Below are 51,984 nucleotides of genomic sequence, written 5' to 3'. Positions count from 1 at the left end.
CGCAGGCCCTTGAACCCAAGGGCCTGCGCGACCATCATTCGGCCACGTTCGACAGACCCCGGCCCCAGGGTTGGATACCGCAGGAGTTATCTGGACGCGGCACTACGGTGCGAGCAGCTTGAGTACGACGGGGCGCGAGAGCGTGCCCGAGACCTGCCTTGCGAGTTGGTTGGCGCTGGTGCCCTCGGCGTGTGCGGCGCGCAGGGCGGCGGCGAGTTCGTCGCGGGCCGCGTCGGCGGTGGCTTGGGCCTCGCGTAGGCGTTGGGCGGCGCGGTCGACCGGGTTGGTCGCTGCGGTGTCGGCTGCCGGGGTCGGTTCGTCGATCGAGTTGGATTCGTCAACCGGGGCGGCCGATTCGGTGGTCAACTCGTTGACCGGTTCGCGGTGGGGCACCGATTTGTCGCGCTGCATGGCCGCTCGGGCGAACTCCATCATGAATTCGCGGGTCGCGTCGCGGTTTTCGGCGTCGGCGCCGAGCAGTAGGCGGGTGGTCTGGGGGACCGCGAGACTCCAATTGGACAGGCCGCACAGGGCGATCAGGAGTCGGCCCGCGTGGCTCTCGTCGACGTCGAACTGCTCCTTGGCGCGGTCGAATTTCCGCAGGTAGTGCTGGGTGCGCCAGCCATCGATATCGTGCGCGTCGGTGCCGCGGTGCAGGCCCTCCCAGAGCAAAAGCCGCAGCAGTTGCGGATTTTCGCGGTGGTAGTCGAACAGCTTGCCCACGTACTCGCCGGGTTCGGTACTGGCCAGCGGCTGGACCACGTCCATGAATTCGCGCATGGTGTCGATCAGGATGACGTCGAAGAGCTTGTCCTTGCTGCCGAACAGGCCGTAGATGCGCTCCTTGTTCACCCCGGCCGCCTCCGCGATCCGGTCCACCCGCGCGCCAGCCAGGCCGTATTCGGCGAATTCGTCACGCGCGGCGCGCAATAGAGCCTGCTTGGTCGCATCGCTCCGTTTCATCGTGACCGTCATGGCCATGATTTTACCATCTCGTCAAACCAACTATTTGGTTGACAACCGGCTCGGCGCAGGCCTACCTTCATCGCTATGGCAACGCCGACTCTTCAGCTTCCGGCCGGTATTCCGGCCAAGGCACGCACTCGCAGCACGTCACCACGTGCGCACACCGGGCGTACCCTTCCCTTCTTCGTCCTGTCCGCCCTGCTGGCCACCGGCCAGATGTATATCCCGATTCCCCTTTTCGCGGCCATGAAAGCGGACTGGAACGTGGGCGCTGGGGTCATGACCTGGATCATCAGTGCCTTCGCCTTCGGCTATGCCGGTGGCTTCGTGCTGTTCGGCCCGCTGTCGGACCGCTACGGCCACCGCCGTGTGCTGGTCACCGGCATGATCGTCGCAGCGGTGGTCACACTGTTGACCGGTCTATCGCTCAGCGCACCGATCGCGGTCGGTCTGCGGGTTGCCCAGGGCCTCGTCGTCGGTTCGATTCCACCGGCGATCATGGCCTATATCGCCACCCGCATCGCTCCGGCGCATCGCGCGGTGGTCACCATGTCGGTGGCCACATCCTTCCTCGCCGCGACGGTCTTGGCGCAGATCGCCTCGCAGGCCGTTGTCGCCGCATTCCCCTGGCGCACCATGTTCATCGGCTCGGCCGTCGTCTTCGTGGCGCTCGCCTTCGTCCTGCGCGCAGTCATGCTCGACGATGCGCCGACCGGCCGGGACAAGCCGCTGGTGCACAGCTATGCGGCGATCCCCGCGGTGCTGCGCATCAAGGCGCTGCTGCCGATGCTGGCCGCTGGCGCGCTGAGCATGGCGGTAATGGTCGGGGTGTACACTGGCATCGAAATCACCGGTCTGGTCAAGGGTTCCGGCGAACTGCTCGCGCTGCGGGCAGGTGCGCTGCCGGTGATGTTCGCACTGCCGCTGCTGGCCATCCCGCTCTCGCGCCTGACCAAGCCGGGCCAAATGGTGCTCGGTGTGCTGGTCGCCGCGACCGCCATGGTGATCGCCACCTTCGAGGGCACCCACCTCGCGGTGCTGACCATCCTGCTCGCGGTGCTGGTCGGCGGCCTCGGCGTCATCGCACCGGCGGTCCTGCAGACCGCAGGGGAGTTGGGTGGCCAAGCGCGCGCCGCCGCCTCCTCGGTCGCCATGTTCAGCTTCTACGTCGGCGCGACCGCCGGACCGCTGGTCGCCGCTGCCGCTGCGCCACACGGCTTTTCGGTCCTGGCATGGACACTGGCCATACTCCTGGTCGCGGCACTGGGCCTGACCCTGTTCGGGGTGCGAATCCAGCATTCGGCACTACCCGCATAGCCAACCAGCGAACCACCAAGGCCGACATCGGAATCCGCCGATGTCGGCCTGGTGCATTCCGGACCCCCACCTTCCGCCTGAGTGGCCGGTGGCGCATTGCTCGTGCGGGTGGCGCACAGCGCGTGCCGGTGTCGCATTGCTCGTGCCAGTATCGCGTAGCGCGTGCCGGTGCATTGCCCGTGCGGGTGCCGCATAGCGCGTGCTGCTACCGCATAGTGTGTGAGTTCTGCGCGATACTCATCGGCTGTGCGGCGCTGTCAGCGGTGTCCCCGTGCGGCGTGCGCAGCGGCCTCACTTGAGGACGTAGGGGGAGACCGAGCTGCGGTGTTCGCTGATGTCGAGGACCTTGCCGAGTGGTGGGAAGGCGCGCTGCGGGCAGTTGGCGCGTTCGCAGACGCGGCAGCCCGCACCGATCGGGGTGGCCTTGGCCTCGTCCAGATCGATGCCATCGGCGTAGACGACCCGGCCCGCGTGCCGCAGTTCGCAACCCAGGCCGATCGCGAAGGTCTTGCTGGCCTGGCCATATCGGGTCGCGCGGCGCTCGACGGTGCGGGCGACCCATAGGTATTTGCGCCCGTCGGGCATCTGGGCGATCTGGGTCATGATCTTGCCCGGATAGGCGAAGGTCTCGTAGACATTCCACAGCGGGCAGGTGCCGCCGCTGGCGGAGAAGTGAAAACCCGTGGCGGACTGGCGTTTCGACATATTGCCCGCCCGATCCACCCGCACGAATGAGAACGGGACCCCGCGCAGCTTGGGGCGCTGCAGGGTGGAGAGGCGATGGCAGATCGTCTCGTAGCTCTGGGTGAAGAAGGCCGAGAGTCGCTCGATATCGTATCGGAAATCCTCGGCGACCTCGTGAAAGTGCGTGTAGGGCAGGACCGTTGCTGCCGCGAAGTAGTTGGCGAGGCCGAGCATGGCCAGCTTGCGGGCGTCCTCGGAGGTGAAATTGCCCTCCTCCACGAGCTTTTCGAGCAGGTCCCCGCATTCGAAATAGGCGAGTTCGGCGGCGAGTTTGAAGGTGCGCTGGCCGCCGGACAGATGCGGCGCGATCTCGAGTCGCTGGGTCTGCAGGTCGTAGCGGTGCAAAACGCCCTCGCCGAGATCGATCCGCTCGACAATGCTCACATCGTGTGCGCGCAACCGGCGGGCGATCTCGCTGTTCGCATCGCCGCCGTGGAAGCGGATGCGGGCGGTGAGTTCCTCTGCGGCGGCATCCAATTCGTGGATGTAGTTCTGCCGCTGGTAGAAGAAGTCGCGCACCTCCTCGTGCGGTTTGCTGATCGTCGCGCTGCCGGAGCCGTCGGCGAAACGGTCCTCGGTGGCGGCGGCCAGCTGTGCGGAGGTATTGCGGTACCGGTTGTGCATATTGACCAGTGCCCGCGCCATGCTCGGATGTGCGGAGACCATATCCGCGATCTCCTGGGTATCGGCCTCGATGCCGAGCTCCTGGTCCATGACGACCTCTTGGAGTTCGGCGATGAGCCGGGTGTCGTCCTGGGAGGAGAAGAAGGTCGCGTCGACGCCGAACACTTCGCTGATCCGCAGCAGCACCGGCACGGTGAGCGGGCGCACATCGTGTTCGATCTGATTGAGGTAGCTCGCCGAGATCTCCAGCTTCTGGGCGAGTGAGACCTGGCTCAGCCCTCGTTCGGTCCGCAGCTGGCGAAGCCGCGCCCCGACGTAAGTCTTGGCCACCCGTTCAGTTTATGAGGGCATTCGCAACTGTGCCAATGGGCAATTAGCAGCAGTGCTGAGCGATATGTCACACCGCCGGGTTACCGTCGACTGGTGCTGTTCTCGGATGTCGTGCAGGCCTCGGAGACCGTCCGTGCGACCCGGTCCCGTAAGACGAAGATCGCCACCTTGGCCGCGCTATTGACCGAGGCTGCCCCGGATGAGCTCGCGCCGGTGGTCTCCTGGGTGTCCGGTGAATTGCGGCAGGGGCGCATCGGCACCGGTTGGCGCACGCTCACGAACCTCAACTGCGAGCCGAGTGATCTTGCGACGCTGACGGTTTCGTCGGTGGACGGCATGTTGAGCGAGTTGGCCACCACATCCGGTCCCGGCTCGGCGAACCGGCGCAGGGACCTGCTCACGGCATTGTGGAGCGCCGCCACCGCCGAGCAGCAGGCCTTCCTGATGCGCCTGCTCGGTGGTGAGTTGCGCCAGGGTGCGCTCACCGCAATCGTCGCCGAGGCGGTCGCCGTGGCCGCGGCGGTGCCGATCGAGCTGGTCCGGCGGGCGTACATGCTCTCCGGACAGCTACCCGTCACGGCCGTCGCCGCGCTGACCGGTGGGGTCGACGCGCTGAGCGAGTTCCGGCTCGAGGTCGGCCGCCCGATCCAGCCGATGCTCGCCGCACCCGGTGCGTCGCTGGACGAGGTGATGGCCGAATTCGGCGATGAGGTGAGCGTCGAGCACAAACTCGACGGCGCGCGCATCCAGGTACATCGCCAGAACTCGCGGGTCTGGGTGTTCACCAGGACGCTTCGCGATATCACCGCGAGCGTGCCGGAACTGGTCGACCTGGTCGCCCAGCTCGATTGCACGAGCGTGGTGCTGGACGGAGAAACGTTGGCGCTCACCGACTCCGGGCGGCCGCGTCCGTTCCAGGAGACGATGAGCCGCTTCGCCGAGGTCAGCTCGACCAGGGAACTGCTGCTGCACCCGTACTTCTTCGACTGCCTGCATCTGGACGGTGAGGATCTGCTCGACGTCCCGCTGTTCAAGCGCCGCACGGCACTGACCAAGGTGGCGGCCGCGCACAGCATCCCGGCGCTGATCCGGCCCGATGCGGAGGCCGCCGCCGAATACTTCGACGGTGCACTGGCTGCCGGGCACGAGGGTGTGATGATCAAGTCATTGACCGCGCCCTATGCCGCGGGCCGCCGCGGCCGGGCCTGGCAGAAGATCAAGCCGACGCACACCCTCGACCTGCTGGTACTCGGCGCCGAATGGGGATATGGACGGCGCACCGGATATCTGTCGAACCTGCATCTCGGCGCGCGCGATCCGGAAACCGGTGACCCGGTCATGGTCGGCAAGACCTTCAAGGGCCTCACCGACGCACTTCTGCAATGGCAGACCGCCGAATTCCCGCGCCACGAGCGCGCCCGCGATGAATACACCGTCTATCTCTGGCCCGAGCTCGTCGTAGAGATCGCCCTCGACGGCGTCCAGGTGAGCCCCCGCTATCCGGGCGGCGTAGCCCTGCGCTTCGCCCGCGTCGTTCGATATCGCCCGGATAAGACCGCGGCCGATGTCGACACCATCGAAACGGTTCGCGCTCTGCTGCCGTAATGTGCGCTGCCGCGGTTGATCGCGCGCAACTGCGGTTATTGTGCGCTCTTGCCCTGTCGCAATCGCGCATCGCTGCATGGTGATGCGCAGGTCGTCGATATCGATGACGCGCCGATCGACGCCGCTGCAGTCCAGCACCCCGGAGCCGATGCGACCGACCGCCAGTTTCGCCACCCGCCGGTCCGCGCCGGTGATGGTGCGCTGTTGTTGTGATGGTGCACTGCTGTTGTGATGGTGCGCAGTTGTCGTGATCGTGCACTGCTGTCGTGATCGTGCACTGCTGTCGTGATGGTGCGCTGCTGTCGCAATCGGACCTGTCCGAATCAATATGCGGACCATGGCGTTCGGTTCCAGGTACACGCTGGTACGCCGACACCGGTCGGCTGCTCGGACTGCGGCGGGTAGAGGCCGGCTGCACGGTAACGGACCCGGAATCGGTCCCGATAGGCGGCAACCGCGTGGCAATCCTGATCGCGAGTGCCGCACACTGGAGGGGTGACCGCGGACCTCCTGGTACTCCTGATCGTCATTGTCACGGCACTCGCATTCGATTTCACCAATGGCTTCCACGACACCGCCAATGCGATGGCTACCTCCATCGCCACCGGCGCACTGCGACCACGAGTCGCGGTCGCCGTGTCCGCGGTTCTCAATCTGATCGGCGCTTTCCTATCCGTGGCGGTCGCCGCGACGGTGGCCAAGGGCATTGTCCGGCTCGACGCGGTCCAGGGGGAGGCGCTGCTGACCATTGTGTTCGCCGGTCTGGTCGGCGGCATTCTGTGGAATCTGCTGACCTGGCTGTTCGGTCTGCCGTCGAGTTCCTCGCACGCGCTGTTCGGCGGCCTCATCGGTGCCACCATCGCCGCACTCGGCTGGGGCGGGGTGATCTGGGTGCACGGTGCGGACGGTGTACTGACCAAGATCGTGCTGCCCGCCCTGCTGGCACCGATCGTGGCCGCGCTGGTCTCCGCGATCGGCACCTGGGGCGTCTACCGGATCACAAGGAGTTCGGATCCCGACAAGGTCAACGAGGGTTTCCGCTGGGGGCAGATCGGTTCGGCCTCGCTGGTCTCGCTGGCACACGGCACCAATGACGCGCAGAAGACGATGGGCGTCATCTTCCTCGCCCTGGTCGCGCACGGCACGCTGAACAAGAACGACGAGATGCCGCTGTGGGTGATGGCGGCCTGCGCCGTCGCCATTGCGGCGGGCACCTACCTCGGTGGCTGGCGGATCATCCGAACCCTCGGCAAGGGTCTGGTCGAGATCGATTCGCCGCAGGGGCTGGCCGCCGAATCCTCCTCCGCCGCCATCATCCTCACCTCCGCGCACTTCGGGCTGCCGCTGTCGACCACGCAGACCGCCACCGGATCGATCCTCGGTACCGGACTCGGCAAGGGTGCGGAGGAGCGCTGGAGTGTGATGGGCCGGATGGCCGTTGCCTGGCTGCTGACGCTGCCGCTCGCAGGCGTCGTCGGTGCGGTGTGCTGGGCCATCGCGCATACCATCGGCGGGCTGCCCGGGGTGCTGGTGGTGTTCGCACTGCTGATCGTGCTGTCGGTGCTGATGTATCTGCGGTCGCGGCGCGATCCGGTGCATACCGGCAATATCAACGAGTGGCCCGGCGGTGCGGCCGGGGCCGACACGCCCGACGCCGCTGCCGAGCTTGCGAAGGACACCGCCGCAGCCGCGTCGGTCGCTGGGGACGGGCGACACGAGGTGACCGCCGATGGATCGGCGCCGCCCGCCGGGTCGTTCCCGACGGAGTCCAACACATCCGATAGCCGTTCGGCTCAGGTCTGAGGAGGCGCACCGTGCACACACTCGTCACGAATTTGAACGCGCTGTGGAAGGTGACTCTCGCGGGTCTGCTGCTCGGCGCGGGGCTGCCGATCGTCTTCGCCGTCGGGGTGCGGCTCTGGTCGGTCGCCGATGCGGACGGCCGTGCCGCGCAGCGCAACTACCCCGCGCTCGCCGGTGCCTATGCCTGCTTCACGCTGATCATCGCCGCTATTGTCACCGGAATTCTTTACACCGCGAAGGCGTTCCTGGCCGCTAAATTCGGTATTCATCTGTTCGGACAGTAGGAAGGGTGCATCGTGACCGAGTGCAGCGAGGTGTGGCGGTGACCGATCCAGCGAAATCCGCTCAGGTTCGGCCGAATCTGCTCGGCCGGGTCATCGGCTGGCTGCGGGCCGGATATCCGCAGGGGATTCCGCGGTCGGACTATGTCGCCCTGTTCGCGGTACTGCACCGGCATCTGACCGATTACGAGGTGGTCGCGATCGCCGAGGAGTTGGTGGACTCCAATCCGGACAGCCTGATCAGCCACGCCGATATCGAAGCGGCGATCGCGCGGATGGCGATGGAACAGCCGGACGCGCACGATATCGCCAGGGTCGCTTCACATCTGGCGGCAGGCGGCTGGCCGCTGGCGACGCCGTTACCGGGAGATGATCACCAAGATCGCGCATGAGGGCCGTCGGGTGTGCTCATGGCCAACGACTGGCCGGATACCGAATCCCATTGTCCGGCAATGTAATAGCCTCTCATGAGCGGCTGTCACTGTCGAGTTTCATTCGGGTGGAACGACATTCGCTGTGGCATTGGTCTCATGACAGGTAGCAATTCCGGACGATCGACCGATAGTCCGATCGGAGCGCGACGCCGCGCTCCGATTCGAGAAGGAGGTCGATCATGGTGCGGTGGACGAGGAGTTCACGCACGGTACAGCGGCTGCTGATGCAGACCGTTGTCGCCGGGGCATTGGCAATCGCTCCCGCGGCGGCAATCGCGCCCGCGTTCGCAACCCCGGACACCGGCGCCCCGACAGTGGCGCCGACTCCCGCCCCGATTCCCACCCAGGCTCCGATACCCACTCAGGCTCCGATACCCACTCAGGCTCCGGCACCGACCCAACCCGTACCGACGCAGCCCGCCACGCCGAGCCCGGCTCCGCTGCCGACCCCGCCGTCCGACGGCTATGGTCCGGACGGCTACGGTCCCGATGGCTACGACCGCTTCGGTTTCGACCGCTTCGGTTTCGACCACTCGGGCTACGACCGCTCCGGTTTCGACCACTCGGGCTATGACCGCTCGGGCTATGACCGTTTCGGCTACGACAGCAGCGGCTATGACGCATCGGGTTACGACCGTGCGGGCCGTGATCGCTTCGGCTACGACCGCTTCGGCTACGACCTGTCGGGTTACGACCGCTGGGGCCGTGACGCGGCGGGATACGACCGCCTGGGTTGCAGCGTGCGGGGACCGGACCGCCCCGACGCCGACCACGAGGAATGCGAGCGGCAGCGTCAGGCCCGTCCGTCCACCGGCAGCGCCAACTGACCATTTCCCAGGCGATTCACAGCTGGAACGTCAATTATCTCGAGGTTGTCCGAGCAGTATGACGATGTCGGCGAACGGAAGCGGGCTCCGCGGACAGAGCCTTACCCCACGGCTTCCAATTCGTTCGACCCCGGCGGTTCACTGCTCGGACCGTCTTTCCGCTGACCGGCGGCGTCGATCCCTCGCTCGCGCCGCCGGTCCGCAATAACCTCGTCGGAGGCTTGCGGTGACCGCGGCTTCAGCGGGAGCAGCCAGACGATCGCGGCGACGAGCGCGATGGTGGCGAGCAGGGTGTAGGAATCGCCGAGCAGGAATTGCCATGGCGTCCAACGGAATTCCCGACCTTCGGTCTGCGGTACCAGCCAGATCAGCCCCTGGGGCAGCAGTGGCAGTTCCGGATCCCATGATCCGACCCGATCGACCTGTAGCGGCCACGCGAAGACGAACAGATAGATGACCGCGGGAATGCCGATCCGGATGGCGAGCGAGCGATGGCGCAGCGCGTGGATCACCCACAGCAGCGCGGGCACGATCCATACCCAGTAGTGGGTCCAGGAAATCGGCGAGACCAGCAGCATTACCGTGGCCGCGAGCAGTACACCGAGCAATTCGTCACCGCGCAGGTGGGCGATGCGCGCCGCCGCGATTCCGGCGAGTGCGAGCAGACCGGCGCAGACGAACGAGGATGTGGTGTCGTCCCAGGTCGACCATTCCAGACGGCCGAACATGCCATTGATCGACTGATTCTGCACATAGGCGAAGCCGATTCGGTTCTGCGAGGTCGTGGTCGTCGTCCAGAACTGCAGCGCCTGGGGCGGCCGGTACCAGAAGCCGATCGCGACCGTCGCGGCGAAGGTCGCGGCGGCCGTTGCGGCGGCGCGGTACTGGCGGGTGATGAACAGGTAGACGATGAAGACCGCGGGTGTCAGCTTCAATCCCGTGGCGATGCCGATGAGAATGCCCCGATACCGGCTTTCCTTGGGGATGGCCAGATCCGCCAGCACCAATGCCATGAGGATCGCGCTGAGCTGGCCGAATCGAAGGGTCTGCTGGACCGGCTCCAACCAGATCGCGGCCCCGGTGCCCGCGATGCTTATCGCGAGCAAACCTGGTCCGCGCCGGAGCTGCTGCAGCCGCGCGGCGCTCCACACGCTCACGAACAGCGACGTCATCGTCAGAATCGTGACCCCGGTCCCGATGTAGTTGATCGGGAAGCGGGAGAGTTCGGCACAGATCCACGCGGCGAATACGGGGTAGAGGAAGGGCAGGCCGAGTGGGCCGCGGCCGTCGTACAGCAACGTCGGATGCGTCGCCGCGACGGTACCGCCCCACATATAGACCTGTAGATCTATTTGGTGCCAGTACATCTGCCAGTTCGGCCGTAGAAACACCAGCCAGGCGCCGATGGACAGGGATGCGAATACGATTGCGGCACTGAGCGATAACTTGTGCGGGGCCTTCTGCTGCGTCCCCACACCAACAGCGCGCTGTTCTCCTGATTGCAGGATGACAGCCATGGAGTTGTTATTCCTTCATCAGGTGATACAGCTCGAACGGACAGCAAACCTTTAGCTAAACTAAGAGCAATTCAGCCTATCATTACTGATCGCCGATGGCTGCCCGTACTTCCCCCCGAGTGGTGAGGTCTATCCGGCGAGCACGTGCAGCAGATGCTCGACCTCTGACCGGATCGCTGCGCGTGCCGGTTTCAGGTACTTGCGGGGATCGACGATCGTGGGGCCGTCGGCGAAGGTGGTCCGAATCGCCTCGGTGGCAAGGACATTCAGCCGGGTGGCGATATTGATTTTGGTCATGCCGTGCTCGACGGCGGCGCGCAGTCCCGCGTCGGGGACACCGGAGGACCCGTGCAGTACCAGCGGGACCGGCACCTTCGCGGCCAGCCGGGCGATCAGGTCATTATCCAATTCGGCGGTGCGGGTATGCATGGCGTGCGAGGAGCCGACCGCGACGGCCAGGGCGTCCACGCCGGTGGTCGCGACGAATTCGACCGCCTCGTCCGGATCGGTGCGCACCCCCGGCGCATGTGCGCCGTCCTTGCCGCCCACCTCGCCGAGTTCGGCTTCGACGAAGACCTCGCGGTCATGGCACCAGCGGGTGATATCGGCTGTGGCGGAGACATTTTCGGCGTAGTCGAGGGTGGAGCCGTCGTACATGACCGAGCGGATGCCGAGTTCGACAGCTGCGCGGATGAGTTCGAACGAGGTGGCGTGGTCCAGATGTACGGCGATATCGGCGGTGCTGTCGGCGGCGATGCGCAGGCACGCGAGTGCGATCGGGGCCAGGGCGCCGTGGTAGTGCACGGTATTTTCCGAAAGTTGGAGCAGCACCGGCCGTTTCGCCGCTTCGGCGGCTGCCGCGATGGCCTCGGCGTGCTCGAGCGTGATCACATTGAAGGCGCCGAGGCCGCCGGGGCGGGCGGCGGTGATCAGGTCCGGGACGGGTCTGGCTGTCATGCGGGTTTCTCCTGTGGGGTGGTTAGTCGTTCGACGACCACCGTGGGTGCGATGCGGGTGCGCAGGCAGCGGTCGATCTCACCGGCGACCGGAATGACGACCGCGGCCGCGGAGGTGGCCACGGCATCGACGAGGATGGCCGACCAGTCCGGCAGGCCATCCGCATCGGAGAGGGCCGCGATGACCGCGGCGGTCGCGGCATCGCCCGCACCGGTGGGATTTCCGGCGAGCGGTTCGGGCAGTACGGCCGACCACGCGCCCTCGGCGGTGACCACCACCATGCCCTCCGCACCGCGGGTGGCGATAATGGCGCGCACGCCGCTCTCGATGAGCGGCCGTGCGGCCGTGGCGACCTCATCCGGGGTCACCGGGACGCGTCCGGTGAGACGTTCCAGCTCTTCGGTATTCGGCATCAGGATGATGCCGGGGACCTGGGCGGCCAGGCGCAGTGCTTCGCCGTCGACATCACAGATGGTCGGCACGCCCGCGGTAATGGCGGTGCGCGCGATTTCCGCGGGCAGGCCGGGCGCGATGCCGCCCGGCAGTGATCCGGAGATGACCAGGCCGTTGATATCGGGCAGCATTCCGGCCACTCGGACCGAGAGCTGTTCGGCGGCATGCGGATTCGAGACCCGTGCGCCCGGCTCCCATAATGCGGTCGCGGTGCCGTCGCCGGATTCGCTGATCACCACCGTGCGCCGGACCCAGGGCAGTGCGTGCACGAAATCGACCGGCATCTCCAGTTCGGCGGCGGCCGCGAAGGCATGGTCGGAGAAACCCGTTGCCCGAGCGTACTTTCCCAGCTGATTGAGCACCCGCGTCACATTGATGCCCTTCCCGCCGAGGCGCTGTTCGACCGAGCGGACCCGGTGCGCCTGGCCGCGCTCGAAGTGCTCCACGCGGTAGGTCATGTCATAGGCGGGATTCATTGTCACGGTGAGGATCACGTCAACCACTGTCCACGTCTGAGCACCCGGCGCAACTGGAGATTGTCATCGACTATCACCAAGTCGGCGAACAGGTCGGCACGGAGGTCGCCGACATCGGTCGATCCCGCGGCGGCGGCCGGTACCGATGTGGCGGCGAGCACAGCGTCGCGCAGCGGCACACCGCAGGCGTCGACCGCCCAGATGAGGCATTTCAGGAGGTGCGCGGTGCCGCCCGCGATGGATCCGGTGGCCACCCGGGCCACGCCATCGGTGACCCGGACAACCTGCGGGCCGAGCCGATATTCGCCATCGGGCATGCCCGCGGCCTGCATCGCGTCGGTGATCAGTGCGACCTGTCCGGGGGCGGTCGCGAAAACCAATGCACCGAAACCGGGGTCGATATGTACACCGTCGCCGATCAATTCGACGACGGCCTGCCGCCGCGCCGCGGCAACCAGCGCCGCGGCCACCGGACCGGGGTCTCGGTGGTGCAGCGGCGGCATCCCGTTGGCCAGGTGAGTGACCAGAGTGCCGAAGCCATGGGGGCGCATGGCCTGCTGGAAGCGGGTGAAATCGGTATCACTGTGGCCCAGTGACACCACCACACCGCTATCGGAAAGACGTTGGGCCACCTTGTCGAATCCGGGCAGTTCCGGGGCGAGCGTCATTATCCGCAGCGCACCGTCGGCGGCCGCGAGGAGTCGATCGGTCAGCTCGAGATCGGGATCGCGCAGATATCGGGGATCCTGCGCGCCGCACCGTGCCGCCGCCAGAAACGGTCCCTCGGCATGGATTCCGGCGATGGTGCCGTCGACGGCCAGTTCGCGCAGCGTCGCGACCTGCGCGACCATATCCGCCGCGGCGCCGGTGACCACGCTGGCCAGCACCGTGGTCGATCCGTGCGTGTGATGGAATTCGGCGGCCGCGCGCGCCTCATCGGCGTCGACGGTATCGAACCGGTGCCCGAATCCGCCGTGGTTGTGTATGTCGACAAGTCCGGGCAGTACGGTGCCCGAAAATGGCGGCACGCTCGAATCCGGATGCGCGGCAATCCAGTCCGCGAGCGCGGATACCCGATCGATCCGCCCGGCTCGCACCGACACCACGCCGTCGTCGAATTCCGACGTCGCCGATACGATCCGTCCGCGGATCTCGAGCGGGGATGCTTCCGCTCGACCCGCGCTCGCACCAATGCCGGTCATCTGAGAGCTCCCTGCCTGGCGAACAGGGCCGCACCTATGAGTCCCGCGCGAGCGCCGAACTCGCCGAGCACCACCCGCGGTGCCGGTACGACGCGCAGGCGCTCGGCAATGGTGTGCTGCAGTGGTTCGGTGAGGGCGGCTCCGGCTCCGGCCAGTCCGCCGCCGAGGATGATCAACTCCGGACAGCCCGCGTGGATGAGGCCGAGCAGTCCATCGGCCAGCGCGCTGATCGCCTCGCCGACTACGGCTTTGGCATCGGAATCGGTATCGAGCAGTGCGAAGACATCGGCCGCGCTCGCCGTTTCGTGTCCGGTGCGCTGCGCGTAGGCGCGGGCGATCGCGGCGCCCGATGCGACGGTTTCCACGCAGCCGATATTGCCGCAGGGACAGCGCAATCCGTCCGCATGCCGAACCGGGATATGGCCGTATTCGCCGGTCTGCCCGTAGCCGCTGCGCACCAGACGGCCGCCGACGGACAGGGTGCCGCTGATGCCGGTGCCGAGAATGACCACGCAGACATCGTCGTGCCCGCGTCCGGCGCCATAGCGCCATTCGGCCCATCCGGCCGCCGCGACATCGTGTTCGATCAGCACCGGCATGCCCCAGCGGCGGGTGAACCGATCGCCGATGTGCACATCGCGCCAGCCGACATTGCTGCTGAATACCGCGATCGAGCGGACCGGGTCGACGATGCCGGGCAGTAGTACGGCCGCGCGCGCGACGCGATCACGCTGGTCATCGGTCAACTCGGCCAGCAACCGATCGCCGAGGGCGCCCATGGTTTCGAAGGCGGCCGCACCCTGCGGTGTGGCCACGACGCCGGCGGCCAGCACCGTACCGGAGGCGTCGGTGATCTCGCCCTTTATGGTGGTGCCGCCGACATCGAGTCCGAGCACCAGTAGATCCTCGCCCAACACCGGGACCGGTTGCGGCGGTACCACAACCGGTCCCGGCGTCGCTGCGGCGTCCGGCACCGCCGAGCGCACCGCATCCGTGCGGTCCGCGAGATCGTCGCGGTGCACGGTGGTCGGGGGCTGTTCGGTTCCCATCTTCGGCACAGTAGTTCCCGTTTACCGGCCGATCACTGATCCAGCACGACGGAACGGTTGAGGTTGCGCGGATGGTCCGGATCCAGACCCTGGTCGGCGGCGCGCAGCACGCAGAGCTGATGGACGCGGACCAGATCGGCCATCGGGTCGATATCGCGGTGTTCGAAGGTGGCCCCGGTGACCGCCACATCGGCCGCGAAATTCGGGACCAGCGGCCCGAAGGCCCAGACGGCCCGGCCCGGCGCGGAGATGCTGATCGGTCCGTGCCGGTATTCGGTCTGCAGGTAGGACTCGGTCCAGGACTGGCAGGACTCGCGCAGTTTGAGCCCCGCCTCCTCGGCGATCGCGGCCGCGAAGCCCATCCCGACGAAGCTGATCTGCTCGGCCCGGCGCACCGCGGCCAAGGCCTGCGCGGGGTCTTCGGCCAGTACGGCCCGCGCCTGCTCGATGGCCGGACGCAGGTCCTCGCCCAGATGCCAGCGCAGGATGGCCAGTGTGGTGGTGGCGAAGCGGGTCTGCACCACCGACTGTTCGTCGACCTCGTCGATCAGGATCGCATCGCCGAGGTCGAGCACCGGGGTGCCCGGACTGCTGCAGATGACGGTGCGCGGAATGTCGTCCGGGATCGCCCGCATGGCATCGACCACCTCGGTGGTGGTGCCGGAGCGGCAGATGACGAGGTAGCGGTCGTAATCGCGACCGCCGCGGACCTCGCTGGCGGGCCAGGCGTCGGTCAGGCCCTGGCCCGCGGCCTCGCGCAGTGACGCGATGGCGCGGGACATGAACAGCGAAGTGCCGCAACCGATGACGGCGACGCGCTCGCCCGGTTGGGGCAGTACGGCGCGGTTTTCGGCGGCAATGGTCTCGGCGCGGACCCAGTCGTCGGGCTGGGTGGCGACTTCGGCGGCCAGATGAGTCACGGGGGTGGAGTGAGCGGAGATCGGCACGACAACAGAATCACCCCATGTGATCGTTCATGTCAAATTTACGAGCGAATCAGTCACATGTGATCACTATGGGGTCTAGATTGTTGGTCAGTCGATTCGTTCGCTCCATCATCGGCGGTTCAGTCACGCCCGGAGTGAAAATTTGAAAGGTTCTGCTCGTGAAAAGATCCCTCCACGGCGTACTCGCGGGGATCGCGATGGTTACCGGCCTCGCGCTCGCCGTCTCCTCCTGCGGCTTCGGCTCCAAAGACTCGGCCGACTCGGAGAAGACGATCAACTTCCTCGCCCCCAGCTACAGCGACGGCGCCAACGGCACCAAGGCGCTCTGGGACCGCATCATCAACGACTTCCAGAAGCAGAACCCCGACTACAAGGTGAACCTGCAACTGGAGTCGTGGGACTCGATCAACGATGTGGTGAAGACCAAGCTGCAGTCCACCTCCACCACTCCGGACCTGCTGAATATCGACGCGTATGCCAGCTTCGCCGGTGACGGCATGCTCTACCCCGCGTCCGAGGTGGTCTCGCCGAACGTGCTCGCGGACGTGCAGCCCGGCTTCGCCAAGAATGCCTCGCTGAACGGCACGCAGTACGCCATGCCGCTGTTCGCCTCGACCCGCACCCTGTTCTACAACACTGCCCTCTTCGCCAAGGCCGGAGTGACCACGCCGCCCAAGACCTGGGCCGAACTGACCGATGCCGCCAAGAAGATCCAGGCGCTCGGCGGTGACATCTCCGGCTACGGCCTGCCGCTGGGCAGTGAGGAATCGCAGGCCGAGACCTCGCTGTGGACCTTCGGGGCGGGCGGCAACTGGTCCGAGGGCGACAAGATCACCGTGGACACCCCACAGAACCTCGAGGGTGTCAAGGCCATGCGCGCGATCATCGATGCCGGGGTCACCCAGCCGAATCCGGGTGCGACCAACCGCAAGGACGTCATCAATGCCTTCATCCAGGGCAAGATCGGCATGATCGAGGGTCTGCCGCCGACCATCGCCCAGATCGCCGACAAGAATCCGGATCTGAAGTACGGCACCGCGCCTTCACCGACCAAGGACGGCACACCCGTCACCCTGGGTGTGGCCGATCACCTGATGGCCTTCAAGAAGGACGGCAAGAAGGCCGAGACGATCAAGAAGTTCCTCGACTTCTTCTACTCGGCGAATGTGTACTCCAACTTCGTCAAGAACGAGCACTTCATCCCGATTACCACCAGTGCCACCACGGTGCTCGCCGACGACCCGGTGACCAAGGCCTTCGCGGCGACCCTGCCGGTGGCCAAGTTCTATCCGAGCAACAACCCGAAGTGGGCCCTGGCGCAGGGCGCCATGCATCAGCAGATGGGCACCATCGCCCAGGGTGTGGACCCGAGCCAGGTGTTGCAGCGTATTCAGGAAGCAACGAAGTAGCGTGGGGCGCTTGACCACGCAGGGGCCCGGGTGGGCCGCCAATCGAGTGGAGCGGTTCGGGTGCGGATAGCGAAGAATTCGACGCTGCGGGCGGCCCCGTGGATCGGGCCCGCCCTGGTGCTGATCGCGGCCATTGTCGCGTTCCCGGTCGGCTATATGGTCTGGACCAGCACCCGGGATCTGAGCGCCTACGGGCAGGACCGCGGTCCGGCCGGGCTGGCCAATTACCGAAACCTGTTCGATATCAGCGAATTGGGATCGGTGCTGGCGCACACCGTGGTCTGGGTGGTCAGCGTGGTGCTGATCACCCTGGTGCTCTCGGCCGGGCTCGCGCAGTTCCTGAACAAGGATTTCCCGGGACGCACCGCGGTGCGCATGGCGATCCTGGTGCCGTGGGCGGCCTCGGTGGTCATGACCACGACCATCTTCTATTACATGCTCGATCCGGATGTCGGCATCGCCAACCGGTTCCTGGTCGATATCGGGCTGCTGGATCGCGGCTACGGCTTCACCAAACAGCCGACGCCCGCATTCCTGGTGGCGATCGGTGTCGCGGTCTTCGTCTCGATTCCGTTCACCACCTACACGATTCTGGCTGGTCTGCAATCGATCCCGGCCGAGATCGATGAGGCGGGCCGGGTCGACGGTGCCAGCGCCTGGCAGCGCTACCGGTATCTCACCCTGCCGCAACTGCGTCCGGCGATCGCGGTGGCGACCATTATCAACATCATCAATGTGTTCAACTCGCTGCCCATTCTCCAGGTGATCACCGGCAGCATCGCGGGCTTCGGTGCGGATACGACAACGACGTTGACCTTCAAGCTGATTCGGCAGAATCAACAGCTCGATACCGCCGCCGCCATGAGCGTGCTCAACTTCGGGCTGATCGTGGTCATCATCGCGATCTACGTGAAGATCATCAAGCCGACGCAGCAGGTGGATTGATGAGCACCTATTCGGGCTTGACGTGTACCTACCGAGGCGAGGTGAGCCGATGACCACGCAGGCGGATATACACATCGACGGTGTGGAAATCCCGCCGGACACCACGGTTGTCGAGGCGCCGAGCGGACGGACGCGACGGCGGCGCTGGGAACTCACCGCGGTCGGGGTGGTGCTGGCCGTTATCTTCCTGACCCCGTTCGTGGTGATGGTGCTCGGCTCGCTCAAGAGCCGCGCGGAAATCCTGCGCATCCCACCGACCTATCTGCCCGAGACATGGCATCCGGACAACTACGCCACCATGTGGAACACCCCGGAGACGCCGCTGCCGTTCAATCTGGCGAGCACCATCATCATCTCGGTATGTGCCACCGCGCTGGTGCTGGTCGTCGCGATTCCGGCCGCGTATTACACGGCGCGGCACAAGTTTCCGGGCCGGGCGGTATTCCTCGCGCTGGTGCTGGTGACCCAGATGTTGCAGCCGACGGTGCTGGTGACCGGCCTGATCCGGGAGTTCTTCACCCTCGGCATCAATGACACCTGGCTGGCGATGATCCTGGTGAACGCGGCATTCAACCTCTCGTTCGCGGTGTGGATCCTGCACAGCTTCTTCGCCGCCGTACCGGTGGAGATCGAGGAGGCCGCCCAGCTCGACGGTCTGAGTCGCTGGCAGATCCTGGTCCGGGTGAGCCTGCCGCTGGTGTGGCCGGGCATTGTCACCGCGACGATCTTCGTCGTGGTGGCCTGCTGGAACGAGTTCGCGGCGAGCCTGGTGGTGCTGACCACTCCGGAGAATCAGCCGCTGTCGGTGGCACTGACCAAATTCGTCGGGCAGTACGACACGGCCTGGCAGTACGTCTTCTCCATCTCGACCGTGGGCATCGTTCCGGTGGTCATCCTGTTCGCATTCATCGAGAAGCGCCTGGTTGCGGGGCTGACCGCGGGCAGCGTCAAGTAACCGCACGGAAACGGCGGGTGGCCATGTGCCACCCGCCGTTTCGTGTTGCGAGCCAGCCGTCCGAGTCGGGGGTAGGGCTGGTGTAGCTGAATGTCGATGCGTGGCAACTGCTTTACCTGTTGCCGCCCATGGCACTGGTCGGGCCATCAGGACGCGGACATAGCGTTCATCAGGATGTCCGCGGCCCGGGGTAGGCGCTTCCGCCCGGTAGCATCGAATTCGTGGCACGGCAGGATGACGAACCAAGGGAGGGCCGCAGCTACGGCGGGCTTTCCAAGGAGCAGCGGGTGGCCCAGCGGCAGGGACGACTTATCGATGCCGCGCTGGAATTATTCGGCACCCAAGGATATGCGGCCACCTCGATCGAGCGGTTGTGTACCGTCGCGAATGTCTCGACGCGCAGTTTCTACGAAGATATGGGCAGCCGCGAGGCACTATTGATCGCACTGGTCAATCGCATTACCTCGCATGCGGTCGAACGGTCGCTGGAAAGTATGGCGCGGACGGCGGGACAACCGCTTTCCGCCCGGGTCGGCGATAGTTTCCGTGCCTATCTCGAGGTGACCTGTGCGGATCGACGGTCGGCGCGGGTGTGTTATGTCGAGGTCGTCGGTGTCAGTCCGGCGGTCGAGGACTGGCGCGGACGGCAGCGGCGTCTGCTGTCATCATTGCTGATCAGCGAGGCAGAACGCGCTGTCGAGCGGGGCGAGATCAAGTCCCGGCGCTTCGATCTGTTCGCACTCGCGGTGATCGGGGCGGTGAATTCGCTGGCCCAGGAGCTGGCGCGGACCACTCTGCCCGATGCCGAGGTATCGCTGGATGAAATATGCGAGGAGATAGCGCATTTCGTGAATTCCGGTCTCGGGCTGACCTGATTCGGCGCCCGGTCGCTCCGTCGCAATTCCCATTGCCCGTCGTCTCGGACCGGATCGACTGCGCGCCGGTAAACGGTGGCACCATCTGCAATTCCTCGTTCTCGCGCAATTCATCGGCGCCGGTTCCGTTCACGCGATCTGCCGCATCCTGTTGCGAATCGCCGTGACGGCGGGGATGACGCGAGTCGCGGTATTGCGCAGTGCGATACCGGCTTTCGTCGCCGGAATGAGCATCGATGCCGCGGTGGCGACACCGTTGAGTTTGGGATCGACCAACACCCGATGCCGGGTCTCGTAGCGCCGGAACGCGGCCTCGTGCTCCCCTGGTGTGGCCGCCAGTTCCTCGGCCAAGGTGTACGCACCGGCGATCGCGAGGGTGGAGCCGTCGCCGAACAGGGATACGCAGGACGCGGCATCCCCGAGCAGTGCGATGGGTCCCTCCGACCACCGCGACAGCTCGCCCTTGCTGACGGAGTCGAAGAAGAGGTCATCGGTATCGCGCACCCGGTCGAGCAATTCGGGGACGCGCCAGCCCTGATCGGTGAATGCCTCGATGACGAGCCGCTTGTGCAGTTCGCTATCGCGGTGGTCGAATCCAGGTACGCCCCTGTGTCGGAACATGAATGCCGCCAGCGCCTGCCCGTTCGTCGGATGCACGGACAGTGCCCGTCCCGGTGTGTTGTAGATGAGCACCTCCCGGTCACTGCCGAATGGCTCATCGATCCGCACCGTCGCGATGTATATGCCCATATGCCGGACGAATTCGGACTCGTCGCCGAAGGTCAAGCGCCGCACCGTGGAATGCAGACCGTCCGCGCCGATGACGAAGTCGAAGCGGCGGGGTTGGGCGTCTTCGAAGGTGACATCAACGCCGTCGGCGTGCCGGCTCAGTCCGGTGATCGTGTCGCCCCACAGGAATTCGGCATTGTCGCGGCTGGCGTCGAGCAGGATCGCGGCGAGATCGGCCCGGGGGACCTCGACTTCGCGGTCGCCCGCCGATCCCTGGAATGCCTTCAGATCGACGCGCGCGACCCGACGGCCGCTGGCATTGACGAAATTCATCTGGGACACAGCCGAACTCGCGGCCCGCAGGCGCGCCATGATGCCCATCCGCTCGACCACATCGATGGCGGGCCCCTTCACATCGACCGGATTCCCGCTCGAGCGCTGGCCCGTGGCCCGCTCGACCACGGTCACGCGGAAGCCGCGCTCGGCCAGCCAGTACGCCAGCGTCGATCCACCGATACCCGCGCCGGAGATCAGCACCGTCTTGTTCATGACATCACCTTCGGTTAAGTGGACGAATTTCGTCCGGTTAATGGAGAGCGTACAGTAAGCGGAAGGATTTCGTCCACTTAGTTGGGAGGTGAGGGTCACGGCCGCGCTGAAGAGGGCCGATGCCAGGAATAATCGGGACCAGATCATCGCCGCGACGCTGGTGACGTTCCGAGAGCAGGGCGTCGATGTGCCCATGAAGGAGATCGCCGACCGGGCCGGTGTCGGTGTCGGCACGCTGTACCGGCACTTTCCCGACCGGGATGCGCTGATCGCCGAGACCGCCCAGTCCTACCTCGCGGATCTGGCGCAGTCGGCGGCCACCGCGTTGGCCGAGGAGGGTGCGGCATGGCCCGCGCTTTCCCGGTTTCTGCACGACTGTGCGCAGCGGCGGGTCGGGGGGCTGGCCGCGGCGATAGAACCCAATCTGCATGCCGAGATTCAGGCGGATCCGCGATTGCACGAGGTGCGGGGGCGGATTGTCGAGCTGATTTCGCGGATGACCAGGCAGGCGCAGGAGGACGGCGTGATGCGCGCCGATATCGAGCCGGGCGAGGTCGCGGCGCTGATGACCCTGCAGATCTATACCCGAGCGGGGGAATCGTATGCGGCGGCCGTGCATCGGGTCGTCGAGGTCGTGCTCGACGGATTGCGGGCGCGGTGATGTGGGTGTCCGGCTTGGCAATACGGCGACCGAATCTCTACGGTCGGCGCGTGCCTGTGGTCAGATTATTTGCGTGCACGGAAAAACAGCAGGTCACCCGCGTGGCCGGGAAGGTGTGAGATGACCGGACCGACGGATCGGCCGCAGCGGTGGAACCGGCTGCTGGAACTGCTCGCCGATTCCGGGCGGCTCTCGGTAGAGGAGGCCGCCGAGCGCCTCGGCGTATCACCGGCGACGGTGCGCCGCGATTTCACCGCGCTCGCCGAACAGCAGTTGGCGACCAGAACCCACGGCGGCGTCGTCGCGACGTCGATCGCCTACGAACTGCCCGCCCGCTACCGGCAGGGCGGCGGTGAAGCCAAGCAGCGGATCGCCGAACACGCTGCGGGACTTATCGAACCGAGCGCGGTGGTCGGGATGAACGGCGGCACCACGACCACGGCGGTGGCGCGCGCACTGGCCGGACGGACCGATCTGGCGAATGCCAGCGGAGATCAGCTGACCATCGTCACCAACGCACTCAATATCGCCGGGGAAATGGTCCTGCGCCCCCATATGCGCACCATCGTGCTCGGCGGTGTGGCCCGGCGCGAATCCTATGAGCTGCACGGCCCGCTGGCCGAACGCGCATTGGCCGAATTGCGTTTGGACGCACTGATCCTCGGGGTGAACGCGATATCCGCCGAGGGCGGTGCGCAGTGTCGCCATATCGACGAAGCCGGGGTGACGACCGAGATGGTGCGGCGCTCGGGTCAGGTAATGGTCGTCGCGACCGCCGACAAGCTCGAACGCTCAGCACTGGCCCGCATCTGCGGCATCGAGCAGGTCGACGTGCTGGTTACCGATACCGACGCGAATCCGGATGCGGTGGCGCTGATTCGGGCGGCGGGGGTTCGGGTCGACATCGTGTGAGTGCGCAGCCCGGTGGGCACCGTCCTCCGGCTCGGGCAAAGGTTGTCGATGCGATCGACCCTGGCAGCGATGTCATCGCATCTGACGTCCACCGAGCCGTCTGCGCCGAGGTGACATCGCCGCCGTCGCTCGACCAGGTACTAGAGCTGCTGCATACGCCGGGACGCTGGTACCAGCTGGGTGATCATCCTCGGACTGAAGGATCTGGAGTGTCCAGCGGACCACGCTCCGGCCGAACAGTGGCAGAGGCCGCCCGCCGACTCGTCAGCCCGTGGCTGACAGGTCGTCTCGCGTCGAAAGATGACGCCGGGGATTGCTTGCCGGGCCGTTCTATTGACGGGACCGGATGATGATCGCCGCGCGCCTATACCAGAAATTGGCGGTGTTTCCTTCATTGCCCATGTAACCCTCGATTTCCGACGCGAACGGCTCCAGCGTCGACTTCGATTCGCCCGTACACAACTCCTCATCCCAGACTTGCCGCACAGCGGGCTCACCGGCCGTCCCTGACCGGTCGATCAGCCACGTCAATGTGATGGTCGACCAGCGCAGCTCGCCGAGATCTTCCGATCCCGGGACCAAAGGAAGGCTCGAGCGCACCGGAAGGCGCGCGGGGTCATCGGGCACAGGCTCCACCATTTCCCCGTCTTCATCGAAGTCCATGTCAGCACTTTCGACGCATTTCCACCCGTCCTCAACGCGCTCCCAACGCTGACGATAGATCCCCATCCACGAGGTGTAATCCTCCTCGTAGGTGTCCTCGACCTCCGCGAGCGCCAACGACGTGTCGTATCCCGCGATGTCGGCCGCCGCGAGCATCATCCCAGCACGGGCAGCATCGCCGCCCTTGAGCTGATCCCACCCGAATCCGTGCTGGGAATACTGATGATCCAGCAGGTAGACGAGTTGATGAGGTGGGCGTTTCGCCGGTTCGCGGTGCGAACGCCACGTCGGCAATTCCACCGGCGTGGTGATATGCGCGCGTAACTGCTCGGCCAGTAACGCGACCGACGGATGCATGGCGAAAGCGGCGGCGTCCGGGCCGGTACGCCCCTTCGCCACCAGGTTGTAGGTCAGCGTTATCCGGAAACCGTCGGTGACCGGCAGCACCTCATGCTCGCAGTCGCCATAGAACGCGACGAAGGACAGCTCCTCCGGCGAACCCTGGTCGGTGACCTTCGTCCCCTGCTGCTCGATCACCAGCTCCCCGCCGGTAAACGCCGAAGGCAGAGTCACCACCAACGTGCCGATCATGCCGTCGGCCTTCTCCGAATCCTGATGGCGCTGAAAGAATTGTCCCGACTCATACACCAGCATCGAATGCAGCTCCGCCGACAACTCGCAGTCCGGCGCCAGACCTAGCTCGGCCCGCAGTATGTCCACCATGGGCAGCAACGTCTCGCGCCACTGCCGCTCGTCGACCGTTACCCGGTCCCGCGGAACCTCCCATGTGTCACGCACATTCGCGTCCAATAGGGTCTGCTCGCGCAGACCATACCGCGCCGGCCGCGCGACCTCGCACAGTCGCCGCGCCTGAGCCGGCGTCACCGGCAACCGGATCGGCCCCACCCCGTCTACCTCGATCACCAGGTTCTCCGCCGACCCCGTCCGACGCGCCGCAAATGAACCCGCCGGCGGCACCGAACCCATGAGCTCGCTGATGACCCGTAAAGTCTTGTCCGTCATGCACTTCTCCCATGTTCGACAACGTTCGCGGGCATCCTCTCAGGGCCCACCGACGATCCGGCCCCCCGATGCCGCACCTTCGGAACATCGGGGACTGTGAGTCGGCCGGGCCCCCGGGCGCTGCCACGGCTTTTCAGTTGTCGTAGTCGGACGGCCAGAAGATCATTGCGACGACGACCGCGAGTGGTAAGCCGATCACGAATACGAGCCCGATCTGGTCCGCGCTCACCGGCGCAGGCCGCCGAGCGCGGACCAGCGGCCGAACGACGCACGCGGGCAGGCACATTCGACATCCGCAACCGCCATCACCCGATCGAGCGTCACCGCGTCCACATGCGCCGACGACGGCAACAGCACCACATCGATCCCCGATGCGGTGACCTGCTCGACCAGCCCCAGCACCGAACCCGCGTCGGCCCAGCACAGCGCGTACCCCAACCGCCGCGCCAACCGGCGCACCTGAGCCGCGTCCCATTGCGGTGTCGGCGAACACGGGTCCATCCATCCGAGCGCGTCCATTCCCCTGCCCTTCATCCCCTGGTCATTTGGCGAGCTCCCGCCGCCGGGGACATCGCATCGACCCCGCGGCGGGGCTGAACACGAACCTTGACAGCGCAACTGCCGCAACACGTCCCGCTGTGGGACAGTGGGGATATGAGCGACTTCCAGTCAGATGACAGTCGTTATGTAGGCCGTCAGGTTCGCGCCGTCCGCGCCCGGCGCGGGATGTCGCAGCAGGTACTTGCCGACCGGGCCGGGTTGTCTCGCGGCGCTATTGCCAAGTACGAGAACGGCGAACGGCCGATCGACTCGCGTCGGACGCTCTACGCGCTCGCGGCGGCGCTCGGCGTGCGGATCACGGACCTGACCGGGCATCCGCTCGAACAGGTCGACCCATCGGCCGCAATGTTCCACGCCTGCATAGGCGATATCGAGACAGCGTTGTGGATGGGGGGACATGCTACCCACGACAGCGAGCCGCGCCCGCTCGGTGAGTTGGCCGAAGCGGCGCGGCAAGTCTGCCGGACTCGCCTCGCGTGCGACTTCGTGACGCTAGGTCCGATGCTGGCCCCGCTGATTATCGAGAGCTACAAGCACACCTACACTGTGTCGGAGGCCGACCGGGTGGCTGCGTGGAACATACTCGCGTCAGTTGCGTTCGATACCGCCATCGCGCTACGGGTGCGCGGGTATGGCGCGCTGGCCTGGACAGCGGCCCAAGCGATCGAGCAGGCTGCCCAGCACACCGACGACACCGCAGGGCACGCGGCGGCCGCGTTTGCGCGTAGCCAGGTGTTGCTGTCGCGTCCGGGGGCGATGTCAGCGGCGCTCGGTTGTGCCGAATCGTCGGCGGACAAGTTGCAATCGTCGGTCGCGTCGCGTGGTGAGCTGGAGACGTACGGGATGCTCCACCTACAGAGCGCATTGACCGGGGCCGCGCTCGGCAAGGAGACAGACGGCCATTTTGCCGAGGCCGCAGAGATCGCAGACCGCCTCACCGAGGCCGAACCGGGACCGTCGATGATGCGCAATCCGACATTCGGGCCGGAGAACGTGGTGCTGTGGCGGATGTCGGCGGCAATGGAGAAGCGCGAGGCAGGCCGCGTGCTCGAGCTCGCCCCGCTGATCGCACCGGACGCAATCGAGGCACCGAGCCGCCGCGCTCAGTACTTCGTCGAGATCGGCCGTGCGTACGCGCTACAGCGCAACTATCGGGAGTCGCTGTATGCGCTGTTGCGGGCCGAACACGTCGGGCCGCAACATGTCCGGAGCATGACTCACGTCCGCGAACTCGTCGGGCACATGATGCGCTCGGCGCGGCGGGACCTGACTACCGGCGACCTCGGCCGGTTGGCTCATCGGGTCGGCGTGGTGCCCGCGTAAATACACACAACACATTCAGCGACATGGCTACCTATTGCCGCGTCCAGATAGCTCCTGCCGTATCGAGCGCAGGTCCGGGAGTCGGTCGAGCGTAGTCGAAGGGTGGTCGCCCAGGCGGCTTTGCCAACCATATGACTACGCTCGGCGAGCAGTCGGTCTTGAAAGTTGGTTCTGTCGTTGATATTTCATTCGGCGTCGTCGGATGGTCAGAAGATCGTCGCGATTACCGGGACCGGCAGGACGATCACGAACACGAGTTCGAACTGAACCACGTTCACCGACGTACCCCCGCCGAGAGCGACGTACCCCCGCCGAGAGCGACGCATCCTTGCTGAGGAAGAACAGTTTGTCGGTATGACATTCGTTGAATCACTGGGGCCGAGCGACTGATCGAAGTTCAGCAGAAATTTCTGCTGCACTGCATCGAACTCGCCAGTGGCAAGCCATGTTTCATGTAGTTCGTCATTATCGTCGGACTGCCGCCAAATCAGTCGAACATCCTGCTGCCCCGCGAAAAGGAAGACGTCCCGAGCATCGAGGTGTTCGCCGAGGTGGCGGGGACGCCGAAGTCCTGAAACACCGATGAGTGCGGATTCACAGGATCACGGGTAGTCCGAAGCTCGGGAAGAGGGTGGCGTCGACGAAGACGGTGATCCGGTCGATGGCTGCCTCGCGCAGGGTGAGCAGATGGATGGAGTGTGCCCGGTAGATGTCATTGTCGTCGCGTTCGTAGTAGGCCACGGCGGGCTGGGTATTGGCCGAGGTCGGTATGCCGCGCCAGCGGTCCGGTGCCGAACCGCATTTATCGGCGAAGAATGCGACCACATCCGCGCGTCCGGTGAACCAGAGCAGGGCGGGCGGCATTTCGAGCACCACGTCATCGCGCAAAAGTTCGGCGAATTCGGCCATTTCGGCATTGCCGAAGGTGGCCATGTACCGATCGATCATGGCGCGTTCGTCCGGGCTCAGGGATTCCGACATCAGGTCGATCATCGGGGCGTCCTTCTCCAATTGGGCGCGGGCGCGCTGCAGTGCGCTGTTGACGGCGGCGGTGGAGGTTTCGAGCAAGTCGGCGACCTCGGCCGCGGACCAGGCGAGCACGTCACGCAGGATCAGCACCGCGCGCTGGCGGGCGGGCAGATATTGCAGCGCCGCGATGAACGCCAGCCGGATGCCGCTGCGGGCGGCGACCACGGTCGCCGGATCGTCGGCCGAAGTTCCCAATAGGGCGTCGGGAATCGGCTCCACCCAGGGGATTTCGGGATATTTCTGCGGTTTGGTGATCAGGGTGTCGCTCGGACCGACCAGTCCGGTGGGCAGGGCCCGCCTGCCGCGCTGTTCGAGCGCGGTCAGGCAGGCATTGGTGGCGATCCGGTACAGCCAGGTGCGCAGCGAGGCGCGCTGTTCGTCATAGCGGTCGGCCGAGCGCCAGGCCCGCAGCATCGTCTCCTGCACCAGATCCTCGGCATCGTGGATCGAGCCGAGCATCCGATAGCAGTGCGCCAGCAGCTCGGGCCGCAATGACGCTGTGCGCGCGGCGAAATCCGCAGCGACCGTCATAGGGGGACAATCTACCGCGGATATGCGGTGATCGGTGCTGGTCACGAGGCTGCTCCGATCCGGTCGGTGTTGTCGGCGGGGATGTCCTGCGGTGTCGGCGCGCCGCGGGGAATCAGTAGGCCGATCGCGGCCCCGGCCAGTGCGAGTGCGGCGGCGGTGCCGATCGCGCCGACGAAACCGTCGCTGAACGCCTGCTCCGAATCCAGCCCGCCGATGGTCGCGAAAACCGCTGCGGGCACGGCAATGCCGAAGGCTCCGCCGAGTTGGCGCAGGGTATTGAAGGTGCCGGAGGCGGCGCCGATGGCGGGTAGCGGGACGGCGCGGAGCACGGCACTCTGGGCCGCCGGGATGGCCATCGATACGCCGATACCGGAGATCACGAACGGCGGAATCAGCTCGGGATACGGCAGTTCGGGGGAAGCCGTGAGGGCGATCCAGCCGTAGCCGATGGCCTGCATGAGCAATCCGGTGACAATGAGCGGTCGCTCGCCGAATCTGTTGACCTGCTTACCCGCGATCGGTGCGACCAGGAATAGCGTCACCGTCCATGGCGCCAACCGCAGACCCGCACCCAGTGGCCCATTGTGCTGCACCAACTGTAGGAACTGGGCGAAGAAGAACGCGCCGCCGAAGATCGAGGCGAACAGCAGGAATCCCACCGTATTGCCCGCCGAGAACGCACGGGATCCGAAGAAACGCATCGGAATCAGCGGCGCGGGAGAACGCAGCTCCCATCGCGCGAACCCGGCCAGCGCCACCGCTCCCGCCACGAACGCGCCGATGACTTCGCCACTGGCCCAACCGGATTCATTGCCCCGGACCAGACCCCAGACCAATCCGAATGCCGCGACGCTCACCAACGCGATACCCCGATAGTCCAATGCGCGTGCCGCACCTGAACTTTCGCTCAGCCGGGTGGCGATCAGCGGCACCAGCACCGCGCCGATCGGGAGGTTCAGCCAAAAGATCCACTGCCAGGCCAGCCCCTGCACCACCGCGCCGCCGACGAGCGGCCCGCCGAGCGTGGCCAAACCGGTTACGGCCGCGAACAATCCGAGCGCCCGCGTCCGCTGTTCGGGCCCGAATGCCGCCGATAGCAGTGACATCGCCACCGGCATCACCGCGGCCGCGCCGATGCCCTGTGCGGCACGCGCCGCGATCAACCACCCCAGGCTCGGCGCCAGCGCGCACCCGACGGATGCCGCGCCGAACAGCACCAGCCCGACCATCAGCACGCGTCGGCGGCCGTACCGTTCACCGAGCGCGGCGCCCGCCATCAGCAACACCGCGAAACTCAGGGCATAGGCATTGATGGTCCATTCCAACTGCGCGATCGATGCATGCAGTTCGCGCTGTATCGCAGGCAATGCGGTGGTGACGACCAGTGCGTCGAGCGTGATCATCAGTGCCGCCAGTGATGTCAGCGCCAGTACCCAGCGCTGCCCAACAGTCATTTTCATCGTGAATGCACTCCTCCGATGGGTTGTGCGGATACATACCGGCGCCGCGGCGCCGATTCATCGGAGGTTGCGAAACTAATTTCGGGCCGGAGTGAGTTCGGTTGCCACAGGTGCCGCTGGTGTGCGCATGGTCCGCACCCAGACCACGAAGCCCCAGGCGACGAAGCCCGCGTAGACCAGGTAGAGGGTCGCGGACGGGTAGTAGCCCGCCTTCAGCAGCAGCGGCACGCCGACGAGATCGACGGCGATCCAGATGAGCCAGAATTCGGCGAGTCCGCGTGCCATGCCGTAGGTCGCCAGGACCGATCCGGTGAAAATCCAGGCCTCCGCCCATGGCCCATAGGAACCGATCAGCGCGAACAGTTGGGCGAACGCGGCCGTGCCGAGCAGCATCGCGGCGACCAGCAGCAGGCGTTCGCGCCCGCTGGCCCAGCGCGGCACGACACCACGGTGTTCGAGTCCGGTTTCGGCGCGCGCGTGCCGATACCAACTCCACCACCCGTACACGCTGACCGCGATGAACATCAACTGCCGCCCGGCCTGCCCCGCCATATTCAGGTGCTGCGGAGTATTGAAGACTCCACCGACGAACACAGTGAACAACAGCGCATTGCCCGCGACCCCGATCGGCCACGCCCACACCCGCCGCCGCATCCCGCCAACAGCCGCCGCCAGCCCGAAGCCATTGCCGATAACCTCCCGCCAAAGAATCTCCGAGCCCGCGATATCCAGCTTGGCGTCCAGCAGCGCAGCGAATGCGTTCACCCCCGCTGTAACCCGAGTCGGTCGACATCTCATCCCAACCCGTGAATTCGACGCACCCGGATCGAAATGCCTACCAGTGCCCGCACATCACCCGGCGCCTGCTGTCCTGCCTCAATTGAAGTGGCGAATGCCTGATTCGATGACCTGGGGTTCGCCAGATCAATCGAGACGCCAGATTCCGTGGAATCTCAATAGATGTGGTGAGTCCAGAACTGCGGCGTGATCGGACTGTTGGGTGATGAGATCTCGGACCCGGCGGTGGGGGTACCGGGCGAAGGTGTCAACCGGATCGAAGAGAGTCTGCAGGACGACGGTGTCGGTCTCAGTCTCGGTTCGTCGAGTGTTCCGATTCGACAACGACGTCCAGCAGGCCGGGGAAGCGTGCTTCGAGGTCCTCGCGACGAAGCGACACCAATAGGTAGCGGCCTTCCCGGCGCTGCCGCACAACTCCACCCTCCCGCAGCACCCGCCAGTGATGGCTGGCGCTGGACTTCGGTACCTCGGACCCGTCCGGTAGCACTGTTCCGCAGCTGCGCTCCTCCCCGGACGCCAATGCCCGGACGATGCGTAACCGCAGCGGATGTCCCATGGCGGCGAGCACGTCGTCCAAACGCAGCTGTGCGCGATCGGGGTGAGGGAGGGCGGCCACGGTTCTACTGTATTCGAACATTCGAAGTGCTACTGTTCGATAGTTCTAATATCTCGAACTATCGAACAGAGGGTGATTCCTGGTGACCGAATCGCACGACGCCGGCGTGGTGGAGAAGTTCCTGCAAGCGGTCGGTGCCGAGGACTGGAGCGCGCTAGAGACGGTACTGGCACCGGACGTCGTATGGACGCTGCCCGGGACAAGCCGGATTTCCGGCGAGGCCCACGGCGCCGCTGCCGTGGTCGAGCGGGCACAAGCGATCACCGCGGCAAAGATCACCATCGAGCCGCAGCACCTGCACATCGGCTACCGCAGCATTGCCGTCACCGTGCACAACACCGCCCACCGACCCGACGCTGATCTGGATGAATGGCTCGCCATCGTCTTCACCTGTCGCGCAGGCAAAATCGCCACCATCGACACTCATATTTCCGATGTGCCGATGATGGAACGATTCTTTGCCGTCTGATCCGTCTCGATCCGGCAATGCTCGGTCGCGCGCGATCACGCCAGATTCGCCAGGTCGGGTCGGGCTCAACTCGCCACACGAGTGGGGCGTTCCTGGCTGCGGCGGACCGGTCCACGTAACGATTGCGCAATCTGGGGTGGCGATTCGCAATATCCGTGCAACGACCTGCTCCTAGTGTTTTGGTCATGATGGCGAGCGGTACCGAGGAGCCCACCGGGGGGACGGGCATCCACATCAGTGGTTTGACGAAGACATTCCGGGTCGGCAGGAAGACAGTGCAGGCGCTGGACACGGTGGATCTGCATACCGAACAGGGTGCGTTCCTGTCCTTGCTGGGCCCGTCGGGCTGCGGTAAATCGACGGTGCTGCGCATCCTGGCCGGACTGGAGACCCCCACCGCGGGCAAGGCACTCATCGACGGTGAGACCCCCGCCCAGCTGCGCAGCCGCCATGAACTCGGCATCGCCTTCCAGGATTCGGCGCTGCTGCCGTGGCGGTCGGTCGAATCCAATATCAAGCTGCCATTGCAGGTCGCGGGCATCTCCCCGGATCCGGGGCTGATCGCGGATCTGGTCGAGCTGGTCGGGCTGGAGGGGTTCGAGAAGGCCAAACCGGCGCAGCTGTCCGGCGGTATGCGCCAACGTGTTTCGATTGCGCGCGCCCTGGTCGTGAAGCCGACCGTGCTGTTGCTCGACGAGCCCTTCGGTGCACTCGACGATATGACCAGGCAGCGACTCAATCTGGAACTGCTGCGGATCTGGACCGAGAAGCCCGCGACCACACTCATGGTCACGCACGGCATCGCGGAGGCGGTGTTCCTCTCCGATGTCGTCGCGGTGATGAGTCCGCGGCCGGGCCGGGTGCTGGAGTTGGTGAAGATCGATCTGCCGCGCCCGCGCACGCCCGAGATGATGCGCACCCCGGAATTCCACAAGTTGCACGACTACCTATCGGAGTTGCTGTTCGGGAAGTCCGGCAAGGGCGGTGTCGCATGAGTAAATCGCATAGCGCCCGCCCGGAACGGTCCGTGAGGTGTGGGCATGAATGACAACCGAGAACCGCGATCGCATGACCTGACCAGATGCCTGGCCCACGCACGCCCAGGGTGGCAGCGGGTCGGTCGACATCAGCCGCCGCGCGCGGTGGTGTGCCCCCGCCGACAAGGGGGCGCGTCATGAAAAGGATCGGTGGACTTATCGGCGTCCTCGGCTTGGTCGCGGTGTGGTGGCTGCTGGCCGCGATGGAGGTCGCCGGCGGCACGATCCCCAGTCCGTGGACCGTCCTACACACCATGTACACCGACGGCTGGGATCTCTACGGTCCCAACTTCCGGATCACCGCGCTGGGCGCGTTCAAGGGATTCGTGTGGGGCAATGCGCTGGCCATCGGGCTCGCGTTCCTCATTGTGTTGGTCCCGTGGATCGAACCGCTGGCGACCCAGTTGGCCATCCTCAGTTACTGCATCCCGTTGCTCGCGCTCGGTCCGATCATCCTGGTGGTCTTCGGCGGACGCACCCCGACGGTCTTTCTCGCGGCGATGTACTGCTTCTTCACCACCATGGTCGGCACCGTCACCGGACTGCGCTCGGCCGATGTCGCCAGCCTCGATCTGGTGCGGGCGTACGGCGGCGGTCGCTGGCAACAGCTCTACCGGGTGCAGGCGATCGCGGCGCTGCCGAATATGTTCGCGGCGTTGAAGATTGCCGCGCCCTCGGCCGTGCTGGGCGCGATCATCGGTGAGTACCTCGGCGGCGTGGACAGCGGCATCGGCGTCGCACTGACCGCCGCGCAAACCGCATATAACGTGCCGCGCACCTGGGGGATGGCACTGGCCGCCGCCGCACTCGCGGGGCTCGGCTACGCGATCGTCGCGGCGGTCGCCCGATTGGTGACCCCGTGGACCGCGCAGGAGGCGAGATGAGCCGCGCACAATTGGCGCCCCGCGCGCGCAGTCGCCCGATGAATCCGGGCGGTGAGTTGGCGCGCGTCGGGCCAGGGGGTGCCCGGCGGGCAGAAGAGTGCGAGACCCCGCTCCGCTGCGGGGCCAGTTCGGAGGAGTGCCATGGCTGACGAACTTGCGCCGATGGACAAGGTGACCACGGCCGTTGCGGAGAGCACGCGGCCCCAGCGCAGTGCCGCCGCCGGGACGTTCGACGTGCTGATCCGTCTCGGCCGCTTCCTGTTCCCCCTGGCCACCGCGCTATTGCTCATGCTGGTGATCTGGTACGTCTTCCTGAAGGCATTCCCGCAGGTCGGGCCGCGGGTCGGCAAGACGCCGACCGATGTCTGGAAGTACCTGTTCGACTCCGCGGGCGCACATGCCGCACGACAGGCGATCCTCGACGATCTGCAGATCACCCTGCGCGATGCCGCCATCGGATTCGGCGTCGGCATGCTGGCGGCGCTCGTGGTGGCCGCACTGTTCGTCTCGTTCTCGATGGTCGAGCAGACGTTCATGCCGGTCGCCATGCTGTTGCGGTCGGTGCCGCTGGTGGCGCTGACGCCGATCATTGTGCTGGTATTCGGGCGCGGGCTGGCCGGTGTGACGGTGCTCGCGGCGATCGTGGTGTTCTTTCCGGCGCTGGTGATGATCATGGCCGGACTGCGCAACGCACCGCGTCAGGCCATGGATCTGGTGGCCGCCTACGGCGGGTCCCGCTGGACCGGGCTGCGCATGGTCGCCGTCCCCGCCGCATTGCCCTCGGTCTTCGCGGCGGCGCGGATCTCGGTGCCGGGCGCGCTGATCGGCGCGCTGCTCGGGGAGTGGCTGGGCAGCGGAACCGGGCTGGGGGCCAGCCTGATTCGCGCCATCCCGACATTCCAGTACAACAAACTGTGGGCCTCGATCGTGATCGTGACCATCGTCTCGGTGCTGTTGTACGCGATCGTCGGCGTCATCGAGAATCTGGTGCTCGCCCGCTTCGGCCCCGAGGCGGGCCGCCGCTGACCGGTTAGTTTTTCGCAAATCAGCACTCGGAACGTCAAAGTAAAGAAATTGAAACGGAATCCCCTTAGATTCGGCCCATGACACCCGTGCAACGCTCTTCGTTCGGGCCGAACCTGAACCGGCGATCCCTGTTTCGTTACTCCGCGCTGGCTGGCGCCGCATTAGGCGGTGCGAGCCTATTGGCCGCATGTGGCGATGATTCGAAAGACTCCTCCGGCGGGTCGGTGGCGGACGGATCCAAGTACGGTTCCGTCGCGATCCAGCTGTCCTGGCTGAAGAACATCGAATTCGCGGGCGAGTACTTCGCCGATTCCAGGGGCTACTACAAGGAGGCCGGCTTCGGCTCGGTGAATCTGGTCGCCGGTGGCGCCGCGAGCACCTCGGTCGAGGCGGGCTTGGACACCGGCAAGGTCTGGCTCGGCACCTCGGCGCCGCAGACCACCGCGCCCGCCATCCTGGAGGGCCTGCCCGCCAAGATCGTCGCGACCACGTATCAGAAGAACCCCTTCTGCATCGTCAGCTCGGCCGCCAAGCCGATCAAGACGCCGCAGGATATGAAGGGCCGCAAGATCGGTGTGCAGGACACCAACCAGCTGATCTTCAATGCCCTGCTGAGCGCCAACGGTATGAAGCCGGGCGATGTCACCGTCGTGCCCGCGCAATACGATCCGACACCACTGGCCAACGGCGAAGTCGACGGCTGGGTCAGCTATGTGACCAATGAGCCGATCACCTTGACCGCCAAGGGATTCGAGAATACGAACTTCCTCTTCGCCGACTACAACCTGCCGCTGGTCGCCGAGACCCTGACGGTCAAGCAGTCCACCATCGATAAGGAGCGCGACAAGCTGAAGGCCTTCCTGATCGCCGAGATCAAGGGCTGGAAGGACGCGGTCGCGAATCCGGCCGAATCCGCCCGGCTCGCGGTCGAGGTGTACGGCAAGGATCAGAAGCTCGATCTATCCGAGCAGACCAAGGAGGCGACCGCGCAGAACGGCCTGGTGGTATCGGCGGATTCGACCGCCAACGGCCTGCTGACCATGACCGATCAGCTGATCGAGCAGAATATCGCCGCGCTGCGCACTGCCAAGATCGATATCAAGGCCGACCAGCTGTTCGACCTGTCGGTGCTGCGCGAGGTGTACGCGGAGAATCCCGGTCTGAAGTAGTGCTCCGCGGTTAGAGCGCTATCGAGGCATTGGCCGGATATGCGCCGAATTCCGGTACGGCATCGGCTTTTTCGGTGGCCTGCTGCCCGGTTTCATAAGACCGGGCAGCAAGCAGTTCGGCGGTGATGGACACGGCCACCTCGGCGGCGGTGCGCGCCCCGATATCGAGACCGGCGGGGGAGTGCAGGCGGGCGAGTGTCGCGTCGTCGAAGCCGCCCGCCTGCAGGTCTTCGATACGCCGGATGTGTGCCGACCACGATCCGTTTGCGGCCAGATAGCCCAGTTCGGGTAGTCGCAGCGCCACGGTGAGCAGTGGGATCTCGAATTTCGGATCGTGTCCGAGTACGACGATCGCGGTGCTGTTATCGATCTCGCCAGCCGCCGCGAGCGTATTCAGATACCGGTGCGGCCAGTCGACGACCACCTCGGCGCCGGGAAAGGCATCGGAGTTTGCGAAGGTGTCGCGGGAGTCGCAAATGGTGACGCGGTAGCCGAGCAATTTGGCTTGCACGGTGAGTGCCGCGGCAAAGGCATTGGCACCGAAGATGATCATTCGCGGCGGCGGCGGGAACGAGGCGACGAATACATCGGATTCTGGTAGTGCGACGAGTTCGGTCGCATGCCGTTTCGGGGTGACCAGGTGCTGCCCGATCAGATCCGGGTCCGGATTCCACACCACGGTGAATACCGTGACCCGGCGGTGCGCGGCGATTTCCGCAGCGACGGTGGGGAATTCCGGAAAGTCGCGGCGGGAGAACGGTTCCACGAAAACATCGACCATGCCGCCGGAGTCCAGTCCGGGCTCGCCCGGCGGCACCCCGAAGCGCTGCAATCCACGTCTACCGCTGCGCGCGGCCTCGGTGGCCGCATTGATCACGGTCGCCTCGACGGTGCCGCCCAAGACCGAGCCGTAGACCGCGCCATTGGCATCCACCAGGATCGATGTGCCCACCGGTAACGGTCCGGAACCCACAGTGCGCACGATGGTGGCGAGTCCGCCGGTCCGGCCGGAATGCCAAACCCGCAATAGGTCGTCGACAATGTCGCGCATCTGCTCAGCTCCGCTCACGCGTGCGGCGTGGCCGGGAAGTCACGATCGTCGCCTGTCGCCAAATCGTCGCACGTGACGCACACCATATCGTTATTACCGGCCAAATAGGTCCGCGCGCCGGAATCTCTTACGGCTGCTTGATAAATCGAGGTCCAATGCTTGTTGGAGATGACAACGGGATGTCCGGGTGTGGCGTGGAACACAGCGCGGGCCAAGCCGGTCGGCGCGGCGAAGGCGGCGGCGGTGACCCGGGCGACGACATCCGCGCCGACATCGGGGGTATCCACCGGCATGATCGCGACGTACTCGGCGGGCGTGCGCGCCGCGGCCCGCAGGCCCGCTCGCAGCGAGGCGCCGAGCCCGGTCGCCCAGTCCGCCGCCCAGACGTAATCGGCGCCATCGGGAAGGTCGACGGCCGTCGGCGCCGGTCCGGTCGCGCCGAGTACCACGATCACCAGATCGCAGCCGCCATCGCGCAGCGCCGCCACCGCCGACCGCAGCCAGGCTCCGCCCTCGGCCAGCGCCTTGGGCATCCCGTACCGGGTTCCGGCGCCCGCCGCCAGGACGATGCCGGCGCAGACCGGATCGGGTGCGGTGCCGTCGGATACCACCATGATCGAGACGGTAGTCCGGCCGGGTAGCCGATGGGTTACAGAAAGGTGGTGTGACATCGACGATCGCGGGTAAACGACACGCCGGAAGTGATCTATCTCGTTCGACTGGCGACCGGGGTGGTGGTATTCGATGCTGGTCCGATGACAGACGACCGAATCGGCCTCGCGGAGTTCAATGGGCTGCCGGAGTCGGCGGCCGTCGCAATCGTGCTCGGGTGTTGCTCGTCGCCGGTTTGGTCCCGGTCGCTGGTCGCCGGACGGCCATATGCCGATATCGATGCGGTCTGCGCCGCGGCCGATGCGGTGCTCGCGGAATTGTCCGAGGACGAGATCGATCGCGCGCTCGACGGACATCCGCGCATCGGCGCCCGGCCCGATACCGCGGCGTCGGCGCGCGAGCAGGCCGGAGTGGCCGGGGCCGAGGATGCGGTGCGGGCCGGGCTCGCCGAGGGCAATCTGGCCTATGCGGAGAAGTTCGGCCACATCTACCTGGTGTGCGCGACCGGTCGGTCCGGTGCGGAGCTGCTCGAATTGCTCACCGCCCGGCTCGGCAATGATCCGGAAACCGAAAGGCGGGTTATGCGAACGGAATTGGCGAAGATCAATCGGATTCGGCTGGGTCGGTTGCTGGGTGATCCGGAGTGAGCGAGCGCAGTGCGCGAACCACGGGCACAGCCACGAGCATGGTCGCGGCGGGACCGAGCGCTGGCGGGGTGCAGCCATGAGCACGCTGAGCACGCATGTGCTCGATGCCGTCGCGGGTGCGCCCGCGGCCGGTATCGCGGTGGTGCTCCATCGCGACGCCGAGGTGCTCGGTTCGGGAACCACCGATGGCGATGGCCGCATCGCCACGCTCGGCGCGGGTTTGCCGCCCGGCACCTATCGGCTGGTGTTCGATACCGGCGCCTACTTCGCCGCGCGCCGGATCGAATCGTTCTATCCGGAGGTCTGCGTCACCTTCGTCGTCATCGAGGAGCGGCACTACCACGTCCCGTTGTTGTTGTCGCCCTTCGCCTTTTCCACCTATCGAGGGAGCTGAGCCATGGAGCTGACCGGGCCGATCGTGCTGTCGGACAACCGATACGGCAAGGCGGAGAACCGAATCGTCCGGATCTACCGGGACGATGCGCGCCACGAGATCCGCGATGTGAACGTATCCACCGTGCTGCGCGGCGATTTCGCCGACGCCTATGTCGCCGGTGACCAGTCGAAGGTGCTGCCGACCGATACCCAGAAGCAGACCGCATATGCGTACGCGAAAAAGCCTGGGCTGCAACCGATCGAGGACTATGCGCTGGCGCTGGCCGCGCATTTCGTCGATGAGATCGATCCGGTGCACAGTGCGCGCATCGAGGTCGATGAATATGCCTGGCAGCGGGTCACCGTCGACGGCAGCGAGCACGACCACACCTGGGTGCGGCAAGGCCCCGAGGTGCGGACCGCGGCGGTCACCGTGGCCGGTAAGGGCGACCGGCAGCGGGCCTGGGTCATCGGCGGGGTCAAGGATCTGGTGATCCTCAAGTCGACCGGTTCGGAGTTCGCCGACTTCCTCACCGACGAATTCACCGTGCTCGCGCCGACCCGTGACCGGATGCTCGCGACCTCCCTCATCGCGCAGTGGCGCTTCGCCAGCACCACCGGAGTGGACTGGGACGCGGTGTACACGGGTGTTCGGCAGCGGATGGTCGAGATCTTCGCGACGCTGCATTCCAAAGCCTTGCAGCAGACGCTGTTCGAGATGGGCAAGGCCGCGCTGGCCGCCTATCCGGTGCTGGCCGAGATCCGGCTGGCCGCGCCCAATAAGCATCACTTCGACTACGACCTGGGCCGATTCGGTATCGAGAACCACGGCGAGGTCTACCATGCCGACGATCGTCCCTACGGACTCATCCACGCCACCGTGCGACGCGAAGATGCCCCGGAAGCCGGACCGGCATGGATACCGTAGGCGCATGACGACAACGACGGTCATCGACGGGTGCGCCGTGGCTACCGTCGATCCGAACGGCACCGAATACCGCCGCGGCCATGTCACGGTGGTCGACAATCGGATCACTGCGGTCGGCGCGGGCGACGCGCCCGATCTCGGCGCGGATGTGCACCGGATCGATGGCCGTGGCTGCCTGCTCACGCCGGGTCTGGTGAATACCCACCACCATCTCTACCAGTGGATCACCCGTGGTCTGGCGCCGGACAACACCCTGTTCGAATGGCTCACCACGCTCTACCCGATCTGGGCGGGCATCGATGAAGACGCGGTTCGCGTCGCTGCGACCGGTGCCCTCGCCACGCTGGCGCGCACCGGGTGTACCACGACCACCGACCACCACTACGTTTTCCCGCGTGCGGGCGGCGACCTGCTCGGCGCGGAGATCGCCGCGGCCGCCGAGGTCGGATTGCGGTTCCAGCCGTGCCGCGGCTCGATGGATCTCGGGCAGAGCTCGGGTGGGCTGCCGCCCGACCAAGTGGTGGAAACCCTCGACGCGATTCTGGCCGCGAGCGCGGATGCCGTTGCGCGCTGGCACGATACGTCATACGACTCGATGCTGCGGATCGCGCTCGCCCCCTGTTCGCCGTTCTCGGTGACGACGGAGCTATTGCGTGAATCGGCTTCGCTGGCACGCGATCTCGGGGTGCGCCTGCATACCCATCTGGCCGAGACGATCGACGAGCAGGAGTTCTGCGCGGAGAAATTCGGCTGCACACCGGCGCAGTACATGGAGCAGCTGGGCTGGCTCGGTTCGGATGTCTGGTACGCGCACGGCATCCACCTCGATGACGAAGCCATCGGCACCATGGCGAAAACGGGTACCGGAGTGGCACATTGCCCCACGTCGAATGCCCGGATCGGTGCCGGTATCGCGCGCACCGCAGATCTGGTCGCGGCCGGAGTGCCGGTCGGACTCGGGGTGGACGGCTCGGCGAGCAATGAATCCGGTTCGATGATCGAGGAGCCGCGCAGCGCGCTACTTTTTGCCCGCGCCAAGGGCGGACCGCGGGCGATCAGTACACGAAAGGCTTTGGAACTGGCCACCATTGGTGGTGCACGGCTGCTCGGGCGCGCTGCCGAGATCGGTTCGATCGAACCGGGCAAGCTCGCCGATCTCGCGCTGTGGCGGCTCGATACGCCCGCGCACGCGGGCATCGACGATCCGGTGACCGCATTGATCCTCGGCTCCGCGCCGCCGCTCGCCGCATTGATCGTCAACGGGCGCACGGTCGTTCGTGATGGCGAGGTGCGCACCGTCGACGAGGAGAAGGTCGGTGGCGAGGTCGCTCGCGCCCAGGCGGCGCTGGTCGCGAAGGCGGGCTGAGGGCCGAGCACGATCGGGATGACGTTGATCGTGCAGAGCCACGAATGGGCTGGGGCATGTAACGGCGCGCTCACGCACTTCGCGAACAACTCCGCGAGCACTCGACTCCCAGTTTGTGGGCCTAACGCTAATCAAACCGAACCACCCCACGGTCACAGGGCCGACGCTCCAGATCAAGCCGGTTGGCACACGCGCGGTGATATCGAAGGCACGACCTGCGGTTTTGTCGGTTCGCTGGCTACCGGCACTCCTTGCGTACCTGCATGATCGGCAGCGCCGAAACATCCGAATCGACAGATAACCAGCGAAAACACTCGATATGCGGCATTATCGCTCGGGCAGCCGAGTAACGCGCGGCGCAGCTCGGTCTCATCGACTGTCGTCGATGCAGAAGAGCGGGCCGGGCCGTGTCGCAGCGGCACTTGCGGCCTTGCGACACTGATGTGAACGAGGCAGTCAGGTTCGTGATTACTGGAAAGAGCACCGCAGAGGGCAGTGAGCTGGATTCCTGCACTCGGGGTGGTTCAAATGTCCAGCAGGGAGAGCGGATTGTGTTGTGCGGCTGTGGGTTCGGTCGCCTTTCGCTCTCTGTGTGGCGTGGGGTTCGCTACTCTGCGGCAGGTTTATGCTGACGTGTGAGTCGATGCTGTCGGTGGCCACGACCAGGCCGTCGGTGGTCGGCAATTGTCCGTCGGCGCGGAAGGTCGCGTAGTCAGGCCCCAAAAGTGCGGCGGGTCTCGTTGTGCACCTCTTCGGACAGAGGGACCTCCCGCACGCTCGCGGCTGGTTTCAGGATGGAGAGGTGCCCGCTGTCGAGCAGGTCGGACACGACGATCTCCGCCACTGAGAGCGGCATGTTCAGCACACCCGCGATCTCGGCGATCGATACCGAGACATCTTTACTGCACAAGGACATGACACGGCGGGCGTCGGGCGTGGCCGCCGCTGTGAGTTCCGTCGCGGCCACGACCAGGGTGAGCAGATCCAGCTCACGGGTGCTACGGGTACGCCCGCCGGTGCGGACGTACGCACGGACCAAGTCCCGATCTTGGCTGCCCCAACTCATTCCAGGTTGCCGTCGTACCGGGGCGAGGCGGGTGTGGGCGGCGGTGGCCTCGCTGAAGCTGCTGGCGGCCAATAGGTCCCGCATCAGGGCGCGGCGCGCCCGCGCAAGTGTGTCAACGACGGCGTCGGGGTACGTGTCGGCGGCGGTGGTCTCGTTGGCGAGTTCACCGAAGCTGCTGGCGGCCAATAGTTCCCGCATCAGGGAGCGGCGGGGATCGTCGGTGCCCATTCCTACCTCCTTCCTCGTCGCAAGACATCGAGTAGCGGGTGCGCATCCATCAGTCGGGACCAGCGCTGCCCGACCGCTTTCGGAGTAAGCCCAACCCGAACAGCGATCTCCTTATCGGATTCGGCCGCGATCTTGCCGAGCACGATCGCGTGGCTGATCGGATCCAGGTCCAGGAGGGAGAGTGCCTCCTTCACAGCCTCCTCGTCGCGGCGCTTCTCGCCAGCCTGATCATCAGCGACAGCGGCCTGCACCACCTCCGCGACAGCAGGGTCGTCAAGACTCACGGTGCCTGCCGGCGCAGAACGATGATCCTTGCAGAACTTCTCGAATTCGCCTGCGAAGGCGTACTTGCAGCCGTTGATGAACCAGGTGGCCATCAGGGTGCCCTGCTTGGGGCGCCATCCCTGGTTGTTCAGCCATCCGCGCTGAAGCCGGCTCAACGCTGTAGCCACGGTCATTTGGGCCAGTTCTTCACGCAACCCAGGGTCCCTGAGTAGCAGCAACTGCTCAGGGCTCGGGCTCACACGTATTCCGAGCAGAGCGGTGTGGTAGTAAATGGCCCCATTGCCGATCCAGGCTCGGATGATCGGCAAGGCCCAGCCTGCCAAGCCTTCGGCGAAGTCCTGCCACATGTCGCCAGTGAAACCAGCCTCGCACAGAAACTTATAGATCAGGGTATCGGGGATATCGGGCGACATAGTCAAGACGATGCCTTCGCGCACGTCAGCACCGCCCGGTAGCGCGTCTGCCGGGTCAGATGCCGGCACTTCACAAGCTTCGAGCGCGTCGGTCGCCTCGGCTCCGGAGCCTGACTTCGGCCATGCGGTGGTGCCGGTTCCGGGCGATGAGTCGGTGCTTTCCCTATGTACTGGGGTGGGGGGAAAGTAGCCACGGATCGGAGTGATTCGCCGCAGCGTTGGTCGGGGCCGCGGTTCCGAGTTGGTCATCGAGGCGGCCTCCGGGCGGCCGGTTTGCGGTTCAGAATGTGTGCGTTGCTCACGTTAAGGTGATATCTGCCGATCGGCTCGTCAATCCCCGCACGCAACGAATTTCTCGCTCACGACAGTAACGGGGATCTTTACGAGGCGGCTGGCGTAGAACGTCCGCGATGAGCCCAACCTAGAAAGGACTGCTCATGACGGACACAACCATCACTCCCCAATCGGACGCGCGGTCGGCCGTGCCGAGTTGGCCGCAGGTCGCGCTGTACCTGGGACTAACCGCGTTGGCATTCGGCTTCATCCTCGCCCATGGAAACCGAAGTTCCGATCGAGCCGCCTCGATCGCGATCGGGGTCATCATCGCGATCGGCATCGTCGTATTCCGCCCGAGCAAACGGACACTGTTGCGGGCCCGCAAGACCTTGGCGGACAAGCTTGATCCTGGGAAGCCCTCGCCGACACCAACAGCGTGCACAATTGCCTGACGGTCGACATTCGAGCGATACGACAGCAACCGATCGGTTCGGTGCCGAGTGCAAGCGCTGCTACAACACGGTGGCAGACCGTCGCACCCGTAGTCGGCCGTGCCGCGGCAGCGCCACGCAGTCCCGCCCACCGGAACCGGTTCGGACGAAGACCTTGTCGTTCGTACCGACTCGCATCGGCTCGGCGGGAGAACCACCGAAACCACCGCGACCGGCATGTCGACAGAACCTGATCCGCGTGCCGTCGACATGGCAAAACATCAGCGGACGCCCGGACCCGACGAAACGCGCCCCCGCCGCAGACGCATATCCACCAGATCGACTACCCCTGACCTGCGCATAGTTCTCGAGGGAGGATGGTGGTTACCCCCGCGCAATCTGCGGTGGGCGTTGTGAAATATCGACGCAACGCTCGGCTCCTAGGGTTGGCGGCGGAGGAACGGTGGAGCGAGGTGTGGCGTGGATCTGGACACGATTCGGGATGTGATGGTGGCTCGGGAGCGGGCTGACCTGGCTTTTGTCGGTGAGGCATGTGGGGTGCTCGCTGGTGGGACGTTTTTGTTCTCCGAGCCGCAGGCGGGGTTGGATCGGCTGGTCGATATCACCGGGTTCGGGTGGCCCGCGCTGACGGAGACGGGCGCGGGGCTGGAGATCGCGGCTACCTGCACGTTGGCGGAGTTCGCTGGGGCGATGCCGGGGCGGGAACTGGGGGTGGAGGTGTTGCGGGCGGACTGGCCGGGGACGGCACTGTTCGCGCAGGCGTGCCGGGCGTTGCTGGCATCGCACAAGATTTGGCGAACCGCGACGGTTGGGGGGAATGTGTGTTTGTCCTTGCCCGCAGGTGCGGTGCTGGGTGCGCTGGTGGCGTTGGACGGTGTCGCGCTGGTGTGGTCGCCGGACGGCCGCGATCGGCGGATTCCGCTGCGGGAGTTCACGCTCGGGCCGGGACGTAATGTGCTCACCTCCGGTGAGGTATTGCGATCGATCACCATTCCGACTCGAACCCTGCACGCGCACACCGCTTTCCGGAAGATCGCGCTGGCTCCGCTCGGTCGTTCGGGGGCGGTCGTGATGGGGCTTCGTGAGCAGTACGGCCGGTGTGCGATCACCATCACCGCAGCCACCGACCGACCTGTTGTGCTGGATTTCGCTGCGACACCTGGTGATTACGAACTATCGGCCGCGATCGAGGCCATCGATCCGACGCTGTGGTTCGACGATCCGCACGGTGCACCGGACTGGCGCCGTCACGTCAGCGGTGTGCTGGCGCGGGAGGTAGCCGCCGAGCTACGTGGCGAAGCCGGTGATTCGCAATGAAATTCGAGGTAGACGGCCGGACTGTGCAGGCCGATCCGCGACCGGGCCAATGCCTGCGCACGCTACTGCGCGAGCAGGGCGTCTTCGCGGTGAAGAAGGGCTGCGATGCGGGGGACTGCGGCGCCTGCACCGTGCAGCTCGACGGTGTGCCGGTGCACTCCTGCATCCTTCCCGCCTACCGCGCCGCCGATCGCACCATCACCACCGCCTCCGGCCTGGGCACCGCCGAGGAGCCGCATCCGATCCAACAGCGATTCGTGGATTCGGCCGCCTTCCAATGCGGCTTCTGCACCGCGGGCATGGTGGTCACCGCCGCCGGCCTCGGCTGCGGCGGCCCGGCGCACCCGGATGCGGGAGCGCTGCCCGAGCTCATGAAGGGCAACCTGTGCCGCTGCACCGGCTATCGCCCGATCGCCGATGCGCTGACCGGCACGATTCCCGCGGCCATGGTCGATGACCAATCGGCAGGCGGCGGTCCGATGTTCGGCCTCGAGTCGGGCGCTGCCCCGGCAGACGGCGAGGGGGCAGCCTCGAGTCTCGGCGGGGAAACGGCCTCGGCGTGCGGCCGAATCCCCACCGGAGCGAATGGCCCCACCGGGCCACAGATCGCGGCCGATATCGCGACCGGCCTCGGCTCGGATGTCGATGCACTCGGCGATGTCGAAACTGTCGGCTTCGACCAGGATGCGGTCTTGGCGGCGGGCGGGCGAATTCGCGGCAGTACGGCCGAGCCATGGAGCGAGGCCGATACGACCGCCGTCTGCGGTATGACGGCGGGCACGGCGGCGGCCGGCCGGGTCTCGGCGGGTGACGCCACTTCAGCGGAGCGCACCGCCTTCGGACGAGCGGGCACCGGCGTCGGCGCACCCGCTGGACCGCGGATCGTCACAGGCACTGAACCGTTCACCTTCGACGTCTCGCCACAGGACGCACCGACCAGCACGGATGCCCCGCCGGTTGCCCCCCTGCATATCGCGGTTCTGCCGAGTCCACATCCGCACGCGCGGATCGTCTCCATCAACACCACCGCGGCACAAGAACTGCCCGGCGTGCACGCGGTGCTCACCTACGCTGATGCGCCGGATATCGCGTTTTCGACCGGGCGCCACGAACTTCGCGCCGACGATCCCGACGACACCTACGTGCTCGATCGCACGATGCGATTCGTCGGCCAGCGGGTTGCCGCCGTGGTGGCGGAGAGCATGGATATCGCCCGTGCGGGCTGCCGTGCGCTGGCGGTCGAGTACGACATCCTGCCCGCGGTATTCGATCCGGCCGGGGCACTGCTTCCCGAAGCGCCGAAACTGCACGGTGGAAAGCCGGATTCGGCTCGCATCGCCGATACCGAGCGGAATCTGATCGCCGAGGTGGACGGCGAGGTCGGCGATGTGGCGGCGGGTCTGGCCGCGGCGGCGCAGGTGGTCAGCGGTGTCTGGCATTCGCCGCGCGGCCAGCACGTACATCTGGAAACCCACGGCGGCATCGGCTGGTTGGACGCGGACGGCAGGCTGGTCATCCGATGCAGCACCCAGGTGCCGTTCCTGGTTCGCGACGAGCTGTGCCATCTGTTCGGGCTGCCGCGGGATCGCGTGCGGGTCTTCGCCAAGCGGGTCGGCGGCGGGTTCGGGGCCAAACAGGAGATGCTGGCCGAGGATCTGATCGCGCTGGCGGTGCTGCGCACCGGACGACCCGTCCAGTACGAATTCACCCGGTCCGACGAATTCACCAGCGCCACCTGCCGTCATCCGATGCGGGTCGCGGTCACCGCGGGCGCGGATGCCGACGGCGTGCTGACCGCGCTATCGATCGATGTGCTCGCCGATGCCGGTGCGTACGGCAATCACAGTGCGGGCGTCATGTTCCACGGCGTCGGCGAATCCGTCGAGGTCTATCGTTGCGCCAATAAGCGCGTACAGGCAAAAGCGGTCTATACCAACAATGTTCCCTCCGGCGCCTTCCGCGGCTACGGCCTCGGACAGATCATCTTCGGTGTCGAATCGGCCATGGACGACCTGGCCCGCGCACTCGGCATCGACCCGTTCGAATTCCGCCGACGCAATGTGGTGGTACCCGGCGATGAGTTCGTCGGCGCCGAAGTCGACCGGGGCGATCTGGCATTCGGCAGCTACGGTCTCGATCAATGCCTCGACCTGACAGAGCGAGCCATACTGCGCGGCAATGGAGTTCCCGCACCGGGCCCGGGCTGGCGGGTCGGCTCCGGCATGGCGCTCGCCATGATCGCCACCATCCCGCCGCGTGGCCACCGCGCCGAGGCCACCGCCACTCTGCTGCCCGACGGACGCTACGAGATCCGTGTCGGCACAGTGGAATTCGGCAGCGGAACGACAACGGTGCACGCCCAGCTCGCGGCAACGGCATTGCATACCGATGTGCGCCGCATCGTGATTCGCCAGGCGGATACCGATGTCGTCGGCCACGACACCGGAGCCTTCGGCTCGACCGGCATTACGGTCGCTGGCAAGGCCTGCTACGCCGCGGCGGTGGCCTTGCGCGAGCAGATCCTGGTCCGGGCGGCGAAACTGACCGATCGCCCCGAGGCGGAATGCGTCCTGGAATCGACGGGCGTGCGCTGCGGCGACCGGCTGATCGGTGTCGCCGAACTGCTGGCCGACGGCGAGTTGTCCGGACACGGTGAACATGCGGGCAGCCCGCGTTCGGTCAGCTTCAATGTGCAGGCATTCCGGGTCGCCGTGCGGCCGGAGACCGGCGAGGTGCGCATCCTGCATTCGGTCCAGGCCGCCGATGCGGGCACGGTGCTCAATCCGGTGCAGTGCCGCGGCCAGGTGGAGGGCGGGGTCGCGCAGGCCATCGGCTCCGCGCTCTACGAGGACATGCGCTCCGATCAGGGGGTGGTAACCACGCAGACGCTGCGGCACTACCACATCCCGCAGCTCGCCGACCTGCCGCGCACCGCGGTCTACTTCGCCGAAACCGCCGATGACCTGGGCCCTCTCGGTGCAAAGTCGATGAGTGAATCGCCGTACAACCCGGTCGCCCCCGCGCTGGCGAATGCCATCCGCGATGCTGTCGGGGTACGCCAGACCCGTTTGCCGATGACGGCCGACCGGATCTGGCGAACCCTTCAGGAAGGAGATCACGGGTGAGTTCCCCGCGACGTGAGCGTCAGGCCCGGAGGAGGCAGTGTGGGTAACCACGGAGGGGCCGGGAGCGGCGCAAATCCAACACACCTACCCGAGCAGGTCCGCGCCGAGATCGACGCGATGCTCGACGCGGTCGACGCCGATCTGCGCACCCGCTATCCGGGCCCCGACGGCCGGGTCCAGCCGATTCACACCGCCTATGTGCCCGCCGACCGCGCTACGGCCGACACCCCCGCCGAATGGGGTGCGGTGGCGACCGAACTCCTCGATCGCCACTACGATCTGCTCGCCGAACTCGACCACACCGACGCATTGCCCACCGTGCGCGCACAACTCGAGCGGCACCCGATCCAGGATCTGCGCATCGACTTCGAGGACGGCTACGGATTCCGGGCCGACATCGAGGAGGACAAGGCCGCGACCAATGCTGGCACGGTGCTCGCGGAGTGGGCGAAGCTGCCCGGTGGGCCGACGAGTGTGGGCATCCGGATGAAGGGTCTGGCGGGCTCCGAACGCGACCGCGCGCTGCGCACCCTCGAGCTGGTGTTGGCTGCGGCGGGGGGCGTACCAGCGGGTTTCGTCTTCACCGTGCCGAAAATTCGGGCAGCGGAACAGGCTTCGGCATTGGTGGCATTGTGCGAGGGATTCGAGCGCGGTTTCGGACTCGATGCGGGCACGCTGCGTTTCGAACTGCAGATCGAGAGCCCGCAGGCGATCATCGCCGCCGATGGCAGCGCGCCGATCGCCAAGATGATAGGTCTGTCCGAGGGGCGCTGCAGCGCACTGCATTTCGGCACCTACGACTACACCGCGGCATGCGGGATCGCCGCACCCGATCAGGCGCTCGACCATCCGGCCGCGGACTACGCGAAGTCGGTCATGCAGGTCGCCGCGGCCCAAACGGGCGTGTGGGTCTGTGACGGCTCCACCCAGATCGTGCCGGACGGCGAACCGGAAGCCGCACTGCGCAACCACCATCGGCTGGTCGGCCGGGCCCTACGCCTCGGTTACTACCAGGGCTGGGATATGCACCCCGGCCATCTGGTCACCCGCTGGCTGGCCACCTACGAGTTCTTCCGGCAGGCCATCGATGTCGCGGTCCCGCGGCTGGTGGCCTATCTCGATCGGCGTTCCGGCGGCGTGCTGGACGAGCCCGCCACCGCGGAGGCCCTGGCCGCCACGGTATTGCGCGGCGTGCACTGCGGTGCTCGTACCGCCGACGAATTGCGTTCGCTCGCACCGGCATTGACCCCGCAGGTATTGCGCGCACTGGTCGCGCGTGCGCCGATTCCGCAGGAACCGGCGTGAAATGCGGCCATACGACGATCGGCTGTCGGTGGGCCGCACGGTGACCTCGCGCGGCACTGAACATTCGGTGGCCCGCGGTAATCGATACCTGATGCGCGGCAGTCGGTGTTACGTCGCGCGCGGCACGAACCGGATGCGGGATTCCCTCGCGAAACAGGAGGTGCGATGAGTGCAGTATCGCGAAGCGATTCGATGAGGGGCGGTGGTCAGGCGACGGGTGGGCGCGACCCGGTCGACGTAGACGATTTCACGCTACTGCCCGATCTGGCCGTCCGCTCGCTCGGCGGATCGGTGATCTGGGCCAACGATGAATTCTTCGCGGAAAAGGAGAATTTGATCAATCCGGGCCTGTCGGAATACCGGCCGTCGACCTTCGGGCACAGGGGCCAGATCTACGACGGCTGGGAAACCCGCAGGCACCGCGGCCGCCCCGGCGACGACTCCGCCATCGTGCGCCTCGGCGTGCCCGGCGTGATCCGCGGCATCGTGGTGGACACAGCCTGGTTCAAAGGCAACTATCCGCCGGCGGTTTCGGTCGCCGCACTCGAGATCGAGGGCTATCCGCCCGCGCAAGCCATTGCCGACCGCGATGATTGGGTGACCCTGATCGACCATGCCCCGGTATCCGGTGACAGCCGCAATCCCTTCGTCATCGAGAACGAAAAGCGGTGGACCCATGTGAAACTCACCATGCACCCGGACGGCGGCGTGGCCCGGCTGCGCGTGCACGGCGAGGGCAGGCCCGATCCGCGGCTGCTCGGTCTCGGCCCACTGGATCTGGCCGCGCTGGAGAACGGCGCCCTGGTCCTGGACTGCTCCAACCGCTTCTACAGTTCGCCGAACCAATTGCTCTACCCCGGACTGGCCGGGAAGATGGGCGACGGCTGGGAAACCGCCCGCCGCCGCGACGACGGCAATGACTGGGTGCGCATCCGACTCGCCGGTCCCGGGCTCATCCGGCTCGCCGAGATCGACACTTCGTACTTCCTCGGCAACAGCCCCGGCGCTGCTCGGCTCACCGGACACACCAATGACGGCACCGAACTCGAATTGCTGCCGCGCACCGAACTGCTGCCCGATACCCGGCATCGATTCGCGATTTCGCCGGTGGCGGCCTCGGTGGAGGAGGTCCGGCTGGATATCTATCCCGACGGCGGTCTCGCGCGGCTGCGCCTGTATGGGGAGCTCGGGGGATGAGCGACACCGGCATGAATCAGCGCGACTTCGTCGGATACGGACCGACGCCACCGGATCCGAAATGGCCGGGCGATGCGAAGATCGCCGTCCAATTCGTCCTCAATTACGAAGAGGGCGCGGAGAACAGCGTCCTCGACGGCGACTCGCATTCGGAGACCTTCCTCTCGGAAATGACTCCGGCACAGGCCTTTCCGAACCGCCACATGAGCATGGAATCGCTCTATGAATACGGCTCCCGGGCCGGACTCTGGCGGGTCCTGCGCGCCTTCGAACGTCGCGATCTACCACTGACCATTTTCGCCGTCGCCCGTGCCATGCAGCGAAATCCGGAGGCGGTGGCCGCTTTTCAGGAACTCGGCCACGAAATCGCCAGCCACGGTCTGCGCTGGCAGTCCTACCAGCTCACCGACCGCGACACCGAGCGCGCGCATATGGCCGAGGCCGTGCACATCCTCACCGAGCTGACCGGCGCGGCCCCGCTCGGCTGGTACACCGGCCGCGACTCCCCGCACACCAGGGAATTGGTGGTCGAGCACGGCGGTTTCGTCTACGACTCCGACTCCTACGCCGACGACCTCCCGTACTGGGTGACCGTGCACGGCCGCAACCACCTGGTGGTCCCGTACACCCTCGACACCAACGACATGCGCTTCGCCTCACCGGCGGGCTTCCCCAGCGGGGACCAATTCTTCGCCCACCTTCGCGACGCCTTCGACATCCTCTACCGCGAAGGTGCCGAGGGCAGCCCGAAAATGCTCTCGATCGGCCTGCACTGCCGCATTGTCGGCCGCCCGGCCCGCACTGCCGCCCTCGAGCACTTCTTGGATCACGTCCAATCCCACAACGACGTCTGGATCACCCGCCGCATAGACATAGCCGAGCACTGGCACCGCACCCACCTACCGGTGCGCAGCAATTGACTTCGGCCCGAGCACCCAAGGATTCCGCGGAATCAGGGTGCTCGGGCCATTCGGCACAGCCGTGTCAGGCGAACAGACCGCGGACGAACGGCAGCGAATCCCGCAGCGACGCATTGACCGTCCCGTCGTGATCCTCCGGATAGATGTGCACTGTCACCGGCTGCCGATTGACCGCGAGCACCGCCGCGAACCGCAGCGTCTCCGGCGTTATCACATCCGTATCGCGCAGCCCCTGCCCAAGGAACAGCGGCTTGTCGTAACCAGATTCGGGCAGGCCAAGGTAGTCGTACAGGAGTCCGTGCACGTTCGGAATCTGTGCGAGCGGCCGTGCGAACAGATCGCCGATCACTACGCCGCTGGCACCGAGTTCATCGCGCAGCGGGAGGATGCACGCCTCGCGCGCCCGGGCGAGCCATGCGCGTCCGGAGTCGGTCAGGAAGGACTCGATATCCAGCTCGGGGTGAGTCGTGCGCAATCCGTTCAGGATGTAGAGCACGTATGCGGTGCTGAACGGGCTCAGCTCGAGCGGCGGCACACCCGGCCCGAGCAGTTGCAGAACATCCTCGATATACGCGGGCACACCGGTGCCGACCGCGCCGCGGTAGTCGAGCTCCGGCCCGCCGAATTCGGTCGCGTACCGCGCGGTGGACACCGCCGCGCCGCCGCCCTGTGACTGTCCGACGACCACCCATTTCTTCGCCAGCGACGGGTACTGCGCGGTGGCGGCCTCGACCGCGTCGACGACGTTGTGCGCCTCCACGCGTCCGTTCAGATAGGGATGTTCGCCGGGCGTGCCGAGTCCGGCGTAGTCCGCGGCCACGATCGCGTAACCCTGCGCCAGCCAGGTCCCCAGATACGCCCAGTCCCGTTCGACGGCGCTGGGTCCGGCAATGCTGTAGGCGCAGTTGTCGCCGAGCCCGACCGTGCCGTGTGCCCACGCGATCACCGGCCAACCGCCCTCGGGGGCCGGACCGGGCGGGAAGTAGACCGCGGCGCTGGCCACCGTCGGCGCATCGCTCACGGTGGTGGTCGAGTACAGGATGCGGCTGGAGTTCACCGAACCGGGCAGCGTGGCGACCGCGGCAAGTGGTGCGACGGATACGACGGCGCCGGGATCGGCCTGGTCGGCGCCCGCCGTGGGCAGTCGCAGCAGGCTCGCGCCGCATGCGATGGCGATCGCCGTGGTGAACCACAGTTTCCGCATAACACTCCTATCGGGCGTCCAGCGGTGAACTGGATGCCTGCCCGAGAGTTCGGATGTCGCA

The 51,984-nt window shown here is 66.1% G+C and carries 49 protein-coding genes; 29 read left to right on the top strand and 20 right to left on the bottom strand.

Features of this window, described 5'->3' with window-relative positions:
- Positions 1-102: 102 nt before the first annotated feature.
- Positions 103-975, bottom strand: coding sequence for a TetR/AcrR family transcriptional regulator (locus tag ABZW16_RS21925; RefSeq protein ID WP_354957796.1), 873 nt, complete (start codon positions 973-975; stop codon positions 103-105).
- Between the two features lie 75 nt (positions 976-1,050).
- Here ABZW16_RS21925 and ABZW16_RS21920 point away from each other — a divergent pair, with 75 nt between their 5' ends.
- Complete coding sequence (locus ABZW16_RS21920) at positions 1,051-2,283, top strand: MFS transporter (RefSeq protein WP_354957795.1); 1,233 nt, start codon at positions 1,051-1,053, stop codon at positions 2,281-2,283.
- Between the two features lie 291 nt (positions 2,284-2,574).
- Here ABZW16_RS21920 and ramB read toward each other — a convergent pair whose 3' ends face one another.
- Positions 2,575-3,981 carry an acetate metabolism transcriptional regulator RamB gene (gene ramB / locus ABZW16_RS21915; protein WP_354957794.1) on the bottom strand — a complete coding sequence of 469 codons (1,407 nt, stop codon included), beginning with the start codon at positions 3,979-3,981 and terminating at the stop codon, positions 2,575-2,577.
- 93 nt (positions 3,982-4,074) lie between these two features.
- Between ramB and ABZW16_RS21910 the strand changes: the two genes are divergently transcribed.
- The 6 genes from ABZW16_RS21910 to ABZW16_RS21885 all read left to right on the top strand — a co-directional run bounded on the left by ABZW16_RS21910 (position 4,075) and on the right by ABZW16_RS21885 (position 8,931).
- Positions 4,075-5,586, top strand: a complete 1,512-nt coding sequence (locus ABZW16_RS21910) for an ATP-dependent DNA ligase (protein WP_354957793.1) — start codon at positions 4,075-4,077, stop codon at positions 5,584-5,586.
- A gap of 15 nt (positions 5,587-5,601) precedes the next feature.
- Positions 5,602-5,799 (top strand): hypothetical protein, encoded by a 198-nt coding sequence (locus ABZW16_RS21905; protein ID WP_354957792.1) that lies wholly within the window; start codon positions 5,602-5,604, stop codon positions 5,797-5,799.
- 282 nt (positions 5,800-6,081) lie between these two features.
- Positions 6,082-7,389 carry an inorganic phosphate transporter gene (locus ABZW16_RS21900; RefSeq protein ID WP_354957791.1) on the top strand — a complete coding sequence of 436 codons (1,308 nt, stop codon included), beginning with the start codon at positions 6,082-6,084 and terminating at the stop codon, positions 7,387-7,389.
- 11 nt (positions 7,390-7,400) lie between these two features.
- Positions 7,401-7,673 carry a hypothetical protein gene (locus ABZW16_RS21895; RefSeq protein WP_354957790.1) on the top strand — a complete coding sequence of 91 codons (273 nt, stop codon included), beginning with the start codon at positions 7,401-7,403 and terminating at the stop codon, positions 7,671-7,673.
- 38 nt (positions 7,674-7,711) lie between these two features.
- Positions 7,712-8,062 (top strand): DUF3349 domain-containing protein, encoded by a 351-nt coding sequence (locus tag ABZW16_RS21890; protein WP_354957789.1) that lies wholly within the window; start codon positions 7,712-7,714, stop codon positions 8,060-8,062.
- A gap of 221 nt (positions 8,063-8,283) precedes the next feature.
- A complete protein-coding gene (locus ABZW16_RS21885) occupies positions 8,284-8,931 on the top strand; it encodes a hypothetical protein (RefSeq protein WP_354957788.1) in 648 nt (215 codons plus the stop codon).
- 101 nt (positions 8,932-9,032) lie between these two features.
- Here the strand turns inward: ABZW16_RS21885 and ABZW16_RS21880 are convergent, their stop codons facing one another.
- The 6 genes from ABZW16_RS21880 to ABZW16_RS21855 form a co-directional block, all read right to left on the bottom strand.
- Positions 9,033-10,448: a glycosyltransferase 87 family protein gene (locus ABZW16_RS21880; RefSeq protein ID WP_354957787.1), complete on the bottom strand. Its 1,416-nt coding sequence runs from the start codon at positions 10,446-10,448 to the stop codon at positions 9,033-9,035.
- Positions 10,449-10,577: 129 nt separating this feature from the next.
- Positions 10,578-11,405 (bottom strand): class II fructose-bisphosphate aldolase, encoded by an 828-nt coding sequence (locus ABZW16_RS21875; RefSeq protein ID WP_354957786.1) that lies wholly within the window; start codon positions 11,403-11,405, stop codon positions 10,578-10,580.
- Positions 11,402-12,352, bottom strand: a complete 951-nt coding sequence (locus tag ABZW16_RS21870; RefSeq protein WP_354957785.1) for a hexose kinase — start codon at positions 12,350-12,352, stop codon at positions 11,402-11,404. The genes ABZW16_RS21875 and ABZW16_RS21870 overlap by 4 nt, the downstream gene beginning before the upstream one ends.
- A complete protein-coding gene (locus tag ABZW16_RS21865; RefSeq protein WP_354957784.1) occupies positions 12,349-13,536 on the bottom strand; it encodes an amidohydrolase family protein in 1,188 nt (395 codons plus the stop codon). The genes ABZW16_RS21870 and ABZW16_RS21865 overlap by 4 nt, the downstream gene beginning before the upstream one ends.
- Entirely contained in the window at positions 13,533-14,585 is a 1,053-nt protein-coding gene (locus ABZW16_RS21860) for an ROK family protein (RefSeq protein WP_354957783.1), read from the bottom strand. The genes ABZW16_RS21865 and ABZW16_RS21860 overlap by 4 nt, the downstream gene beginning before the upstream one ends.
- Positions 14,586-14,617: 32 nt before the next feature.
- Positions 14,618-15,532, bottom strand: coding sequence for a sugar isomerase (locus ABZW16_RS21855; protein ID WP_354957782.1), 915 nt, complete (start codon positions 15,530-15,532; stop codon positions 14,618-14,620).
- Positions 15,533-15,690: 158 nt separating this feature from the next.
- On the opposite strand from ABZW16_RS21855, the gene ABZW16_RS21850 reads away from it, so the two are divergent.
- The 4 genes from ABZW16_RS21850 to ABZW16_RS21835 all read left to right on the top strand — a co-directional run bounded on the left by ABZW16_RS21850 (position 15,691) and on the right by ABZW16_RS21835 (position 19,716).
- Positions 15,691-16,941, top strand: coding sequence for an extracellular solute-binding protein (locus tag ABZW16_RS21850; protein ID WP_354957781.1), 1,251 nt, complete (start codon positions 15,691-15,693; stop codon positions 16,939-16,941).
- 60 nt (positions 16,942-17,001) lie between these two features.
- Positions 17,002-17,886 (top strand): sugar ABC transporter permease, encoded by an 885-nt coding sequence (locus tag ABZW16_RS21845; RefSeq protein ID WP_354957780.1) that lies wholly within the window; start codon positions 17,002-17,004, stop codon positions 17,884-17,886.
- 49 nt (positions 17,887-17,935) lie between these two features.
- Complete coding sequence (locus tag ABZW16_RS21840) at positions 17,936-18,841, top strand: carbohydrate ABC transporter permease (protein ID WP_354957779.1); 906 nt, start codon at positions 17,936-17,938, stop codon at positions 18,839-18,841.
- 221 nt (positions 18,842-19,062) lie between these two features.
- On the top strand, positions 19,063-19,716 hold the full coding sequence (locus tag ABZW16_RS21835; RefSeq protein WP_354957778.1) for a TetR/AcrR family transcriptional regulator: 654 nt from the start codon (positions 19,063-19,065) through the stop codon (positions 19,714-19,716).
- Positions 19,717-19,845: 129 nt separating this feature from the next.
- Here ABZW16_RS21835 and ABZW16_RS21830 read toward each other — a convergent pair whose 3' ends face one another.
- Positions 19,846-20,994, bottom strand: a complete 1,149-nt coding sequence (locus ABZW16_RS21830) for an FAD-dependent monooxygenase (RefSeq protein WP_354957777.1) — start codon at positions 20,992-20,994, stop codon at positions 19,846-19,848.
- A gap of 88 nt (positions 20,995-21,082) precedes the next feature.
- Between ABZW16_RS21830 and ABZW16_RS21825 the strand changes: the two genes are divergently transcribed.
- Entirely contained in the window at positions 21,083-21,655 is a 573-nt protein-coding gene (locus ABZW16_RS21825) for a helix-turn-helix domain-containing protein (RefSeq protein WP_354957776.1), read from the top strand.
- Between the two features lie 120 nt (positions 21,656-21,775).
- Positions 21,776-22,567 carry a DeoR/GlpR family DNA-binding transcription regulator gene (locus ABZW16_RS21820; protein WP_354957775.1) on the top strand — a complete coding sequence of 264 codons (792 nt, stop codon included), beginning with the start codon at positions 21,776-21,778 and terminating at the stop codon, positions 22,565-22,567.
- A gap of 330 nt (positions 22,568-22,897) precedes the next feature.
- Here the strand turns inward: ABZW16_RS21820 and ABZW16_RS21815 are convergent, their stop codons facing one another.
- Together ABZW16_RS21815 and ABZW16_RS21810 are read right to left on the bottom strand one after the other, a co-directional pair.
- A complete protein-coding gene (locus tag ABZW16_RS21815; RefSeq protein ID WP_354957774.1) occupies positions 22,898-24,253 on the bottom strand; it encodes a 2OG-Fe(II) oxygenase in 1,356 nt (451 codons plus the stop codon).
- 225 nt (positions 24,254-24,478) lie between these two features.
- Positions 24,479-24,787, bottom strand: coding sequence for a hypothetical protein (locus tag ABZW16_RS21810; RefSeq protein WP_354957773.1), 309 nt, complete (start codon positions 24,785-24,787; stop codon positions 24,479-24,481).
- Positions 24,788-24,907: 120 nt separating this feature from the next.
- On the opposite strand from ABZW16_RS21810, the gene ABZW16_RS21805 reads away from it, so the two are divergent.
- Complete coding sequence (locus ABZW16_RS21805) at positions 24,908-26,137, top strand: helix-turn-helix transcriptional regulator (RefSeq protein ID WP_354957772.1); 1,230 nt, start codon at positions 24,908-24,910, stop codon at positions 26,135-26,137.
- A 594-nt stretch (positions 26,138-26,731) separates the two neighbouring features.
- On the opposite strand, the gene ABZW16_RS21800 is transcribed toward ABZW16_RS21805, so the two are convergent.
- The 4 genes from ABZW16_RS21800 to ABZW16_RS21785 form a co-directional block, all read right to left on the bottom strand.
- Positions 26,732-27,697 carry a sigma-70 family RNA polymerase sigma factor gene (locus tag ABZW16_RS21800; protein WP_354957771.1) on the bottom strand — a complete coding sequence of 322 codons (966 nt, stop codon included), beginning with the start codon at positions 27,695-27,697 and terminating at the stop codon, positions 26,732-26,734.
- A gap of 41 nt (positions 27,698-27,738) precedes the next feature.
- Positions 27,739-29,157: a DHA2 family efflux MFS transporter permease subunit gene (locus ABZW16_RS21795; protein ID WP_354957770.1), complete on the bottom strand. Its 1,419-nt coding sequence runs from the start codon at positions 29,155-29,157 to the stop codon at positions 27,739-27,741.
- 75 nt (positions 29,158-29,232) lie between these two features.
- Positions 29,233-29,922 carry a nicotinamide riboside transporter PnuC gene (gene pnuC / locus ABZW16_RS21790; RefSeq protein WP_354957769.1) on the bottom strand — a complete coding sequence of 230 codons (690 nt, stop codon included), beginning with the start codon at positions 29,920-29,922 and terminating at the stop codon, positions 29,233-29,235.
- A 322-nt stretch (positions 29,923-30,244) separates the two neighbouring features.
- Complete coding sequence (locus tag ABZW16_RS21785) at positions 30,245-30,571, bottom strand: metalloregulator ArsR/SmtB family transcription factor (RefSeq protein ID WP_354957768.1); 327 nt, start codon at positions 30,569-30,571, stop codon at positions 30,245-30,247.
- An 82-nt stretch (positions 30,572-30,653) separates the two neighbouring features.
- On the opposite strand from ABZW16_RS21785, the gene ABZW16_RS21780 reads away from it, so the two are divergent.
- From ABZW16_RS21780 to ABZW16_RS21760, 5 genes are all read left to right on the top strand, one after another.
- Positions 30,654-31,040, top strand: coding sequence for a nuclear transport factor 2 family protein (locus tag ABZW16_RS21780; RefSeq protein WP_354957767.1), 387 nt, complete (start codon positions 30,654-30,656; stop codon positions 31,038-31,040).
- 185 nt (positions 31,041-31,225) lie between these two features.
- A complete protein-coding gene (locus ABZW16_RS21775; RefSeq protein ID WP_354957766.1) occupies positions 31,226-32,035 on the top strand; it encodes an ABC transporter ATP-binding protein in 810 nt (269 codons plus the stop codon).
- A 179-nt stretch (positions 32,036-32,214) separates the two neighbouring features.
- Entirely contained in the window at positions 32,215-32,961 is a 747-nt protein-coding gene (locus tag ABZW16_RS21770) for an ABC transporter permease subunit (protein WP_354957765.1), read from the top strand.
- A 288-nt stretch (positions 32,962-33,249) separates the two neighbouring features.
- A complete protein-coding gene (locus ABZW16_RS21765) occupies positions 33,250-33,987 on the top strand; it encodes an ABC transporter permease subunit (RefSeq protein ID WP_354957801.1) in 738 nt (245 codons plus the stop codon).
- Positions 33,988-34,064: 77 nt separating this feature from the next.
- Entirely contained in the window at positions 34,065-35,156 is a 1,092-nt protein-coding gene (locus ABZW16_RS21760) for an ABC transporter substrate-binding protein (protein ID WP_354957764.1), read from the top strand.
- Positions 35,157-35,166: 10 nt separating this feature from the next.
- Here the strand turns inward: ABZW16_RS21760 and ABZW16_RS21755 are convergent, their stop codons facing one another.
- Positions 35,167-36,207, bottom strand: coding sequence for an XdhC family protein (locus ABZW16_RS21755; protein ID WP_354957800.1), 1,041 nt, complete (start codon positions 36,205-36,207; stop codon positions 35,167-35,169).
- 14 nt (positions 36,208-36,221) lie between these two features.
- On the bottom strand, positions 36,222-36,821 hold the full coding sequence (locus ABZW16_RS21750; protein ID WP_354957763.1) for a nucleotidyltransferase family protein: 600 nt from the start codon (positions 36,819-36,821) through the stop codon (positions 36,222-36,224).
- A gap of 141 nt (positions 36,822-36,962) precedes the next feature.
- On the opposite strand from ABZW16_RS21750, the gene uraD reads away from it, so the two are divergent.
- The 4 genes from uraD to ABZW16_RS21730 all read left to right on the top strand — a co-directional run bounded on the left by uraD (position 36,963) and on the right by ABZW16_RS21730 (position 40,135).
- The gene (gene uraD, locus ABZW16_RS21745; protein WP_354957762.1) at positions 36,963-37,466 is read left to right on the top strand and encodes a 2-oxo-4-hydroxy-4-carboxy-5-ureidoimidazoline decarboxylase; all 504 of its coding nucleotides are present in this window, start codon (positions 36,963-36,965) and stop codon (positions 37,464-37,466) included.
- Positions 37,467-37,542: 76 nt separating this feature from the next.
- Positions 37,543-37,860 (top strand): hydroxyisourate hydrolase, encoded by a 318-nt coding sequence (gene uraH / locus ABZW16_RS21740; protein ID WP_354957761.1) that lies wholly within the window; start codon positions 37,543-37,545, stop codon positions 37,858-37,860.
- Positions 37,861-37,863: 3 nt separating this feature from the next.
- Positions 37,864-38,769 carry a factor-independent urate hydroxylase gene (gene pucL, locus ABZW16_RS21735; protein WP_354957760.1) on the top strand — a complete coding sequence of 302 codons (906 nt, stop codon included), beginning with the start codon at positions 37,864-37,866 and terminating at the stop codon, positions 38,767-38,769.
- A gap of 4 nt (positions 38,770-38,773) precedes the next feature.
- Positions 38,774-40,135, top strand: coding sequence for an 8-oxoguanine deaminase (locus ABZW16_RS21730; protein WP_354957759.1), 1,362 nt, complete (start codon positions 38,774-38,776; stop codon positions 40,133-40,135).
- A gap of 712 nt (positions 40,136-40,847) precedes the next feature.
- Here the strand turns inward: ABZW16_RS21730 and ABZW16_RS21725 are convergent.
- Both ABZW16_RS21725 and ABZW16_RS21720 read right to left on the bottom strand, forming a co-directional pair.
- Positions 40,848-41,429 carry a DUF742 domain-containing protein gene (locus tag ABZW16_RS21725; protein WP_354957758.1) on the bottom strand — a complete coding sequence of 194 codons (582 nt, stop codon included), beginning with the start codon at positions 41,427-41,429 and terminating at the stop codon, positions 40,848-40,850.
- Positions 41,430-41,431: 2 nt separating this feature from the next.
- The gene (locus tag ABZW16_RS21720) at positions 41,432-42,151 is read right to left on the bottom strand and encodes a hypothetical protein (protein WP_354957757.1); all 720 of its coding nucleotides are present in this window, start codon (positions 42,149-42,151) and stop codon (positions 41,432-41,434) included.
- Between the two features lie 413 nt (positions 42,152-42,564).
- On the opposite strand from ABZW16_RS21720, the gene ABZW16_RS21715 reads away from it, so the two are divergent.
- From ABZW16_RS21715 to puuE, 6 genes are all read left to right on the top strand, one after another.
- Complete coding sequence (locus tag ABZW16_RS21715) at positions 42,565-42,855, top strand: hypothetical protein (RefSeq protein WP_354957756.1); 291 nt, start codon at positions 42,565-42,567, stop codon at positions 42,853-42,855.
- Positions 42,856-43,314: 459 nt separating this feature from the next.
- A complete protein-coding gene (locus tag ABZW16_RS21710; RefSeq protein ID WP_354957755.1) occupies positions 43,315-44,172 on the top strand; it encodes an FAD binding domain-containing protein in 858 nt (285 codons plus the stop codon).
- Entirely contained in the window at positions 44,169-47,297 is a 3,129-nt protein-coding gene (locus ABZW16_RS21705) for a molybdopterin cofactor-binding domain-containing protein (protein ID WP_354957754.1), read from the top strand. The genes ABZW16_RS21710 and ABZW16_RS21705 overlap by 4 nt, the downstream gene beginning before the upstream one ends.
- Before the next feature lie 117 nt (positions 47,298-47,414).
- Entirely contained in the window at positions 47,415-48,602 is a 1,188-nt protein-coding gene (locus ABZW16_RS21700; RefSeq protein WP_354957799.1) for an aldolase/citrate lyase family protein, read from the top strand.
- 192 nt (positions 48,603-48,794) lie between these two features.
- The gene (alc, locus tag ABZW16_RS21695) at positions 48,795-49,799 is read left to right on the top strand and encodes an allantoicase (RefSeq protein WP_354957798.1); all 1,005 of its coding nucleotides are present in this window, start codon (positions 48,795-48,797) and stop codon (positions 49,797-49,799) included.
- Between the two features lie 11 nt (positions 49,800-49,810).
- Positions 49,811-50,719, top strand: a complete 909-nt coding sequence (gene puuE / locus ABZW16_RS21690; protein ID WP_354957797.1) for an allantoinase PuuE — start codon at positions 49,811-49,813, stop codon at positions 50,717-50,719.
- A gap of 64 nt (positions 50,720-50,783) precedes the next feature.
- Here the strand turns inward: puuE and ABZW16_RS21685 are convergent, their stop codons facing one another.
- The gene (locus tag ABZW16_RS21685) at positions 50,784-51,923 is read right to left on the bottom strand and encodes a lipase family protein (protein ID WP_354957753.1); all 1,140 of its coding nucleotides are present in this window, start codon (positions 51,921-51,923) and stop codon (positions 50,784-50,786) included.
- Between the last annotated feature and the right edge of the window lie 61 nt (positions 51,924-51,984).

Origin of the sequence: Nocardia sp. NPDC004604, from assembly GCF_040609795.1 — a bacterium.
Lineage (GTDB): Bacteria > Actinomycetota > Actinomycetes > Mycobacteriales > Mycobacteriaceae > Nocardia.
Note: the sequence above shows the minus strand (reverse complement) of the source record. Positions and strands in the feature narration are given on the sequence as shown.

Excerpts from the sequence above, each read along its gene's own strand:
- ABZW16_RS21725 (WP_354957758.1), bottom strand. The coding sequence starts at position 41,429 with ATGGGCACCGACGATCCCCGCCGCTCCCTGATGCGGGAACTATTGGCC.
- ABZW16_RS21770 (WP_354957765.1), top strand. The coding sequence starts at position 32,215 with ATGAAAAGGATCGGTGGACTTATCGGCGTCCTCGGCTTGGTCGCGGTG.
- ABZW16_RS21865 (WP_354957784.1), bottom strand. The coding sequence starts at position 13,536 with ATGACCGGCATTGGTGCGAGCGCGGGTCGAGCGGAAGCATCCCCGCTC.
- pucL (WP_354957760.1), top strand. The coding sequence starts at position 37,864 with ATGGAGCTGACCGGGCCGATCGTGCTGTCGGACAACCGATACGGCAAG.
- ABZW16_RS21755 (WP_354957800.1), bottom strand. The coding sequence starts at position 36,207 with ATGCGCGACATTGTCGACGACCTATTGCGGGTTTGGCATTCCGGCCGG.
- ABZW16_RS21860 (WP_354957783.1), bottom strand. The coding sequence starts at position 14,585 with ATGGGAACCGAACAGCCCCCGACCACCGTGCACCGCGACGATCTCGCG.
- alc (WP_354957798.1), top strand. The coding sequence starts at position 48,795 with ATGAGGGGCGGTGGTCAGGCGACGGGTGGGCGCGACCCGGTCGACGTA.
- ABZW16_RS21730 (WP_354957759.1), top strand. The coding sequence starts at position 38,774 with ATGACGACAACGACGGTCATCGACGGGTGCGCCGTGGCTACCGTCGAT.
- ABZW16_RS21810 (WP_354957773.1), bottom strand. The coding sequence starts at position 24,787 with ATGAAGGGCAGGGGAATGGACGCGCTCGGATGGATGGACCCGTGTTCG.
- ABZW16_RS21705 (WP_354957754.1), top strand. The coding sequence starts at position 44,169 with ATGAAATTCGAGGTAGACGGCCGGACTGTGCAGGCCGATCCGCGACCG.
- ABZW16_RS21765 (WP_354957801.1), top strand. The coding sequence starts at position 33,250 with ATGCTGGTGATCTGGTACGTCTTCCTGAAGGCATTCCCGCAGGTCGGG.
- ABZW16_RS21920 (WP_354957795.1), top strand. The coding sequence starts at position 1,051 with ATGGCAACGCCGACTCTTCAGCTTCCGGCCGGTATTCCGGCCAAGGCA.
- puuE (WP_354957797.1), top strand. The coding sequence starts at position 49,811 with ATGAATCAGCGCGACTTCGTCGGATACGGACCGACGCCACCGGATCCG.
- uraH (WP_354957761.1), top strand. The coding sequence starts at position 37,543 with ATGAGCACGCTGAGCACGCATGTGCTCGATGCCGTCGCGGGTGCGCCC.
- ABZW16_RS21685 (WP_354957753.1), bottom strand. The coding sequence starts at position 51,923 with ATGCGGAAACTGTGGTTCACCACGGCGATCGCCATCGCATGCGGCGCG.
- ABZW16_RS21760 (WP_354957764.1), top strand. The coding sequence starts at position 34,065 with ATGACACCCGTGCAACGCTCTTCGTTCGGGCCGAACCTGAACCGGCGA.
- ABZW16_RS21815 (WP_354957774.1), bottom strand. The coding sequence starts at position 24,253 with ATGACGGACAAGACTTTACGGGTCATCAGCGAGCTCATGGGTTCGGTG.
- ABZW16_RS21750 (WP_354957763.1), bottom strand. The coding sequence starts at position 36,821 with ATGGTGGTATCCGACGGCACCGCACCCGATCCGGTCTGCGCCGGCATC.
- uraD (WP_354957762.1), top strand. The coding sequence starts at position 36,963 with ATGACAGACGACCGAATCGGCCTCGCGGAGTTCAATGGGCTGCCGGAG.
- ABZW16_RS21925 (WP_354957796.1), bottom strand. The coding sequence starts at position 975 with ATGACGGTCACGATGAAACGGAGCGATGCGACCAAGCAGGCTCTATTG.
- ABZW16_RS21830 (WP_354957777.1), bottom strand. The coding sequence starts at position 20,994 with ATGAACAAGACGGTGCTGATCTCCGGCGCGGGTATCGGTGGATCGACG.
- ABZW16_RS21885 (WP_354957788.1), top strand. The coding sequence starts at position 8,284 with ATGGTGCGGTGGACGAGGAGTTCACGCACGGTACAGCGGCTGCTGATG.
- ABZW16_RS21875 (WP_354957786.1), bottom strand. The coding sequence starts at position 11,405 with ATGACAGCCAGACCCGTCCCGGACCTGATCACCGCCGCCCGCCCCGGC.
- ABZW16_RS21800 (WP_354957771.1), bottom strand. The coding sequence starts at position 27,697 with ATGACGGTCGCTGCGGATTTCGCCGCGCGCACAGCGTCATTGCGGCCC.
- ABZW16_RS21840 (WP_354957779.1), top strand. The coding sequence starts at position 17,936 with ATGACCACGCAGGCGGATATACACATCGACGGTGTGGAAATCCCGCCG.
- ABZW16_RS21715 (WP_354957756.1), top strand. The coding sequence starts at position 42,565 with ATGACGGACACAACCATCACTCCCCAATCGGACGCGCGGTCGGCCGTG.
- ABZW16_RS21820 (WP_354957775.1), top strand. The coding sequence starts at position 21,776 with ATGACCGGACCGACGGATCGGCCGCAGCGGTGGAACCGGCTGCTGGAA.
- ABZW16_RS21880 (WP_354957787.1), bottom strand. The coding sequence starts at position 10,448 with ATGGCTGTCATCCTGCAATCAGGAGAACAGCGCGCTGTTGGTGTGGGG.
- ABZW16_RS21795 (WP_354957770.1), bottom strand. The coding sequence starts at position 29,157 with ATGAAAATGACTGTTGGGCAGCGCTGGGTACTGGCGCTGACATCACTG.
- ABZW16_RS21775 (WP_354957766.1), top strand. The coding sequence starts at position 31,226 with ATGATGGCGAGCGGTACCGAGGAGCCCACCGGGGGGACGGGCATCCAC.
- ABZW16_RS21805 (WP_354957772.1), top strand. The coding sequence starts at position 24,908 with ATGAGCGACTTCCAGTCAGATGACAGTCGTTATGTAGGCCGTCAGGTT.
- ABZW16_RS21700 (WP_354957799.1), top strand. The coding sequence starts at position 47,415 with ATGCTCGACGCGGTCGACGCCGATCTGCGCACCCGCTATCCGGGCCCC.